The sequence below is a fragment of the Acidobacteriota bacterium genome (genome assembly GCA_018001935.1).
In the GTDB taxonomy this organism is placed as follows: domain Bacteria; phylum Acidobacteriota; class JAAYUB01; order JAAYUB01; family JAAYUB01; genus JAGNHB01.
Genome location: JAGNHB010000051.1, coordinates 1 through 43894 on the forward strand (window position 1 = coordinate 1; position 43894 = coordinate 43894).

General features: G+C 66.4%; 32 protein-coding genes, 1 tRNA gene, 1 pseudogene and 1 riboswitch. Of the genes and pseudogenes, 17 read left to right on the forward strand and 17 right to left on the reverse strand.

Features of this window, described 5'->3' with window-relative positions; all coding sequences use genetic code 11:
• Positions 1-76: transfer RNA gene (locus KA419_16230), tRNA-Asn, on the reverse strand.
• 300 nt (positions 77-376) lie between these two features.
• Between KA419_16230 and KA419_16235 the strand changes: the two genes are divergently transcribed.
• Positions 377-1798: a DUF1565 domain-containing protein gene (locus tag KA419_16235; protein MBP7867482.1), complete on the forward strand. Its 1422-nt coding sequence runs from the start codon at positions 377-379 to the stop codon at positions 1796-1798.
• A gap of 182 nt (positions 1799-1980) precedes the next feature.
• Here the strand turns inward: KA419_16235 and KA419_16240 are convergent, their stop codons facing one another.
• From KA419_16240 to KA419_16270, 7 genes are all read right to left on the reverse strand, one after another.
• Positions 1981-3258 carry a class I SAM-dependent RNA methyltransferase gene (locus KA419_16240; GenBank protein ID MBP7867483.1) on the reverse strand — a complete coding sequence of 426 codons (1278 nt, stop codon included), beginning with the start codon at positions 3256-3258 and terminating at the stop codon, positions 1981-1983.
• A 17-nt stretch (positions 3259-3275) separates the two neighbouring features.
• Positions 3276-4031 (reverse strand): hypothetical protein, encoded by a 756-nt coding sequence (locus KA419_16245; protein ID MBP7867484.1) that lies wholly within the window; start codon positions 4029-4031, stop codon positions 3276-3278.
• Positions 4012-4800 carry a type III pantothenate kinase gene (locus KA419_16250; protein MBP7867485.1) on the reverse strand — a complete coding sequence of 263 codons (789 nt, stop codon included), beginning with the start codon at positions 4798-4800 and terminating at the stop codon, positions 4012-4014. The genes KA419_16245 and KA419_16250 overlap by 20 nt, the downstream gene beginning before the upstream one ends.
• 2 nt (positions 4801-4802) lie before the next feature.
• Entirely contained in the window at positions 4803-5162 is a 360-nt protein-coding gene (locus KA419_16255; protein ID MBP7867486.1) for a hypothetical protein, read from the reverse strand.
• A 1-nt stretch (position 5163) separates the two neighbouring features.
• Entirely contained in the window at positions 5164-6945 is a 1782-nt protein-coding gene (locus KA419_16260) for an HD domain-containing protein (protein ID MBP7867487.1), read from the reverse strand.
• 40 nt (positions 6946-6985) lie between these two features.
• Positions 6986-7696: a PilZ domain-containing protein gene (locus KA419_16265; protein MBP7867488.1), complete on the reverse strand. Its 711-nt coding sequence runs from the start codon at positions 7694-7696 to the stop codon at positions 6986-6988.
• Positions 7697-7783: 87 nt separating this feature from the next.
• Positions 7784-9652, reverse strand: a complete 1869-nt coding sequence (locus tag KA419_16270; GenBank protein MBP7867489.1) for a S1 RNA-binding domain-containing protein — start codon at positions 9650-9652, stop codon at positions 7784-7786.
• Positions 9653-9797: 145 nt separating this feature from the next.
• Here KA419_16270 and KA419_16275 point away from each other — a divergent pair, with 145 nt between their 5' ends.
• From KA419_16275 to KA419_16325, 11 genes are all read left to right on the forward strand, one after another.
• Positions 9798-10955 carry a mechanosensitive ion channel family protein gene (locus KA419_16275; GenBank protein ID MBP7867490.1) on the forward strand — a complete coding sequence of 386 codons (1158 nt, stop codon included), beginning with the start codon at positions 9798-9800 and terminating at the stop codon, positions 10953-10955.
• Between the two features lie 27 nt (positions 10956-10982).
• Entirely contained in the window at positions 10983-11915 is a 933-nt protein-coding gene (locus KA419_16280; GenBank protein MBP7867491.1) for a lysophospholipid acyltransferase family protein, read from the forward strand.
• 273 nt (positions 11916-12188) lie between these two features.
• On the forward strand, positions 12189-12911 hold the full coding sequence (gene lptB / locus KA419_16285; protein MBP7867492.1) for an LPS export ABC transporter ATP-binding protein: 723 nt from the start codon (positions 12189-12191) through the stop codon (positions 12909-12911).
• A 136-nt stretch (positions 12912-13047) separates the two neighbouring features.
• A complete protein-coding gene (gene rpoN / locus KA419_16290; protein ID MBP7867493.1) occupies positions 13048-14586 on the forward strand; it encodes an RNA polymerase factor sigma-54 in 1539 nt (512 codons plus the stop codon).
• On the forward strand, positions 14583-15125 hold the full coding sequence (gene raiA, locus KA419_16295; protein ID MBP7867494.1) for a ribosome-associated translation inhibitor RaiA: 543 nt from the start codon (positions 14583-14585) through the stop codon (positions 15123-15125). The genes rpoN and raiA overlap by 4 nt, the downstream gene beginning before the upstream one ends.
• A gap of 1 nt (position 15126) precedes the next feature.
• Positions 15127-16116, forward strand: a complete 990-nt coding sequence (gene hprK / locus KA419_16300) for an HPr(Ser) kinase/phosphatase (GenBank protein MBP7867495.1) — start codon at positions 15127-15129, stop codon at positions 16114-16116.
• Positions 16113-16520 (forward strand): PTS sugar transporter subunit IIA, encoded by a 408-nt coding sequence (locus tag KA419_16305; protein ID MBP7867496.1) that lies wholly within the window; start codon positions 16113-16115, stop codon positions 16518-16520. The genes hprK and KA419_16305 overlap by 4 nt, the downstream gene beginning before the upstream one ends.
• Positions 16517-16798 carry an HPr family phosphocarrier protein gene (locus KA419_16310; protein ID MBP7867497.1) on the forward strand — a complete coding sequence of 94 codons (282 nt, stop codon included), beginning with the start codon at positions 16517-16519 and terminating at the stop codon, positions 16796-16798. The genes KA419_16305 and KA419_16310 overlap by 4 nt, the downstream gene beginning before the upstream one ends.
• Entirely contained in the window at positions 16795-18561 is a 1767-nt protein-coding gene (ptsP, locus tag KA419_16315; protein ID MBP7867498.1) for a phosphoenolpyruvate--protein phosphotransferase, read from the forward strand. The genes KA419_16310 and ptsP overlap by 4 nt, the downstream gene beginning before the upstream one ends.
• 36 nt (positions 18562-18597) lie before the next feature.
• Positions 18598-20097: a hypothetical protein gene (locus tag KA419_16320; protein MBP7867499.1), complete on the forward strand. Its 1500-nt coding sequence runs from the start codon at positions 18598-18600 to the stop codon at positions 20095-20097.
• 202 nt (positions 20098-20299) lie between these two features.
• Positions 20300-22354: a cache domain-containing protein gene (locus KA419_16325; protein MBP7867500.1), complete on the forward strand. Its 2055-nt coding sequence runs from the start codon at positions 20300-20302 to the stop codon at positions 22352-22354.
• Positions 22355-22366: 12 nt separating this feature from the next.
• On the opposite strand, the gene KA419_16330 is transcribed toward KA419_16325, so the two are convergent.
• The 3 genes from KA419_16330 to pruA form a co-directional block, all read right to left on the reverse strand.
• Positions 22367-25831, reverse strand: a complete 3465-nt coding sequence (locus tag KA419_16330) for a CHAT domain-containing protein (GenBank protein MBP7867501.1) — start codon at positions 25829-25831, stop codon at positions 22367-22369.
• A gap of 736 nt (positions 25832-26567) precedes the next feature.
• Positions 26568-27581, reverse strand: coding sequence for a hypothetical protein (locus KA419_16335; GenBank protein MBP7867502.1), 1014 nt, complete (start codon positions 27579-27581; stop codon positions 26568-26570).
• A gap of 181 nt (positions 27582-27762) precedes the next feature.
• A complete protein-coding gene (gene pruA / locus KA419_16340; protein MBP7867503.1) occupies positions 27763-29394 on the reverse strand; it encodes an L-glutamate gamma-semialdehyde dehydrogenase in 1632 nt (543 codons plus the stop codon).
• Positions 29382-29505: riboswitch (molybdenum cofactor riboswitch) on the reverse strand. (Overlaps the previous gene by 13 nt.)
• 722 nt (positions 29506-30227) lie before the next feature.
• Between pruA and KA419_16345 the strand changes: the two genes are divergently transcribed.
• The 3 genes from KA419_16345 to KA419_16355 all read left to right on the forward strand — a co-directional run bounded on the left by KA419_16345 (position 30228) and on the right by KA419_16355 (position 32999).
• Positions 30228-30893, forward strand: a complete 666-nt coding sequence (locus KA419_16345) for a hypothetical protein (GenBank protein ID MBP7867504.1) — start codon at positions 30228-30230, stop codon at positions 30891-30893.
• A 133-nt stretch (positions 30894-31026) separates the two neighbouring features.
• On the forward strand, positions 31027-32088 hold the full coding sequence (locus KA419_16350; GenBank protein MBP7867505.1) for a hypothetical protein: 1062 nt from the start codon (positions 31027-31029) through the stop codon (positions 32086-32088).
• A 164-nt stretch (positions 32089-32252) separates the two neighbouring features.
• Positions 32253-32999 carry a hypothetical protein gene (locus KA419_16355; protein MBP7867506.1) on the forward strand — a complete coding sequence of 249 codons (747 nt, stop codon included), beginning with the start codon at positions 32253-32255 and terminating at the stop codon, positions 32997-32999.
• 152 nt (positions 33000-33151) lie between these two features.
• On the opposite strand, the gene KA419_16360 is transcribed toward KA419_16355, so the two are convergent.
• From KA419_16360 to KA419_16370, 3 genes and pseudogenes are all read right to left on the reverse strand, one after another.
• Positions 33152-33709, reverse strand: coding sequence for a hypothetical protein (locus tag KA419_16360; protein ID MBP7867507.1), 558 nt, complete (start codon positions 33707-33709; stop codon positions 33152-33154).
• Positions 33710-33952: 243 nt separating this feature from the next.
• A complete protein-coding gene (locus tag KA419_16365; GenBank protein MBP7867508.1) occupies positions 33953-35170 on the reverse strand; it encodes a threonine ammonia-lyase in 1218 nt (405 codons plus the stop codon).
• 245 nt (positions 35171-35415) lie between these two features.
• Positions 35416-35565: pseudogene (locus KA419_16370) on the reverse strand (hypothetical protein).
• A 154-nt stretch (positions 35566-35719) separates the two neighbouring features.
• Here KA419_16370 and KA419_16375 point away from each other — a divergent pair.
• Both KA419_16375 and KA419_16380 read left to right on the forward strand, forming a co-directional pair.
• Positions 35720-38311, forward strand: coding sequence for a PAS domain S-box protein (locus KA419_16375; GenBank protein ID MBP7867509.1), 2592 nt, complete (start codon positions 35720-35722; stop codon positions 38309-38311).
• Between the two features lie 45 nt (positions 38312-38356).
• On the forward strand, positions 38357-40606 hold the full coding sequence (locus KA419_16380; GenBank protein ID MBP7867510.1) for a protein kinase: 2250 nt from the start codon (positions 38357-38359) through the stop codon (positions 40604-40606).
• A gap of 223 nt (positions 40607-40829) precedes the next feature.
• Here the strand turns inward: KA419_16380 and KA419_16385 are convergent, their stop codons facing one another.
• The 3 genes from KA419_16385 to KA419_16395 all read right to left on the reverse strand — a co-directional run.
• Positions 40830-41060, reverse strand: coding sequence for a hypothetical protein (locus KA419_16385; protein ID MBP7867511.1), 231 nt, complete (start codon positions 41058-41060; stop codon positions 40830-40832).
• Between the two features lie 670 nt (positions 41061-41730).
• Positions 41731-43422: a formate--tetrahydrofolate ligase gene (locus KA419_16390; protein MBP7867512.1), complete on the reverse strand. Its 1692-nt coding sequence runs from the start codon at positions 43420-43422 to the stop codon at positions 41731-41733.
• A gap of 292 nt (positions 43423-43714) precedes the next feature.
• The coding region (locus tag KA419_16395) for a hypothetical protein (GenBank protein ID MBP7867513.1) at positions 43715-43894 on the reverse strand (180 nt) is incomplete at its 5' end.

Here is a 43894-nt window from a genome sequence, read left to right on the forward strand (position 1 = left end):
TGGCTCCCCAGGTAGGACTCGAACCTACAACCCATCGGTTAACAGCCGATTGCTCTGCCGATTGAGCTACTGAGGAGTACGGGAAAGAACCGGTGCGCCGCGGCGCGAAGGCGGACATTACCAAACCACCCGACCCAAGTCAAGGCTTTTTTCGCGACCGGCCGCCCCCCCCGGCCTCCGCCGCGAGCCGGGGCCGCCGGGAACCCTTCGCGGCCGGAGGACCCGTTCCCCCGCCGCGGCTGGCCCGGGGCCCCGGCGAAAACCGCTCTGTACAAGCCTATGATTTGGCATTACAATGAAGACGACGTCACGGGACCGCGCCCCCCTGTTTTGACCGGGCGCCCGTGACGGGCGGCAATACGCACGGAGGATCACCATGAAACGCATCCTGGTCTGCACTCTGCTTGCCGTCGCGACGGCAGGCCTCGCCGGGGCGGCCGGCCCGATCTACCTCCCGCACCTGGTGGCCGGCGGCGGGATGACCTCCACGGTCAATCTCACCAACCTGTTCACGAACCAGACCCAGCGTGTCTCGCTGCGCTTCTACCAGGAAAACGGCCTGCCCTGGACCGTGACAACCAACCTGGGGACCGCCGCCACCTTCGACCTGGACCTGGCCTTCGGCGCGTCCCAGTCGCTGCGGATCACGTCCGCTTCCCCGGCCATCGCCAGCGGGTGGGCGGCCGTCCACAGCCGCGACAACGCCCTGGTCTCGGCGTATTACGACTACACGGGGAGCGGCGCCGCCGTCGTCGGTTCGGCCGGTGTCATCCCCTGCACCGCCGACGTCCTGTCGCTGCTCCCCGTCGAGATCGAACTGTCCCAGAACCGGAACACCGGCCTGGCCCTGGTCAACCCCGCGGCCGAAACCGTCCAGGTCCTGCTCGAACTCCTCGACACCGGCGGCGCCTCCCTGGGCACGAAGACCCTCAACCTGGCCGCGGGGGCCAAGTTCGTCGGGTACCTGAACGCCGCCACGCTCTTCCCGCTCCTCGACAACGTCCACGGCTACCTGCGGGTGACGGGGACGGTCCCCCTGGCCGCCATGGGGATGCGAACCGTGGGGCCCGTCTTCTCCTCCCTCCCGGCGGTGCACGACGTCCTCCCCTGGAAAAACGCGCGGACCTCCTTCGTCAGCCCCACCCTCGGCTCGGACGACACGGGGGACGGCTCCCTCCTCTCCCCGTACCGGACCATCTACAAGGCGACGATGCGCTCTGACCGCGCCTGGACCCTCTTCCTGCTCCCCGGCCTCTACGACGCGAACAGCGGCGAGCATTTCCCGGTGGTGCTGGCGTACTGCATGTCCATCCGGGGCTCCGGCATCGGCCTCACCTACATCCGCGGCGGCGGCCCCTACGCCAAGCTGGGAAGCACCGCGGTGGTCTGCGGGTTCCGCGGGATGCTCAGCGACGCCACCGTGCTGAACCCGACCGGGGACGGCATCACGGTGGAAGACGACGCCACCTTTGTCGCCTGCCGGGTCACCGGTTGCGGGGGACGCGGGTTCCGGCTCCTCGGCGGGGCCACCCTGATGATGAACAACGTGATCACGGGAAACAGCATCGGGGTCCAGGTGGACGCCTCGGCCCTCCCCGACATGGGCGGCGGGACGATGCTCAGCAGCGGCGGGAACTTCCTGATCGGGAACATCCAGTGCGACCTCTTCGTGAACCGGAACGGGATGCCCTACCTCCGCTTCAACAGCTGGGACAACCCCGTCCCGACCCTGGGCTCGACCTGCACGGGCGGCGTGGACATCGCCACGCCGTACCCGCCGTATGCGGTGAATTATTAGAGAAGAATTCAGAATCCAGAATTCAGAATTGACGCCCCCGCAAAAAGTCTTTTATGCCCGCGAATCACGCGAATGAACGCGAATCAGAAATCAACAATCAACAGATATTATTCGTGTTATAAATTCGCGCATATTCGTGTTATTCGCGGGAAATCTCCCTTTCGCGACTTTTTGGGGGGTCATCAGAATTCAGTGAGGAGCGCCAGGCACTCCAGGTGGGCCGTGTTGGGGAAGAAGTCGTAGAAAAGGAGCCGCGGGGCGGCGCCGGGGGCCATTGCGACGAGGTCCCGGTGCTGCGTGACCGGGTCGCAGGAGAGGTAGGCCAGGGTCCCGGGGCGGGGGCCGCGGAGCAGTTCCCGGGCTTCCGGGGAAAGTCCCGTCCGGGGAGGGTCCAGGAAGAGCCACCCGAAGGCGGGCGTCTCGCCCCGGTGCTCACGGAGCCACGCCTCCACCGGTGACGTCGCAAGGGTGACGCCCCCGAGCCCGTTGAGGCGCAGGGTCCGCTCGAACGGCGCCCGCAGGAGCCGGTCTCCCTCCACCGCCACGACCCGGGGCGAGCGGCTCCCCCAGACCACCGTGAAGAGCCCCATCCCGCAGAAGAGTTCCAGGGCCGGGACGCTCGGGGGGAACTGTTCGCCGAGCCGCTCCAGCACCCTCCCCGCCTGGGGGAGGTTGGCCTGGAAGAACCCCCCCGGGTCCGCCTCGTAGCGGTAGGGGCCGAGTCGGAAGGCGAGGGCCGCCCCCCCGGCCCCCGGCCCCTCGGCCCGCCCCGCCCCGGGGCCCGGCCCGGCCACCACCCACTCCCCCGACGCGGGGCGGGCCGACCGCCCGAGGGCCTCCCGCAACCGCCGAACCGGGACGGGGCGTGCGAAGGCGGGCAGGACGTACACCGGCGGCCCGTCGCCCATGGCCAGCCGGATTTCCCTCAGCGGCCACCGGCCCGGCGACAGCCGCGGCAGGAAATCCTCCCGAAGCCAGCGGATGCACCGCCGGATTTCCGGACGGCACAGGAGGCAGTCCGTGACGGGGACCACCGCGTTCGAGCGGTGGCGCATGAACCCGACGCCCCGGTTCCCGGGCGTGACGTGCAGCCGCACCCGGTGGCGGTAACCGAAGGCGTCCCCCGGGGGGCAGCCCTGCTCCACGGGGACGCGGCCCCGCCAGATCTCGGCGAGGACCGACGTCTTGAGCTGGACCTGGAGACCGGGGTCCGCGTGCTGCAGCCGGCAGCCGCCGCACTCCCCGAAGTGCGGGCAGGGGGCGTCGCGGCGGCCGGGCGAGGCCTCCAGCACGTCCTCCAGCGACCCGAACGCCACGGACCGGCGCTCGGCGACAACCCGCACCCGCACTCGTTCCCCCGGAAGGGTGAACGGGACGAACACCACCCGGCCGTCCGGGAGCCGCCCCAACCCGTCCCCCCCGGGCACGACCTTCTCGATCCCGACGGTGTGGACGCTCACAGGCCCCGCCCCGCCGCTCAGGTGGACAGCAGGGAGAGGTCCGACAGCCCGAACCGCTCCCGGAGTTTCTTGCGGGTGAAATTGGCGAGGATCTTGTCGTAGGTCTCCTTCGGCAGGTTTTTCCGGTAGTGCTTCAACTCCGCCCGGCAGGCGGCTTCGAGGGCCCGCCGTTCGTCCGGCGGGACCCGGCCCTCCAGCTCGGCGACCAGGATGTCGTCCAGGCGGCGGAGGTCGCGCTCCACGGTCTCCGGGTCCGCGGACCGCGCCTCGACGATCTCCGCCTTGAGGGCATCGAGCCGGGAAAGGACCCTCCCGACGGTTTCCCCGATCCCCGGCTCGGGGTGTTCCGCCCGCAGGCGGTCCAGCTCCTCCGCGTAGGCCGCCATGAGGCGGAAGGCGGTGATGACCGGGTCCGCCGCTTCCGGCGCCGCCCCCGGCGAAGCCGGCCCGGCGAGGTCGTCCGCCGGGGCGGTCTCCTCCCCCTCCGGGCTCCCGCTCCGGCTCGCCAGGTAGGTTTCGTACTCCTCCATGACCGCCTGGTGGCAGTAGAACAGGGAATTCACCAGGGTGTGGCGCCCCTTGCGGGCCTCGAAGGTCGACATGGCCCGGTCGATGCCGCGGAGCGCCACGTGGAGCGGGACCCCGGTTTCCCGCCAGGTCTGGATGAGCGTCCAGTCCAGGGCGGAGATGAGGAGGTGCTTCCCCCGGCGGGTGACGAAAAAGTCCTCGATGTCGCTGAAGTAGCTGAAGTGCTCAGGGAGTGGTCCGCTCATGGCTCCGCCGCTCGCAAAGGAATCGGACGCCGTCGAGGGTCAGGTCGGGCTCGACGGCGTCGACGCGGGGCAACACCCCGGCGAGGCCCTCCGCGCCCCCGCCGGTGAGGACGGTCCGCAGGCCGTCGGGGAAGCGTTCCCGGTACGCCGCCATCAGCCCGGCGACCGCGAAGCGGAACCCGTGGCCGACCCCCGAGCGGATGCACGCCGCGGTGCTGGTCCCCACGGGGTCTTCCGCCCAGGTGGGGCTCACGCGGGGAAGACGGGCCCCGTGCCGGCAGAGGGCGTCGGTGAGTGCGTCCAGGCCGGGGAAGATGGCGCCCCCGAGGAAAACCCCGTCGGCCGCCACGAGGTCGAAGGTGACGGCGGTGCCGACGTCCACCACCAGGACCGGGCCGCCGAACCGGCTGAAGGCGAAGGCGGCGTTCACGACCCGGTCGGGGCCGAGGTCGGCGGGCCGGTTGTACGCCACCGCCAGGACGTCCTGGCTCTCGGCGGTGATGAAGGCGGGGGTCAAGCCCAGCCAGGTCTCGAGGGCCTTGCGCAGGACCGGCTCGAGCCCCGGGACCACCGAGACGGCGCCGGCCCCGCGGAGGGCCGTGGGGTCGATCCCCCGCTCCCGCAGGGCCTGCACGCACGGCAGCCCGTACTCGTCAGGGGTCCGGCGGGCGTCGGAGGACAGGCGCCAGGACAGGCGGGAGCGGGGCTCCCCGGGCGCGTACACCCCGAAGGCGGTCTTCGAGTTGCCGATGTCGACGGCGAGAAACATGGTCAGTCGATTTCCTCGTTGATCTCCCGGCCGGCGATCCCGATCTGCTGCATCCCCTGCCCGATGTTGGCCGCGGGGTCCAGGACCAGCACCAGGAAGTAGCCGGAGCGGAGGGACTGGGTGATGAAGCGGGCCTTCTCGTACTCGGTGATGAGCATTTCCGGGATCCCCGTGTTCCGCAGTTTGCACAGGTGCCGGACCTGCCCGAGGATGACCCCCTGGTAAGCCCCCATCAGCTTCTGGACATAGGGGTCCACTTTCCCCGCGAACTGGACGTACTCGCAGTCGACGTCCATGAGGACCGCACAGCGGCCGCCGTGGACGGAATTGATCAGACGGGTGAGGGTCCGTGTGAATGGCATGTCAGTGCAACGTCATCTCGTTCTGGGACACGGTCCGGTTGATGGTCTCGAAAACCCCGGGGCGCTTCTCGTAAGCGGAGGTGAACGCCTGGACCACGTTGAAATCGAACTTCTTCCCGGCCATGTTCCGGATGCGGGCCAGGGCTTCGCTCATGGAGAAACTCTTCTGGTAAGGCCGGTCCGTGGTCATGGCGTCGAAGGTGTCCGCCACGCCGATGATCTTGGCGGGCAGGGGGATCTGGTCCCCGCGCAGCCCCATGGGGTAGCCCGACCCGTCCAGCGACTCGTGGTGGAACCGCATGCCCGGGATGACCTCGGCCAGCTTCGGGATCTGCTTCATGATGTCGGCGCCCAGCTGGGGGTGGCGCTTCATGACCTGGTACTCGTCGTCCGTCAGGATCCCGGGTTTCTGGAGGATGGAATCGGTGATGCCGATCTTCCCGACATCGTGGAGGAGGGCGGCGATCTTCAGTTTCTCGACGTCCTCCTCGGACAGCCGCATCTCCTTGGCGATGAGTTCGGAGAAGCGCATGACCCGCTCCGAGTGGCCCTTGGTGTAGGGGTCCTTGGCGTCGATGGCGGCGGCCAGGGTGGAGATCGCCCCGAAGAACAGCTCCCGGTTCTCGTCCGCCGCCTTCTTGAGCTGCTTGATGTACAGCTCGAGGTTCTCCGCCATGGTGTTGAAGTTGTCGGCCAGGATCCCGATCTCGTTGCGGGAGCGGATGTCCACGCGCTCGCTGAAGCGCCCCTCCTTGATGGACAGGGTGCGCAGGGTCAGCATCTGGATCGGGATGCTGATGCGGAGGGAGAAGAAGAAGCTGAGCAGGAGGGCCAGGACCACGGACAGCAGCGTCCAGATGATCGTGGTGACGATCATGTTCTTGATCTCGGCATGGGCCAGTGACTCGGGGATCTGGACCACCACCCCCCAGCTCACGTTGGAATCCTGGACGAGGAAGACGGAGGCCAGCATGCTCTCCGGCTTCTCCCCGCTCTCGTCGGAGTAGGTGATGGTGGAGATGGCGCGGGACCGGAGGTTTTTCATCTCCTCGAAAACCGGCGACTTCGACAGGTTGACCCCCCGCCGCATGAAATCGCGGTTGGGGTGCAGGATGACGGTCCCGTCGCCGTCCAGGAGGAAGACCGTGTTCCCCGCGGGTTTCCCCGTGAACATGCCGAAGATGTCCGCCAGGCTGTAGACCACCGTGATGGCGCCGCAGGTCTTGCCCAGGTGGGAGACCTTCCGCCCGACGACGAAGACCGTCTCGACCTCGTTCCCGAAGTCCGAAGACATGAAGGGCCGGGATACGTAGGTGAAGCGGTTCGGGTTGTCGATGCACTCGCGGAAGGCCTTGCGCAGCTCCCGGTCCAGTTCCGAGTTGGGGGGGATGGTGTACCCCGCCTCCCGCCCCAGGCTGTCCTTGCTGATGACCCGGATGTTGATGATGCGCGAGTTGGGGAAGTTGAAGATGTCGGTGATCAGGGAGTGTGTCTTCTGGTCGAGGAAGACCAGGGACGCCTGTTCCGGGTCGTGCTCCAGCTCCAGGTACTTGCAGATGGGCTCGATGATGTTGAAGCAGGAATTCAGGTACTGGGCGATGCCGTTGGCGACGGACTGGCAGATCTGGGCGTGGATCTGGCGCTGGTTGGTGGCGAGGATCTCCGAGTTGTAGTCGATGAGGATCTTGCCGCAGATGATCAGGGGGATGACCCCGATGAGCAGCATCAGGACGAGCAGCAGGTTGACGATCTTCCCTTTTTTCCGGATCTTTTGCTCGGTCATGTCGCCTTTTGCCGTCCTCCGTCGGTCTGGCGGAAGTATATCACACAATCCCGAAATGGTCTTTCATGTACTTGGCGTACATGTAGTGGATCAGGGTGAGGGGGAGGGGGATCTGGAACCGGACCCCGTACCCGAAGCGGGGCGGGTCCTCCTCGATCCGCTTCCGCCGGATGATGCGGGAGGGGATCTCGATGCGGTGGAGCTTGGACCGGAGGAGAAGGCGGAACTCGTTGAAGACGATCTCCTCGCGGGTTTCGAAGAAGGTCCCTCCCCAGCTGATGTTCTTGCAGACCGCCGGGATGGTCTCCGAGGCGGTCTCCGTGACCGCGAAGGCCACGAATTCCACGGCGATCCGGTGGAACGTCCGCACGTTGTAAAGCTTGACCTCCGTCACGTCCCGGATGAACTCGGAGCTCACGCGGCTGACGGGGTAGGGGCGTTTCCCGAAGAGGAAGGACTTGTGCTCGGCGATCTTGTTGGAGGCGTGGGTGATCAGGATGGTGGGGACCCGGGATGTCTGGGGGGAGAAGAACAGGCCCGACACCGTGAGGTAGTGGGTCATCAGGTTCCGCGACACGCCCACCAGGATGCACGGCTGCACGTCCCCGGCCGCGGCCAGGTTCTGGTGGATCTCCTCGATGCTCCGCACGCTCTCCACGCGGAGGTCCCGGGAATCGATCTCGATGGGCTTGGAATCCAGGTTGAGGAAAAGGCAGAGGATGGGACTGTTCGTGTCCGGTTCCGGCGACATGGGGACCCGCCTTTCCCACGATGAAGAATGTGCCCGGCCGAGGGCTCGAGGCGGGACGGGGCCCTCGAGGGGCCCCGCCCGTATCGGTCATTCGCTGCGTTTCGATTTCATCTTGTCCAGCAGGTGCTGGGGGAACAGGTCACCGAGCTTGGTCGAGGCGGAAGGCGCCGTGTCGAGGATGTACCGGTCCTCCTCGGACCCCTCCTCGCGGTCTCTCCGCCCGGGCCGGCGGCCGCCGCGACGGTCGTCCCGGGGGGGCTTCAGGTCGCGGATCTCGCCGAGGGTCTCGGCCGTGGAGTTTTCCGGGGCGTCCCCGATCTTGCCGGTGAGGGAGATCTTCTCGTCCGCCATGTTGATGGAGAGGATCTTGACCGTGATCCGGTCGCCCTTCTTGGCGAACTCGTCGATGTTGCGCACCGGGAGCCAGGAGATTTCCGAGATGTGCATCAGGCCTTCCACGCCGTCGTCCAGCTTCACGAAGGCGCCGTAGCCCACCACGTTGGTGACCTCGCCCTCCAGGATCTCCCCGGGTTGGTACTTCTGCGCGAAGCTGATGAAGGGGGAGGGCTGGTTCTGCTTCAGGGAGAGGGAGATCTTCCGCTCCTGGGTGTCGAGGCGAAGGATCAGGGTCTCCACCGAGTCCCCCACCTTGAGCAACTCGGAGGGGTGGTCGATCCGCTTGACCCAGCTCATCTCGGAGATGGGGATCAGGGCCGTGACGCCGGGCTCCAGCTTCACGAAGGCGCCGAAGGTCTCCAGCTTCTCCACGGTGCCGTTCACGCGCTGACCGACGAAGTAGCGCTGGTCGACGGTGAGCCAGGGGTCGTCCACCATCTGCTTCAGGCCGAGGCCGATCCGTTCCTTCTCGCGGTCGAGTTCCACAACCTTCGCCTGGATCTCCTGCCCGACCTTCACGATCTCGGACGGCTTCTTGACCTTGTCCCAGGACAGGTTGGAAATGTGAGCCAGGGCCTCGATGCCGCCGATGTCCACGAACACGCCATAACCGGTGATCCGGGTGACCTTGCCCGTGACGATCTGGTCGAGGGTCAGGGTTTCCCAGATGGTCTTCTTGGCCTTCTCCCGCTCGATCTCGAGGAGGGAACGGCGGGAGATCACCATGCGGCCGCCCTTGGGGTTGATCTTCAGGATCAGAAAACGTTCCTTGCGGCCGATGTAGCGCGCCGTGTTGTCGACGTAGCCCAGTTCGATCTGGGACGCGGGCAGGAAGGCCTCGATCCCCTGCAGGTCGACCTTGAGGCCGCCCTTGACCACCTCGTTGATCACCCCTTCCACCGGGGTCTGGTCGGCGTGGGCCTTGCGCAGGTTGCGAAGGACGTCCTTCTGGCGGGCGTTCTTATAGGACAGGAGCGGGGAGAAATCGGTTTCGGTGGAGGACAGCACCTGGACCAGGATCCGGTCGCCCTCGGCGAACAGCAGGTTCCCGTCGGGGTCCCGGATCTCCTCCACGGGGAAGTGGCCCTCGCAACGGGTCCCGATGTCCACCTGGACGTCGTTCTCCTTGATCTTGACGATGGTGCCTTCCACGATGCTCCCGCGATGGATGTCACGGTTCTCCCGGTTCTGCTCGTACTCCATCAGCATGGCGCCGAAGTCGTCCTCCGCGATTGCGGCGGGCGCCGGCGCAGGCTCGGTCGACTCCGCGGCCGCCGGGGGTTCGGGCGCGGGCAGCTCCGCGGCCGCCGGGGGTTCGGGCGCGGGCGGCTCCGCCGCCTCGGCGGCGGGGGGTTCGGTCGGTTCCGCGGCCACCGGGGCCACGGGTTCGGAAGGTTCCGCAACCGCCGGCATTTCCGGCGCGGCGGGCTCGGGGACTCCGGCCGGAAGAGGGGCCGTTTCGGCCTCAGGCTGGGGTTCTCCGCACTCGCAGGTCGTCTCGGGGGTCACGGGGACGGCCGGTTCCGTCTGGTTGGTTTCGATCGGTTGATTGTCACTCATCCACACACCTCGACATTTTGAATCCAAAAACGGCAATTTACCCGAAACGAACCGTTTTTACAAGCCTTTTTTCTCGTTGCAAAAATATTTTTTCTCGGTCAGAATACGGCCCCCCGGAAATCCCGGCAACAGGCGGGAGTGGATCATGAACGTGGTGGCGGCCTTCTGGATCGACAACAACCATATCGTGCGCGACGGCGTCATTGCCATGGCGGTCATCGCCCTGGCGTGGGCCGTCGGGCGGGTGGCGGCGTGGGCGCTCTGCGCCTACGGCAAGCGGTCGGACGCATCCGCGGGAGGGGGCAGGGCCTCCTGGTTCTGCGGCATCCTCGCCCCGCCGACGTTCCGGCTCGTCGCCCTCCTCGGGCTCACCACGGCGAACCACATCCTCAAGCCCCACTTCCCCCGGGACATGCGCATCTACCCGCCCGCGGTGGTCACCACGATCATCTTCCTGGCCGCGATCCTCACCGTCGTCCTCTTCCTGCGACGGTTCTTCAAGGAGATGGTCCGCCAGTACGTGGAGCACTCCGAGGGCGCCGAGCGCAACCGCGTGACCCGAGACTTCGCGCCGCTGCTCCAGCGGATCCTGATGACCGTCATCTACCTGGCCTCGGCGGCGGTGATCCTCCACTACTTCCGCTACGACATCACCTCCATCGTCGTCTCCCTGGGCATCGGGACCATCGCCATCGGCCTGGCGGCGCAGGACACCCTCTCCAACATGATCGCCGGCTTCATGATCATGTTCGACCGCCCGTTCCGGATCGGCGACCGGATCGAACTGGAGAACAAGACCCTCGGGGACGTGACGGACATCGGCATCCGTTCGACCCGCATCCGGACCCTGCAGAACACCGTCGCCATCCTGCCCAACGCCTACCTCACGCGAAGCCAGGTGGTCAACCTCTCGTACCCCGATCACCGGAGCCGCGTGGACCTGCCCTTCGTGCTCACCTTCGACGCGGACGCCACCCGGGTGGCGGCCCTCTTCCTCGAGATCGCGAAGACCGTCCCCGACCTGATGGACGACCCGGCCCCCGACTGCAGCGTCACCGGGATCTCGGGCAGCGGCATCGCCTTCCTGGGCACGGCCTGGGTGGCGGACTACGCCGACCGCCCCCGTGCGGCGAACCAACTGAGCGCGGGCCTGGTGAAGGGCCTCCGGGAGAGCGGGTACGCTTTCGCGCGCCCCGACGGCCTCCCGGCCACGCCCCCGTTCCCCGCCGGGACGGCGGCCCCCGCCCCCGCCCCGCCCGACGCGGGCCTCCCCCCGAAGCCCCGGCAGCCGGGCCGTCGGTAGCCCCGGGCGGCAAGGACGGGTCCCGCCATGGTCGCCTACCTGTTCATCCGGGTCTTCTTCGCGGCGCTCCGCCTGATCCCCGCCGCCTGGGCCGCCGCCCTGGGACGCGGGCTTGCCGGCGCCTGGGGACGGCTCGACCGCCGGCACCTGGAGATCGCCCTGATCAACCTGGACATCGCCTTCCCCGACCTCCCCGAGGCGGCCAAGCGCCGCATCGCCCTGGACTCCTACCGGAACATCGGGGAGTGTTACGGCCTGATGAGCCAGTTCCCCAAGTTCCTCCGGATGAAGCCGGACCGCCTCCGGCGGTGGATCCGTTACGAGGGACTGGACACCTATTATGAAGCCAAGCGACAGGGGAAACCCGTGCTCGTCCTGACGGGGCACCTGGGGTTGTGGGAGTTCATGGCCTTCGGCCACGCCCTCCTCGACCGGACCCTCAACTTCATCGTCCGGCCGGTGCGGAACCGTCGGATCGACCGGTTCCTCAACGGGTACCGTACCCTGTCGGGCAACACCGCCATCCCCAAGCGGGAAGCCCTCAAAACCGTCCTGCGGGTCTTCGCCGCGAAGGGCGACGTCGGCATCCTGGCGGACCAGGACGCGCACGCCCGGGACGGCGTGTTCGTGGACTTCTTCGGCAAGGCCGCGTGCACCATCAAGGGACCCGCCCTCATGGCCGCCCGCGGGAACGCGGCCGTGTTCCCGGTTTTCATGGTGGAGGACCCGACACGCCGGGCGCGGTACTGCATCCACATCCTCCCGGAGGTGGACCTCCAGCGGAGCGGCGACCTGGAGGCCGACACCCTGGAGAACACCCGTCGGATGATGGCGGCCTTCGAGGGGGCCGTCCGACGGTGGCCCGGCCGGTGGCTCTGGTTCCACCGCCGGTGGAAAACCCGCCCCCTGGGCGACCCGGAAACCGTCTACGCCCGCCGCGCCCCCCGGCAAAGCCCTTGACATCCCTCCCGGGCGCGGGATAGGATTTCTTTCCGCTTGCCCGGTCCGCACCGGGCAGGACCACGAAGGAAACCACGGAGGAAACCACGGATGAACACGGATGGGATGAGTCGGAAATCTCGTCCTTGGTCTTTAAACCATCCGTATCCGTCCGTTCCGATCCATGTCTATCACCCTCCGAATTCATCCGTGTTTGTCCGGGTTCATCCGTGGTTTGAATCGGTTATCCGTGGCGCCCGCTGATTTCGGGCGGGGCGGGGAAGGCAGGCAGGATTGGAACTGTTGACCAGGGGCATCACCAAGAGCTACCGCGGGCGGCAGGTGCTCCGCGGCGTGGACCTCACCATCCGCAAGGGGGAGGTCATCGGGCTGCTGGGCCCCAACGGCGCCGGGAAAACCACCACCTTCTACATCATGATCGGCCTGGTCCCCGCGGACTCGGGGACGGTCCACCTCGGCGAGGAGGCCATCGACGGCCTCCCCATGTACGTCCGCGCCCGGAAGGGGATCGGCTACCTCCCCCAGGAGCCGTCGGTCTTCCGGAAACTCACCGTCGAGGAAAACCTGATGGCCATCGCGGAGAACCTGGACATGAGCCACGCCGCCCGGCGGGAGACCGTCGAGTCCCTCCTCGACGAGTTCGGCATCGCGGGCCTGCGGCGGAGCAAGGCCTACACCCTCTCCGGCGGGGAACGCCGCCGCCTCGAGATCGCCCGGTCCCTCGTCCCCTCCCCCTCCTTCATGCTGCTGGACGAGCCCTTCGCGGGGATCGACCCCCTGGCGGTCATGGACATCCAGAACCTCATCCTTCACCTGAAGACCCGCGGGATCGGGGTGGTCATCACCGACCACAACGTCCGGGAGACGCTGCGCATCACCGACCGCGCCTACATCATCTTCGACGGCACCATCCTCAAGAAGGGGACCCCCGCCGAGCTGGCCGAAGACGAGGACGTCCGCAAAGTCTACCTGGGAGAGAACTTCCAGCTGGCCTGACCCCCCCCGGAAAAAGTCGTCGTCTTTTTGCATGCTTTTTGCTATAATCGATCCTGACACGAACGCCCGGCGGGGCAATTCCTGACGAGAGACGGTACCCAGGCTCGAAGAGATCGAAAGAAAGCAGACCAACAGCATGCCCAATCGTATCCCGTTCCTTCGGCAGAACCTGAGAATCGCCCCCATCCAGAAACTCACGCTGACGCCCGCCCTCCTGCAGAAAATCGAACTCCTCGCCCTTTCCCGCCTCGAACTCAACGATCTCGTGGCCACCGAACTCCTCCAGAACCCCGTCCTCGAGGACGTCACGGAACACCCCGAGACCGTCTCCCTCTCCGAGTTCTCCGCCCCCCCGGCACCGCTTCCCGAGGGCGACGGCCACGCCGACGACAGTTTCGACCAGATCGACTACGACTCCTTCTTCACTGACTACCTGGACCCGGGATACCGCACCAACGAACGGGAGGAGTGCGAGCGCCCCCAGTTCGACACCTTCACCGTCAAGCCCGTTTCCCTCTACGAGCACCTGACGTGGCAGCTCAACCTCGAGGACGTCCCCCCGCCCGTCCACCGGGCCGCGGTGGAGATCATCGGGAACCTGGACGAGGGAGGCTGGCTCACCGCGGACACCGAGGAGATCGCCCGCCTGGCGGGTTGCACGACCGCCGAGGCCGGGGAGGCCCTGGCGATCGTGCAGAACTTCGACCCGCCCGGCATCGGGGCCCGCGACCTGCGGGAGTGCCTCCTGATCCAGCTCCGCCAGGCGGACGAGGAGGGCTCCCTCGCCTGGGCGATCCTCGAGCGGCACGCCGGTCTCCTCGAGGAGGGGGCCATCGACGAGATCGCCCGCCGGGAGGACGTCCCGCGGGGGGAGGTCGAGAGGGCCATCGAGTCGATCCGGCGGCTCAACCCCCACCCCGGCCTGCAGTACCAGGCCGACTCGACCCTCTACATCCAGCCGGACGTCACCATCCAGAAGGTGGGCAACCGGTACGTCATCCTGCTCAACGAGGACGGCATGCCGCGCCTGCGGATCAGCTCCTACTACCGGAAGATCCTGGAGGAGGGCCGGACGCGGGGGAACGACCGGAAGTTCCTCAAGGAGAAGTTCAAGAGCGCCCTGGACCTGATCCGCAACCTCGACCACCGGAAACGGACCGTCTACCGCGTCTGCGAGATCATCGTGGAGCGCCAGAAGGAATTCCTCGACAACGGCTTCGCCTACCTGCGCCCCATGCAGCTCCGGGACGTGGCGGAGGAGCTGAACCTGCACACGTCCACCATCAGCCGGGCCGTCACGAAGAAGTGGGTGAACTGCCCCCAGGGAATCCTCGAGCTGCGCCAGTTCTTCTCCCTGGGCTTCAAGACCGACAGCGGCGAGGACCTCTCGGTGCACAACCTCAAGCGGAAGATCCAGGACCTCATCGAGGGCGAGGACCCCTCGTCCCCGCTCTCCGACGACGAGATCACGCTCCGCCTCAACCGGCAGGGCGTGGAGATCAAGCGGCGAACCGTCGCGAAATACCGCGAGGAGATGAACATCCCCAACTCGCGGGCCCGCCGGCGGAACGGCTCACCGGCCCCCGGGGAACCGGGCGGGCCGCTGCCGCCGCACCCAGGCATGCAGAGGAACGGGGGCGGTTCCCCCGAATCATTTCCTATGGAGGACCAATGAATATCCAAATCACCGGACGCCACATCGAAGTGACCGAGCCGATTCGGGACTTCATCCACAAGCGCGTGGAGAAATTCCCGAAGCTGGTCGGCCCCGTGTGTGACTTCAGCTTCATCCTCACCGTCGAGCGCCACCGGCAGATCGCGGACGTCGTCCTGACCACCAAGCAGCGGACCTTCACGGCTGCCGAGGACTCGAAGGACCTGTACGCCTCCATCAGCTCCGCGGTCGAAAAACTGGAGAAGCAGGTCCGGAAGACCAAGGAGCGGCGGCAGGACAAGTCCCGCTCCACCGACAAGGTGACCCTTCACGAGAAAACCCTGGCCAGCATCACCGACATGGGCGCGGTCAGCGACCTCGCCGCCAACCCCACCGTCGTGAACCTGCAGATGGACACCCGCCCCATGGCCGTCGAGGAGGCCATCCACGAACTCCAGGTCTCGGCGGGGAGCTTCGTCGTCTTCGTCAACTCCGGCACGGAGAAGATCAACGTCCTGTACCGCCGCAAGGACGGCAACTACGGCCTGATATTCCCCTGAGATGCCCTTCAGCGACAACATCATCCGGAGGGTTCCCCAACCGTCCATGACGGTCGAGGAATTCCTCCGGAAAAACCCCAAGAACCTGTCCCGGGGAATCGGGAACGGCCCCCGTTTCATGGACAGGACCCTCGACAAGAAACGCCTGCAGAAACTGGGGATGGCCCTCGCGGGTTTCACCGATTACCTGCAGCCCGGCCGGGTCTACGTCTTCGGCAACACCGAGGCCCGCTTCTTCGAGAGCCAGACCGAGGAGAAACGGAAGGAGATCCTGGGCCGCATCGACCGGGAGAACATGACCTGCATCCTGATGACCCAGGGCCTGGAGATCCCCCGGGAACTCGCCAACTACGCCCTCCAGGAGGGCATCCCGGTCCTGCGCACCCCCCTCGACAGCTCCACCGCCATGTACGTCTTCACCGAGTTCCTCGAGATGTGGCTGTCGCCCCTGCAGTCCATCCACGGCGTGCTGATGGACGTCTTCGGGGTGGGGGTCCTCATCCTCGGCGAGAGCGGGATCGGCAAGAGCGAGTGCGCGCTGGAGCTGATCCTGCGGGGGCACCGCATCGTCTCGGACGACGTCGTCGACATCCGCATCCTCGGCGACAACAAGCTGCAGGGGAGCGCCCCGCCCCAGATCCAGGACGTCCTCGAACTGCGCGGCATCGGGATCGTCAACGTCCGGGAGCTCATCGGGATCTCCGCCATCCGCCGCGTCAAGCACATCAATTTCATGATCGAGCTGCTGCGCTGGGAGCCCGGCGCCCGCTACGAGCGCCTCGGCCTCTCCATCCGCAAGAAGAAGGTGTTCGGCGTCGAACTCCCCTTCATGTCCATCCCCGTGGCCCCGGGGCGGAACATCGCGGCCCTGATCGAGGTCGCCTCCCGGGTGTACCTGATGCGCGAGCACGGGCTTCACCCCATGGGCAACTTCCTCAAGTTTCTCGAGAACAACGGGGACTTGTCCCCGGTCGAAGGAGAAGAGCTATGATCCCTTGCCTTGTCATCACCCACGGGCAGCTGGCGAGCGAACTGGTCGCTTCCGCGGAGATGATCGTGGGAGAAATCGGCCACATCCACCCTTTGTGCATCGGCTGGCAGGACGAAGTCAACGAGTCGCGGGAAGAGGTCGAGAAGTACCTCAAGTCCTTCGACATGTCCAACGGCGCCATCATCCTCACCGACATGTTCGGCGGGACGCCCTCGAACCTGGCCATGTCGTTCCTCCAGGAGGCGAAGGTCGAGGTCATCACCGGCGTGAACCTGCCGATGATCATCAAGGCCGCCGTCCAGGGCGAGGGCGAGACCCTCCCCTCCCTGGCGGAGAAGATCTGCGAGAAAGGGAAGTCCAACATCAGCGTGGCGACCCGGATTCTCAACGAAGCCGGATCATGACGCAGCGGGAACTCGTCATCGAAAACGCCCGCGGGCTCCACGCCCGGGCGGCGGCACGCCTGGTGGCCGTCACCAGCCGCTTCCAGTCGCGCATCACCCTCCGGAGAGCCGGTCACCTGGAACGTATCGACGGCAAGAGCATCCTCGGCATCCTCATGATGGCCGCCTCCCTCGGCACCCGGATCGAGGTTTCGGCCGAGGGGGTGGACGAGCGGGAAGCCGTCGACGCCGTGACGGCCCTCTTCAACGCCCACTTCACGGAACCGGTGGAACCATGAGAACCATCCGAGGAGACGGAGTATCGCCGGGCATTTCCATGGGGCACGTCCTGAAGCTGGACGAGGGGCTTCCCGCCGTCTACCGGATCCGCCTCTCGGGCCCCGCCCTGGAGCGGGAGATGGCCCGCTTCGAGGAGGCCCTGCGGGAGACGACGGAGCAACTGCAGCGCATCCGCGACCTGATGGAGGAGCGCCTCGGGAAGGAGCATTCCCTGATGGTGGAGGCGCACATCATGATCCTCCACGACGCCCATTTCTCGGGCGCCATCCGGGAACTGATCCGGAAGGACCGGATCAACGCCGACTGGGCGGTCAAGGTGATCACCGAGCAGATTCAGAGCGTCTACGCCGACCTCGAGGACCCCTACTTCCAGGAAAAGGTCCTCGAGATCCGGGACATCTCGCTGCGCCTTCTCCACAACATCTCGGGCCGGGCCGTGGGGTTCGACCCCGGGGAATACGAGAACATCGTCCTGGTGAGCCAGGAGATCAACCTCTCCATGCTCAACGAGAAACTCTTCTCCCACCTGAAAGGCATCGCCGTGGACAAGGGCGGCTGGACCTCCCACACCAGCATCATCGCCCGCTCCATGGGGATCCCGTCGGTTATCCACCTCCGCCACCTCACCGAACTGGTCAGCACGGGGCAGTTCGTCATCATCGACGGGCTCGAGGGCCTGCTGATCATCGACCCCGACGCGGAGACCATCCAGCAGTACCGGGACATCCTGCTCCAGGAGCCCCATGTCACCGGGCCGCTGTTCCCCCCCTGCGAGTCGCTCCGGCGGCCGGGGCTCTCGGGGGTCCGGGTCTACCTCAACGCCGAGTACCCCTGCACCCTGGAGAACTGCCCCGAGAGCGGTGTCATGGGCATCGGCCTTTTCCGGTCGGAGTTCCTCTGCATCGGGCGGCACGTCCGCGAGATCACCGTCGAGGAGCACGCCGCCATTTACGCCGACCTGGCCCGGCGGGTCCACCCCCACCCCGTCAACATCCGGACCTTCGATCTCGAGGAGGGGCGGGCCGGCCTCGAGAGCGAGCGGCGGCGGGACACCCACCCGGCCATGGGCATCCGGGGGATCCGGCTGTCGCTGCGCCACCCCGGGATCTTCGACACCCAGCTGAAGGGCATCCTCCTGGCTTCCCGGGAGGGAAACGTCCGGATCACCTTCCCCTTCGTCACGTCCGTCGAGGAGATGGTCGAGGGCCGGCAGGCCTTGCGCGAGGCCGCCAAAGGCCTCGGAATGCCCGAGGACCGGCTTCCCCCGGTCGGCGCCATGCTGGAAATCCCCAGCAACTTTTTCATCCTCGACGACCTGGCGGACCACGCCGACTTCTTCACCCTCGGGACGAACGACCTCGTCCAGTTCACCCTGGCCCTCGACCGGTCCAACTCCGATTCGGCCCCCGCCTTCAGCCCCGCCCACCCGGCGGTCCGGCGCGGGCTCGAGCTCATCCTGGACGGGGCGTCCAAGCGGGGCAAGGAAGTGATCTGCTGCGGCGAGATGGCCGCCCACCCCTTCTACCTCCTTCTCCTCCTGGCCGTCGGGTTCCGGAGCCTGAGCGTGAACCACCCCTTCCTCCCCATGGTCCGTTTCTACGAGGAAAACCTCGAGGAGGGGCAACTGAAGAACTTCCTCGACGCCATCCGCTCGCAGAAGACCCTCCGGGAGATCGAAAAGCTTTTCCTGACCCGCCTCGGGTCTTTCTTCAACGAACGCCTCACCCGGATGGTCGTCCAGGCGTTCCGGACCGGCCTCTGACCCCGGGCAGGCCGGATCCGACCATCGGGAGAACCCATGCGACACGGACTTTCGGAAGCCTTCGGTCCCTCCCTGCGACGCACGCTTCGGCGGGCGCCCCTCCCCGTCCTCCTCTGGCTGGCCGTCTGGCTGTCCGTCGGGGGCAGCACCCCGGCGGCCGAACCGGCGCCGGCAGCCCCTCCCCGGGCGCAGACCGCCGGGACCGGGGGTGAGCCGTCCGGGGAGACGCCCCCCGAAGGGGAGCGCGGAAAGAAGGAAAAAGACAAGGAAGCCGAAAAAGCACCCGTCCCAAAACCCGTCGACAAGCCCGGCATCGACGTCGGGTTCCAGGTCCGGCTCCGTTACGAGGGGTACGACAACCTCGACATGTGGTCGGACCTCGGCGACCCCCGGTCGCAGGTCCGGCTGAGGGTGAGGGCCTGGGCGTCCGCCCCGCTGCCCGGGAAACTCCGCTTCACCTTCGGGATGGTGGACGAGTGCCGCAAGGTCTTCTCCACTTACCCCCGCACCGGCGCCGACGAGGCGGTCGTGGAGACCTGCACGCTGGAGCGGAAGGACCTTTTCCCGGGGTTCTCCGTGAAGATCGGGCGCCAGGACATCCAGCGCGGGGAAGGCCTGATCTTCATGGACGGCACGCCCCTCGACGGGTCCCGCAGTTTCTTCTACAACGCCGCCATCGGCACGTTCTCGTGGGGGAAGTCCACCCTCGACCTGATGGCCGTCCGCAACCCGGCGGACGAGCACTACTTCTTCACCGTCAACAACAAACACCGCCCCTACGTCGACACCAACCAGGACGCCCTGGCCCTCTATTTCACCACCAAGGCCCTCCCCCGGGCCCAGGTCGAGGCGTACTACGTCTTCAAGCGGGCCTACCACAGCATCTTCCGGCCCACGAACCTGCACTACTTCCCCGACCGCTCGATCCACAACCTGGGCGCTCGCCTGGTCGCCAACCTGGGGAAGGGCTTCGGCCTGACCACGGAGTGGGCCGGCCAACTGGGCGGGCAGGCCCCCGACACCCCCATCCGCGCCTGGGGAGGTTACCTCTACGGGACGAAAACCTTCGCGTGCACCGGCAAACCCTTCCTGAAAGCCGGCTGGTGGGGCCTCTCGGGGGACGACCCCGCGACCCCGGGATACGAGGGGTGGGACCCCCCGTTCTCCCGGTGGCCGAAGTGGGGGGAATACCTCGGCTATGCCATGGTCGCGGAACGGGGCGTCGCCTATTACACCAACCTCCACATGTTCCAGGCGGAGGCCGGCTTCACCCCCTGGAAGCCGCTGACCGTCAAGGCCACCTTGTACCGCCTCTTCTCCTTCCACCCCTTCCCCGGAAACCCGGTCCTCGTCGCCGGGGGACGGGTGCGGGGCACCTACGTCGTCGTCAAGGGCGAATTTTCCATCGGGAAGAACTGGAAGGGCCACGTGCTGCACGAGATCTTCCTGCCGGGCAGCTTCTACCGGCACGGCGACAACGGGTACTTCTTCCGGGCGGAGATCCTCTACACCTTCGGCACGAAAGTCCGCCTCTGAGCTTTCGCGTCCAACCCCGCACCCAGGGCCGGTCCGACCCCGGCCCCCGGGGGGCGCGGTGCACCTTCCGGTTCCCCGGCAACCCGGCTGCTGCTGAGAAACTCTGCAATATCAAGGGTATGATCATTCCAGATTTTTCTTGATTTCCTGCAAATTCCGGTGATAATCGGAACGATTTCCTTTTCACGAAGGGATCCGAGCCATGCTGACGTCCCGGCTTTTCCTGAAGATCTTCGCCACCATCGTGATCCTGGTGGTCATCCACGCCGCCCTGCTGAATTACCTTTCCATCCCCCTCATCAACCGGTCCATCTCCGACAACGAGGAGAACGCCGCGCGGACCATCCTCCAGAACGTTCACGACCTGGCCAGCCGCAGCCACAGCGACATCGAGGCCTTCCAGGAGTACGCCCTGGACGCCCACCGGCGGGAGCTCCGGAGCGTCATCCTCTCGGTGGAGTCTCACCTCCGGAGCATCTACAACCAGTACCGGGCCGGCAAGTGCTCCGAGGCCGAGGCCCGCAAGCGCTGCCTGGAGGACATCACCGCCTTCCGTTACGCAGGCAACAACTACATCTTCATCGTCGACTACCAGTCCCGGACCCTGGCTCACCCCCTGCCGGGCGAAGTGGGGAGGGACATGTCCACGGTGAAGGACGCCCGGGGTCTCCTCTTCATCCCCGCCACCGTGCGGGCCGCCCTGTCGAACCCGGAAGGGGGGTTCAGCCGGTACTGGTGGTGCAAGCTGGAAAACGGCACCCCGCTGGAGAAACTCACCTTCGCGAAAACCTTCGCGCCCTGGGGTTGGGTCATCGGGACCGGCGTCTACATCGACGACGTGGAAAAGGAGGTGGCCCGGCGCAAGGAGCGGGCGGTGAACGAGCTCCGGGAGAAGATCCGGGGCATCCGGATCGCGAACACCGGCTACCTCTTCATCTTCGACTCGAAGAAACGGATGATTATCCACCCCAACCACGAGCTGGAGGGGACCGACATCTCCGGCTTCTCCGACCACGTCAGCGGCCGACCGCTGGCGGAAGGGTTGATGGAAGCCGCCTGGTGGCCGGACTACAGCTTCGTGTACAAGTGGGACAAGCCGACCGACAAGGGGAACTACGTCCACGAAAAGGTTGCCTGGGTCAAGTATTTCAAGGGCTTCGACTGGTACATCGCCTCGTCGGTCTACCTGGACGAACTGGGACGGAGCGCGGGGATCCTCCGGGGGGACATTCTCCGGCTGGGGCTGCTCGTGCTGCTGCTCTCCATCGGCATCGGCTACTTCTTCGTCCGGCGACTGGTGCGGCCGATCGAGACCCTCTCCCGCCTCGCCCGTAAGGTCCAGACCGGCGACCTCACGGTCCGCTGCGGCATCTCCCGCAACGACGAGATCGGCGACCTGGCCCGCTCCTTCGACGCCATGATCGACCAGCTCCGGAAGGACATCGAGACGCTGGACGGGAAGGTCCGGGAGCGCACCCTCGACCTCGAGAAGGCCTGCACCGAGTTACGCCAGCTGGACGAGATGAAGTCCTCCTTCCTGTCCACCGTCTCCCACGAGCTTCGGACACCGATGACCTCGGTGCTGGGTTTCGCCTGCATCATCCGGAAAATGCTGGACGATATCGTCTTCCCCCAGCTCGACCGGGACGACCCCCGGAACGCCCGGACGATCCAGCGCATCACGGAGAACCTGGGCATCGTCGTCTCGGAAGGCCAGCGGCTCACGGACCTGGTCAACGACTTCCTCGACCTCTCCAAGATGGAGGCGGGGAAGATCGACTGGAAGTCGGAGCCCCTCGACCTCGGCGAGGTGGTCCGGCGCGCCGCGTCGGCTTCGAACGCCCTGTTCTCCGCCAAGGCGCTCCCCCTGGTCCTCGAGATCGAGGAGGGCCTGCCGCGGGTCACGGGGGACCCGGACCGACTGATCCAGGTGCTGATCAACCTGTTCTCGAACGCGGTGAAATTCACCGAGCGGGGGGCCGTGACCTGCCGGGTGAGCCGGAACGGGACCGCACTGATCACGAGTGTCGTCGACACGGGGGCGGGGATCGACCCGAAAGATCACCACCTGGTCTTCGAGAAGTTCAAGCAGGTGGGCGACACCCTCACCGGCAAACCGCGCGGCACCGGCCTCGGGCTTCCCATCTGCCGGCAGATCGTCGAGCACCACGGCGGGAGCATCTGGGTGGAGAGCGAGCCCGGCCGGGGAAGCACCTTCGCCTTCAGCCTCCCCATCCCGGCCGAGTCGACCGGCTGAACTCCCGCCGGCCTATCGCCAGTCCCCGACCAACTGGAACGCAGCCCAGAAAAACGGGTGGGACGCATCGACCGGCTCGGGGTCCCCTTTTCCCCCCTCGACCCGGGCCGTGCCGCGAAGCAACTCCATCTGCGCCGTCCGAAGGGCCTGGTCCCGGCTGACGCCCGTGGCGAGGCACTGGTAGAACCGGCGCATCAGGACGGCCGTGGTCTCGTCGGCCACGCTCCACAGGGAGGCCAGGACACTCCGGGCCCCTGCGTACTGGAAGGCCCGGGTCAACCCGACCAGCCCTTCCCCCCCGGCCTCCGAACCCAAGGCGGTATTGCAGGCGGAAAGCGCCACCAGTTCGGCCTCGAGACGCATCCGTTCCATGACCTCCCACGCCTGGAGAAACCCGTTGTCACCCCCGCCGGGTGTCGCCGGTACGGTGAGGGCCAGGGCCGACTCGAGGGGGTTCTGTTCGTCCAGGATCCCGTGGCAGGCGAAGTGGAGAATGCGCACGTCCCGTCCCGCAGCCTTCGCCCTTTCCTCCGTGGCCTGCTCCCCCAGGAAAACATGGGCGTCTTCTGGATAAACGGCCCGGATGGACTCGGCCTCCGCCCGCGTGAACGGCAGGGAAACCAGGGGCCCCTGTCCCGCGGGCAAAGCATGCAGCGGCGGGTCCCCGTTCGGCTCCCCGGCCTCCCCGCCGGACCCTCCGCGGGGTGGGTAGACCGGGTCTCCAAACACCAGGACGGGGCCGGCGTCGGCGGTTCCCCGCTTATCCCGGCAGCGTTTCAACTCGTCGAAGACCGTGACGGACATGGCCGTGTGCAGGGGGCGCCACGCCACCAGGCAGTCCCCCTCCGGGTCGCCGTCCGGAGCCTTCCGAACGAGGGCGGCAAAGGGGAGGGCGTGGAGGGGCCCGTCGGGGACGACAAGGATTCTCTGGCAAGTCTCGATCCGGGACTCCGCCGGCCGGACCAACAGGTCGTAGAGCCGGCACCCCGCGGCGGTGACGGCGTTCCGCGTGGCCGGCGAGGTGGCCCCGGCCGTAATCAGGCGGCGGAAGGCGGTGACCTCCCGGGTCAGCCGCTCCCGTCCCGCCGCCAGGGGGAACACGGACAGGCCCTCTTCCCGGGAGAGCGCGAACAGCGTGATTGCGTCCGTCCCGACGCTGTAGGAGAGCAGCAGGGTGCCGGGGTCGAGGGCGGCACGCGCTCCCTCCGTGTCCAGGGGCTGGGGCCGACGCAGGGAGGCCAGCCGGGGGGAAGCCTCCCGGATTCGGACCATCAACTGTTCGCGCAAGGCTTGCAGTTCACGGAGCCTCGAATGAAGGGCGTCGATCTCCCGGGAATCCGCCTTCATGTCGTGCTTTGCCAGGGCCCTCCGGGCCGCGTCCGTTTCGAGGGCCAGCCTTTTCCACTCGGCATCGAGGGCCTCCGGGACCTCCCCCGGAAACACGAGTTCCCGCATGGACAGCATTTCCAGGAACGTCCGCGCCCGGTAGCGCTCCAGGGTATGGAAGGCTTCCCCGGGTTCACCCGCTTCGAGAAGGAGTTCGAGGTACTCCCGGTAAAGGGCCGCGTACCTCGACCGGAAATCCACCCGGTCTTCATCGGAGCCCCCCAGCGTGCTCATTTGTTGCTCCAGGGCGGAGATCGCGTCCCGGTAACAGCTCAGCGCCTCGGTCCGTCTTCCCTGACGACGGCAGATCCGCCCCATTACCCCAAGGGCATGGGACTCCTTCAGGGTCCCCGGCATCAGCCGCGTGGCGATCGCAAGGGCCTCCCGGCCGACCGCCTCCGCCCCCGCGAGGTCGCCCCGCTGCAGGCGGATGTCCTCGATCCCGAAAAGCGCCAGCAGTTTGAACCGCGCCGAGAGGCCGACCCGATTCGCGAAAGCCAGGGCCTCGTCGAACCGCCGGAGGGCGGCGTCCAGGTCGCCCGCCCGTTGGTCGATCCTCCCCAGATATTCGAGGATGAAGAAGATGTCCGGCAGGTCGGGTGAGACCGCCCGCATGAGGTCCAGGACCTCCCGGTAGGACTCCCGGGCCTTGTCGAGCTCTCCCAGGCAAAGCAGGGCCTCCGCCACGTGGGCCAGGCGGTTGGCATACTCCAGGGATGGTTCTCCGCCGGCTCCCCTGGCCAGTTCCAGGGACTTCGTGTGCCAGTGGAGCGCCCCCCGGCAGTCGAGACGGCCGGAGCACACCAGTCCCAGGATTCCGTAGACCATGCTTTGCAGCATGGGGTTGGGGGGGTTCCGCTGCAGGATGGCCAGCGCCTCCCGGGCCGATTTTTCGGCCCGATCGAAATTGTTTTCGATCCAGTACAGGTTGCCCTGGGTGCACAGCATGCGGGCCGTGAACATCCCGTCGGGCTGCCGGAGTCGGCTGATGTGCAACGCTCTTTCGCAGAAAGATTTCGCCTGCGGGATATCCCCCCGGCACTGGGCCGCGTCGAGCAGGTAATACAGGACCCGCATGGTCAGGTCGCCGTTCGGGGCCTGTTCTTCCGCGATGGCCAATGCACGCTCCCAGAGCGTCACGGCGCGGGGATGGTTCACCTCCCAGAAGGCCACCAGGCCAAGGCTGAACAGGGCATCGGCCATGGCCAGGCTGTCCGGGGCGAATCGTTCGGAGAGCGCTACGGCCCGTTGGGCATGGCGTTCCGCTTCGCTGAACGAGGAGGGCTCACTCTGCCGGACGGCGTTCGAGAGCCTGCGGAGGATCAGGGCGAGCCGCAGGCTTTCTCCCCACAGCGCTTCCGTTTCCGCCCGCAGGGCCCGGAAACCCGCCGCGGCGCCGACGAAATCCCGCCCGAGCAACCGGGCATCCCCCTCGGCCAGGGACACCGCCCACCGGGGCCGAGGATCCCGAATCCCCCGAGCCGTCGCCATCGCGGAGGCATGGGCCCGGTGGGCCTGTTCCGGAAGGCGTGCCGCCGCGAGGGCTTCCCCCGATCGAAGCCCCGCCCAGCAGGCCGTCTCCCGGTCACCCGCGTCGGCGGCCCGCCGGGCCACCTCCTCCCACCGGGCCACCCCCTCCTCCGCCCGCCCTGCCTTGACGAGGGCTTCACCCTCCCGGAACAGCGCCTCGGCCTCCGGGGACAAGCGGGGACGAACGGTGATGTCCCACGCCCCCCGGGGAACTTCCCAACGGGCCCCGCGACCGTCCCGCAAGCCGGCGAGCACCACGGCGCCCCGCGGGGACTGTTCCCAGACCAGGTCGAGCCACCGGAAAAAGTCCCGGACCTTGCCCCGGGCTCTTTTCGGATTGGCGGGGGGTGCGGGGAGGCGCTCCCAGGAGAGCACGACGTCTCCCGACCGGAGCCCCGCCCGCTCGGTGGCGGAGCCCGGGAAGACCGACTCCACCACCACGCCCGTCCCCGCCCGGCCGGGCTTGACCGGCGAAACGGGGAACAGCATGGCCGGGAAAACCAGCCAGAGGGCCACCATCGGCCACAGGCGGCGAATCATTCTCGGGCCCGGGTTCGTCATCCACGGCCTCCAGCGAAGGTCTGCCTTCATTGTACAGGCTTCGTGGGCGCGCTTTCAAGCCTGGATGGGGGGCCGAAAAAGGCCAGAGGGTTAATTCGGGTCTTCACCGCGCCAGGGCCATGTACGCTGCGTCCCCACCCTGTCAAAATCATTCCCTCTGCGTCTTCGCCCCACCGGGATCATGCCCGCAGCGTCTTCACCCCGTCAGGGGTGAAATGTTTGTAGAAATGGCAGTTATAAAAATTCTCCTCCCCCGCGCGCCGCCGGCCGGGAGGGTGCTCCGGAGCACGGTTCACCCCCGGCGGCGCGCGGGGGGGAAATAAAAAACAACCGCTTTTACTACAAACATTTCACCCCTATGGGTGAGGACGCGTTGGCGATCGACTCCTGGAGGCGGGAAAACCCGCCCGGCGGCCCCGTCTTCTCGAACGTCCCCCCCCGGCCTGCCAGGAAGCCGGATGCACGGAGAATCCCGGAAAGCTCTTACGCTTTTCCCCGGGACTTCGCCCGGTAACCGTGGCCTCGGAAGGCAACCGGGATCGACAACACCTTGGTAAAACGCAACCGCTAAAGCGCCTGAAGGCCCTGAAGGGCGGAGGTCCGGTTTTTCAACCGTTACTGCCCTTCCGCTCCTACAGGTCCCTTAGGTCCTTTTGGTCCTTTTGGTCCTTTTGGTCCTTTCGTCCTTTCAGGCCCCGGGTCGCTTGATGCCGCGCGGCCGGGCGGCCCCGGCCGGCTACTCCACCGCCTGGTAACGGATCTCCCTCACCGCCTTCACCGCGCGGTCGGAGAAGTAGTCGCAGGCGGGGAAGAGGCTGAAACGGCCGCCGTCGGCGTCCTTCCCGCGGTCGATGATCAGGAACTCGCGGCAGTCGTTCCGGTTGAAGAGTTCCGCGGCGGTCACGACGATGCGGTAGCCGTCGGGGGCCGCCACCAGGAACCACCCCCGGGTTAGGGCCTTCGGGTCCGAGGGGAAGTGCGGCTTGAGCACGTCCTTGAGCAGGACGCCGTCGAAGTCCTCGGTGCCGTGGAAGCCCTTCCCCCGGCCGTAGAAGACGGTGGGGTAGACGCGCCGCTCGGCGCCCGCGGGCAACCCGGCGATGACGGCATCCTTCCCGGTGCCGCCGGCCAGGCGGATCTCCGGGCTGGTGAGCTTGGCCGGCCGGGGCCCGTCGGGCGCGTCGAAGGCCGCCGACACCACGGTGATCTTCGAGGGGTTGGTCACCCCGCGCACCGTCAACAGGTCGTCGGCGCAAACCAGGCGGGTCTCCTTCGGGAGGGGCCACTGCTCGCCGGTCTTGGTGGGGATGATCGGCGCCGCCTTCGTGGCGATCAGCACCCGGTGGTGCGCCACGGGGTAGTAGATCTCCCCCCAGCTCAGGACGGCCTTCTCGCCCTTCGCGTTCTCCACCACCACGTACAGGTCGATGACGGAACTCAGGCCGGCGCTCTTCTTCTTCACCTCGTACTCCTTGAGGATGTCAAAGAGGGAGTGGCCGTCGTAGCGGTAGGCCCCCACGAAGCGGCTCCCCTTCCCTTCCGGCGCCGCCTCGCGGACGATGACGGAACGCAGGGGAAGCGACGCCAGGTCGATCTTGCCCGGGGCGGCCACCTCGCCGCCGACCTCGAGGGTGAGCGGGCCCGTCAGCGCCGTCGTCGGGGTGTTGTCGTAGAAGTCGTTGTTCTCGGCCTTGGCAATGAAGCCGACCAGAACCAGGAGCAGAGTCGTCAAAACCAGCTTCGCTTTCATCATTCCTCCCAGAATCGTAATCTTGCCTTCAGGGGGCCGGGCCCGTCCGGCGCCCGGCGATCCCGTCCTATCCCATGATTCCCATGATTCCCATGATTCCCAGAACTCCCATAACTCCCATGGGGCATCGATAGCGATTGCGATTGCGATACCGATACCGATACCGATGAGGTTGGCCGCATCACGGTTCGGGGCTCAGGAAAGGGTATCCGAAGTCGCGGGGGGTGCGGAAGCACTCCTTCACCGTCCGCACCGACACCCAGCGGAGCAGGTTGTAGATGGAGCCGGCCTTGTCGTTGGTCCCCGAGGCCCGCGCCCCGCCGAAGGGCTGGTGGCCCACCACCGCCCCCGTGGTCTTGTCGTTGACGTAGAAGTTGCCGGCGGCGTGGCGCAGCCGGTCGTCGGCGGTGACGACGGCCCCCCGGTCCCGGGCGAAGACGGCCCCCGTGAGGGCGTAGGGGGAGGTCCCGTCGCACAGGTCGAGGACCTCGCGATAGTCCGCGTCCTCGTAAACGTAAACGGTCAGCACGGGGCCGAAGATCTCCTCCTCCATCAGCCGGCAGCGGGGGTCCGTGGTCAGCACCACCGTGGGCTCCACGAAGTAGCCTTCCCGGTCGTCGCAGCCGCCCCCGTGGAGGATCGTGCAGTCCGGGCTGCCCTTCGCGTATGCGAGGTACCCGGCGATGGTGTCGAAGGACTTCCGGTCGATGACGGCGCCCATGAAGTTCGAGAAGTCCTCCACCGGCCCCACCTTCACCCGGGCCAGCTGGGCCTGGAGCGACGCCCGAACCGCGGGCCAGACGGACCGGGCGACGTAGGCCCGGGAGGTGGCGGAGCACTTCTGCCCCTGGTACTCGAAGGCCCCCCGGAGGAGGCAGGCGGCCACGCCCTCCGGTTCCGCGGACCCGTGCACCACCGCGAAGTCCTTGCCGCCCGTCTCGCCCACGACGCGGGGGTAGGAGCGGTACCGCCCGATGTTGCCGGCGACGGCCTTCCAGATCTTGTCGAAGGCGGCGTTGGACCCGGTGAAGTGGACCCCCGCCAGGTCGGGATGGGGCAGGAGCGCCTCGGTGACGGCGGCGGAGTCGCAGGGCACGAAGTTGATGACGCCGTCGGGCAGGCCGGCCTCCTGGAAGATCCGCATCATGGCCCAGGACGAGTAGACGGCGGTGGAGGCGGGCTTCCAGACCACCACGTTCCCCATGACCGCCGGCGCCATGGCCAGGTTCCCGGAGATGGCGGTGAAGTTGAAGGGGGCCACGGCGAGGACGAAGCCCTCCAGCGGCCGGTACTCGAGCCGGTTCCAGGTGGCCTGGAAGTTCTCCGGCTGGATCTGGTAGATCTGCTGCATGAAGAAGGTGTTCATGCGCAGGAAGTCGACGAGCTCGCACGCCGCGTCGATCTCGGCCTGGTGGCAGGTCTTGCTCTGCCCCAGCATGGTGGCGGCGTTGAGGCGCATGCGGGAGGGCCCGGCCACGGTCTCGGCGGCCTTCAGCGAGATGGCGACGCGCTCCTGCCAGGTGGTGCGGGACCAGCAGGGCCAGACGGCCTTCGCCGCCTCGACGGCCTGGAGAAGCTCCTTCGGGCCGGCCTTGTGGAAACGGGCCAGCACGTGGCCGTGGTCGTGGGGGACGATGCAGGCGCCGAAATTGCCGGTGCGGACCTCCCGCCCGTTGATGAGGAGCGGGATCTCGATCTCCGCCGCGCGCAGCACTTGCAGTTCTTCCTTCAACGCCGCGCGCTCGGGCGAGCCGGGGGCGTACGTCTTCACGGACTCGTTGAAGGGTTGGGGGATGTGGTGGATGGCGTTCATACACTCTCCTTTCCAAAGATGGGAGGCACGGACGGTTTCCCGACCGGCCCTGTCGGCCGCACCGCGTGGCCGGGGGCTTTAGCGGGGGGCGGCTCGGAGACGTCGGACGATCAAAGACCGAACGGACAAGTGCTTATCATACTTTCGATGCGGGGAAAGGGCAAGCCGGATTTCAACCACGGATGGACACGGATAAACACGGATGATGACGAAAAATGACGAATTCAAAGCGCGTCTGGCCCGGTTTTCCCGTTCGAAAGGAGGAATTCATGCAAGGAGAATACGGGTTCTCCTTTCGTAGTCGCATGTCAGGCAATCCGGCCGTAACGCTGGTCATCCGCTGGTTGACATTTGTTTATTCTTTTTATACACTGTCATCATCACTGAATCGAGCGATAGACAATCTGAAATATCGGCAGAACAGGAGGTGTCGCATGAGAGACAAGGGATTCCGTGCAAGACTTGTGTTTGTTTTGGTGTCTCTTGGATTGGCGGTTCTTTCATTGAATGCACAGGTTACGGGGCACAAATCCGCGGACCTGACTGTCGAAAGCCTGACCATGAAGCCGACAGCCCCGACCACGGACACCCTAATCACCTTTACCATCGTCATCAAGAACATCGGCCAAGGGCCAGCCGCTCCAGGCAAGGTATCTTTCAAAGTCACGGCCGGCGGTCTTAGCAGTCCAATTAGCATCGACTTTCCAACCTTAAGTCCGGGCGCTGGCCACACCATAGAAAGAAAAATGAAAATTACAAGTAGCGGGAGTGCCTTTGCTGTGGCCTTTGTCCCCTCCACATCAAACGAAAGAAAGGATAACAACAGTAAAACATTGAACTTTACCGTTGCCGCAGGCAACCCCGACCTGATTGTCGACTCGTTCACCATCAACCCCGCCTCCCCCACCCCCACCACGGAGATCACCTTCACCGGCGTGGTGAAGAACGCCGGCAACGCCCCCGCCCCGCCGTCGAAAGCCCAGTTCAGCGTCTCGACGCAGCTCTTCGACGTGCCCCAACTGGCCCCCGGGGCGAAGCACCCCGTCGTCCTCAAGATGAAACTGGACAAAGCCCAGAACTACGGGCCCACCTTCACCGTGGACAAGGCAAGCAACGTGAGCGAATCCAGCGAGACCAACAACTCGAAGCAGATCCATTTCACTGTCACGGCGGCCAACCCCGACCTGGTGGTGGAATCCTTCACCATCAGCCCCAGCAGCCCGACCACGGCCACCGAGATCACCTTCACCGGCGTGGTGAAGAACGCCGGCAACGCCCCCGCCCCGGCGTCGAAGGCCCATTTCAGCGTCGCGACGAAGTACTTCGACGTGCCGCAGTTGGCCCCCGGGGCGAGGTACACCGTGATCCACAAGATGAAGCTGGACCGGGCCCAGAAATACGGGCCCACCTTCTCCGTCGACCGGATGCGGGACGTGGCGGAGTCCAGCGAGTCCAACAACGAGAAGCAGATTTTCTTCGTCGTGACCCAGGCGAAGTAGGCGTGGTCCGTGTCACCGGCCGGCAGGCAGTGATTGACGGTTGACCTCGTTTTTCGGTTCCTGTAGACTGTCAGCATCAGTGAACCGTTTCAGCAACAGCCGGAAAAACTCGCAGAGCATGAGGAGGCATCGCATGAGAAACCAGGGATCCCCTGCCCGTCTTGCGTTCGCGGTGGTTTGCCTGTGCGCCGGGCTCTCGGTGAGCATCCTGTGCGCGGAGGTCAAGAAGCCCGACCTGATCGTCGAGGCCTTCACCTTCAGCCCCGCCAACCCCACGGTCCTTGCAGAACTCACCTTCACCGGCGTGGTGAAGAACGCCGGCACCGCCCCCGCCCCGGCGTCGAAGGCCCAGTTCAGCCTCTCGACCCAGCTCTTCGACGTGCCCCAGCTGGCCCCCGGCGCCAAGCACAACGTCACCCTCAAGATCAAGCTGGACAAGGCCAACAACTACGGCCCCACCTTCATCGTGGACAAGTCCGGTGTCGTGAACGAGTCCAGCGAGACCAACAACTCGAAACAGATCTACCTCACCGTCAAGGATGTCGGCACCGACCTGGTCGTCGATTCCTTCACCATCAGCCCATCGAGCCCGACGACCACTTCCGAGATCACCTTCACCGGCGTGATAAAGAACGCCGGCACGTCCGCCGCCCCGCCGTCCAAGGCCCAGTTCAGCGTCTCGACCCAGCTCTTCGACGTTCCGAGATTGGAAGCCGGGGCGCAATACAAGGTCACGCACAGGATTAAACTGGACAAGGCACAGAACTACGGGCCCACCTTCACCATCGACGCGACGAACAAGGTGAACGAATCCAACGAGACCAACAACTCGAAACAGATCCGCTTCACGGTAATCGAAGCCAAGCCCAATCTGAGGGTAGTCAATTTTGTGGTCTCCCCAATGACAGGCACCCCCGCCACGGAAATCACCATGACCGGTATGGTCGAGAATCTCAGCGACGTGCCCGCTCCGGCGTCGAAAGCCCAGTTCGGGACTGCATCCGAGGTCTATAAGGTCATGGACGTCCCCCCCCTTGGCCCCCGGGGGAAGTACACCGTCGTCCACAAACAAAAACTGATCCTCGGACAACATAAGATCATATTCCAGGTGGACTGCAAGAATGCCATTCCCGAATTAGTTGAGAATGATAACGCACCCTATCAACGGTTAGTCACCATCACTCAAGCGAAGTAGGTGCAAACGCGTTCAGCGGCCGGCGCCTGACGGCGCCGGCCGCAGGTCCGTCGCAATGGCGCACGCACACCCGGGGCTTCCGGGAGTGTAGCGCCGTGGTTCATTACGGGGTCAGGTTGATTTAAACCGCTAATTTCAAATATCTTCACGAGTGGAGGCATCGCATGAGAAACAAGAGAGCCCTCGCACGGTTGGTGCTTGTACTGGTGTGCCTCGGGGTCGCGGGGCTGTGGCTGTGCGGCCAGAAAAAGCCGGACCTGGTCGTCTCGAGCCTGACCCTGAAACCGACGGCCCCCACCACGTCCACCGAGGTCACCTTCACTGTCGTCGTCAAGAACATCGGCCAGGAACCCGCCCAGGCCACCACGGGGTCTCACCGCCTCCAGACCGGGGGGTACGGGTCGTCCACCTTCGCGACCGACTTCAACGTCCCGGCCCTGGGCCCGGCCGCCAGTTTTTCAATCGATTTCAAGATGAAAGTCACCGCCGCGGGGAAGGCGACCTTCGTCGTCCAGATCAAACCGAAGTCAGTGGAAGTGAACAACGACAACAACAAGAAAGAACTGTCGTTCTACGTCACGGCCGCCAACCCCGACCTGGTGGTCGATGCCTTCACCATGAGCCCGACGAGTCCCACTACCGCCACCGAGATCACCTTCACCGGCGTGGTGAAGAACGCCGGCAACGCCCCCGCCCCGCCTTCGAAGGCCCAGATCAGTTTCACGCCGACCCTCTACAGCGTCCCGCAGCTGGCCCCCGGGGCGAAGCACACCATCGTCTACAAGATCAAGCTGAACAAGGCCCAGAACTACGGCCCCACCTTCACCGTCGACAAGGAGCGGACCGTCAACGAAGGAAACGAGACCAACAACGAGAAGCGGCTCAACTTCACCGTTGTCCAGGCGAAGTGAGCGCGGCCGCGGGGATCGCCGCCCGGCGGGCCACGACCCCGTGATCGTCGGCAGGGGTGGGTTCGCCGAAAGCCGGGGAACGGCCCAAACAGGACCGCAGACCCTGTGTTCGCGCCATCGGCCGGAAACCGGTGGCACGGTCATCGAGGACGTCAGAAGTCCTTTCTCTTGTCCTGGCTCTTCGGGATCCTGACCTCGGTGTAGAGGCCCCCGATCTCGTAGAGTTTGTACTCCCCCCTGCTGTTCTGCTCCACCGTCGCCGGCCGGGGGCTCACCGCGCCGCCCGAGACCAGCCTGAGCTTGACGAATTCTCCCTCGGCCTTGTCCGCGAAGGGTTTTCGGCTGACCACCGTGACGTCGAGCTGGTAGTTCTCCGGGTCCATGGCGTAGTCGTTCTCCGGCGTGGCGCCCACCGCGTAGCTGCGGAAGATGTGCTGGGCGCCGTTGAGCCGCTCGACGAAGTACTTGTAACGCATGGCGGTGCGCCAGTTCTTGTCCTTCATCATCTCCGTGATCAGGCTCGCCCCGAGTTCCTTGTCCCTGGTCATGTAGACGAAGACCGCGTCGAACCACAGCTTGACCGCCTTCTCCGGGTCCTTGGCCTCGACGGCGACCCGGGCCTTGAACTCCTCCAGGCTGGTCGGCAGCTGGGCCACGGCCAGGCCGGCGAAGAATGTCAGCGCCAGCGCAAAGCAGATCGGGTGTTTCATGCGGTTTCCCTCCCCGGAAAAATCTTGTTCGGAACGCGTTGCCTGCTTCCCTTTTAAAGCCCCGGTCCCGGTTTGTCAATCCCCAACCGGATCTGGACCACTAATCTCACTCATCATCAGGAATGGAGGATGATTGCTCCGGGAACCGCCCGGGCCTGAACTCGTCTTTGTGTTTCTTCGGAAAGGTCTCCGAAAGGATGATCAGTGAAGATTAGTGAGATTAGTGGTTTATCGTTCCTTGCGTCACTCCCGGTGGAACTCGGGGCGGAGTTCGTAACCGGCCTTGCGCAGCTCCTCCTGGATCCGGTGGGCGTGCTCGGGCGTCTGGGCCTCCAGTTCGAAGTTCACCGAGACGTAGTCGAGGCCCCGCTCCACCCAGTTGCGGTCCTGCCGGGTCTTGACGATGTTGCCGCCCAGGGAGACGATGTGGTTGATGAGGGCCCCCAGGCGGCCCACCCGGTCCGGGATCTCCACGGTGAAGGAGATCCGGCGCCCCACGACGATGAGTTCGCGCTCGATGATCTTGGCCACCATGGCGATGTCGATGTTGCCCCCGGAGATCAGCACGGCCAGGGGCCGGCGGGAGAGCACCTTCCCCGCCAGGATGGCCGCCGCGCCCACGGCCCCGGCGCCTTCCGCCACGATCTTGTTGCGCTCCATCAGGGTGAAGATCCCCAGGGCGATCTCCTCCTCCGTGACGGTGACGATGTCGTCCACCAGGCTTTCCATGACGGGGAAGGTGCGCTTTCCCGGGGTGGCGACGGAAATGCCGTCCGCCAGGGACTTCACCCCCGGGAGCGTCACGATCTCGCGCTTCTCCAGCGACACCCGCGACGAGGCCACGACCGCCGCCTGCACGCCGATGATGCGGATGTCGGGGCGCAGCGCCCGGGCGGCGACGGCGACCCCGGAGATGAGCCCCCCGCCCCCCACCGGGACCAGAAGGGTCCCCGTCTCGGGCAGGTCTTCCAGGATCTCCAGGGCGAGGGTCCCCTGGCCGGCCATCACGGCCTCGTCGTCGAAGGGGTGGACGAAACTGGCCCCCGTCTCGGCGGCGATCTCCAGGGCCTTGGCCACGCAGTCGTCGTAGACCTCGCCGTGCTGGATCACCTCGGCCCCGTAGCCGCGGGTGGCCTGGACCTTGGCCTGGGGGGCCGTCTCCGGCATGACCACCACGGATCGGGTGCCCCGGGCGGTGGCGCCGTAGGCCACCCCCTGGGCGTGGTTGCCCGCCGAGGCGGTGCACACCCCCCGGGCGCGCTCCGCGTCGGTCAGGGAACAGATCTTGTTGAAGGCGCCCCGCAGCTTGAAGGAGCCGGTCTTCTGGCGGTTCTCCAGCTTGAGCCAGACGTCGGCGCCGCAGCGGGCGGCGAGTGTGCCCGACGGCATGACGGGGGTGTGCCGCGCCACGCCGGAAAGGTGCTCGCGGGCTTTTTGGATGTCATCGAGGGAGAGCGGCATGGGACCTCCTTGGGAGATGCGGGAGAGGGGGAGGGGAGTGAGGGGAATCATGGGAGGAAGGGGACTCACAGGAAATGTGTGAAATGTGTGAAATGTGTGAATTGTGGGAATTGTGGGAATCAGGGGATTTGTGCGAAGCAGGGGAATTGTGGGGGCGGGGGGCGGCAGGGAGGTGGAGGGGGCCCGGGTACCCGGCAGTTTCGGCACTGCCTCCACAACACCCCGCCCTCCCGACGCCTCCCCCGTCATTCACTTTTCCCATCCTTCCCACGACTCCCACGACTCCCACGACTCCCACGTCTCCCACGACTCCCACGTCTCCCACGACTCCCACGACTCCCACGACTCCCACGACTCCCACGACTCCCATGACTCCCATGACTCCCATGACTCCCATCGCTTCAATCCCGCGGCCCCGCTTCCCCTCTTTACCACACCCTTTCCGCTTCCGCATCTCTTTTCTCCGCCATGCCGCCCCTGCATTTTTCTTGAATTGCAAAGCCTCCGGCCCTAGAATGCTCCCATCATCGGGGCGAATTCGAAGAAGGCATGGAAAAAGACCTTCCCAAGATATTGTGTGTCGACGATGAGACCCGGAACCTCATGCTGCTCCAGGCCATGCTCCTGCCGTGGGGTTACGAGGTGCTCACCGCCGAGAACGGGGCCGAAGCCCTCCGGATCGTCGACCGGGAGCGCGTGGACCTCATCCTCCTGGACATCATGATGCCCGTCCTGAGCGGTTACCACGTCTGCCGCAAGATCAAGGACGACGTGGCGACCCGCAACATCCCCGTCATCATGCTCACTTCGCTGAGCTCGAGGGAAGACCGCATCAAGGGGATCGAGGCGGGGGCCGACGACTTTCTCACCAAGCCCTTCGACCGGGAGGAGATCAGCGCCCGCATCCGGATGCTCCTCAAGATGCGGGGCCTCAACGACCGGCTGAACCACGCCTACCTCCTGGCCAACCAGATCTCCGACTACGGGGAGTCGCTCTTCACCGCCTTCAATCCCCTGGAGTTCGATTTCCTCACCAACCTCGACCGGATGGTGGACCTCATCCTCGGCCGGAACAAGCCGCAACGGGCCCGGCCCCGCACGGTCATCGTGGGCATGCGGGAAACCGAGGGCGGCTGGCGGTGGCACCAGTACACCGGGAGCGCCCCGTACCCGGGGCGGTCGGCCCTCGACCTGCAGATCCAGTACACCCTCCCCCTGCCGGGCGAGGGGCAGACCGAAATGGTCCGCCTCAACCCCGGCGAGACAGTGAACGGGTTGTCGCCCGCCCTCGAGAGCATCCGGTCCCTGGGGGTCCCCGCGGTGAGCGCCGTCGCCTGCCTCCGCCGCGACCTCTGCCTGCTCGCCCTCGACTACAGCAGCGAGACGAGCCCCTACGAGGCCTCCATCCTCCGGCAGCTCGTCACCATGGTGCTCTTCCTCCGCTCCCTCTCGGACCGCCTGCGGGAGATCCAGATCGCCGAGGGCCGGTATCGGAAACTCACGGACCAGCTCCCCGTCGGCGTTTACCGCACGAGCCCCGACGGGCGGATCCTCGATGCCAACCCGGCGGCCGCCACGATTTTCGGCTACCGGAGCGTCGAGGAGTTCATGCGCGAGTGCCAGGCGCAGTCCGTGTTCGAGTCCCCCGAGGAGCGGGTCCGCCTCATCGAGGAGTGGAAGCGCAGCCCGGGGACCCAGAGCAAGGTCTTCCGCTTCCGCAAGTCCGACGGCTCGCAGATCTGGGTCCGGGACACCGGTCAGGCCTTCCTCGACGAGAACGGGGAGGTGGAGTACCTCGAGGGCATCCTCGAGGACGTCTCGGAGCGTTACCGGCTCGACATGGAGCTGCGCGAGAGCGAGGAGCGCTTCCGCACCCTTTTCGAGTGCGTCGAGGAGGGGATCGGCGTCGTCGATCTCGACGAGCGCTTCCAGTTCGCCAACCCGGCGGCCCACGAGATCTTCGACGTCCCGCCCGGCACCCTCGTCGGCCGCAACCTCACGGAGTTCATCGACGAAGCGGACCGCGGCACCCTCGAGGCGGAGACCCGGGCCCGGGCCTCCGGGTCCAAGTCCACGTACGAACTGGGCATCCGGCGCCACTCCGGGGAGAAACGGACCCTCCTGGTGACCGCGTCGCCCCGGCGGGACCCCGAGGGGAGGGTCTGCGCCACCTTCGGCGTCTTCCGGGACATCACGCGCCGCAAGCAGATGGAAACGGCCCTCCAGAGCGCCAAGGAGGAACTGGAAGCCAAGGTCCAGGAGCGGACCGAGGAACTCCGGCGCCTGGTGGAGCAACTGAAAGCCGAGGTGACCGTCCGCCGCCGGGTGGAGGAGGAGCTGATCCACTCCAACGAGAAGCTGAAAGAGCTGGACCGGGCCAAGACCGATTTTCTCTCCTTCGTCGCCCACGAACTCCGGACCCCGCTGACTTCCATCATGGGCTTCGCCAAGATCCTCCGGAAGAAGTGCGAATCCCTCGTGCCCCAGATCAACGCGATGATGGACGACCGGAACCGCTCGACCCTGGAGCAGATGAAATCGAACCTCCGGATCATCCTGGGCGAGGGGGAACGCCTGACCTCCCTCATCAACAACGTTCTGGACATCTCGCGCCTGGAGGCCGGGAAGATGGAGTGGCGGATGGCCCCCATCCAGGTCTCGAACATCGTCACCCGGGCGGTGGAAGCCACGGCCTCCCTCATCGAGGAGAAGGGGTTGGCGATGCACGTGGAGATCGAGTCCGGGGACCTGGAGATCTTCGTGGCCGGGGAGCGGCTGATCCAGGTGATGATCAACCTGATCTCCAACGCCGTCAAGTTCACCCCGGTCGGCTTCGTGCGTTGCGCCGTGCGGGTCGTGGGGACGGACGTCCTGTTCATCGTCCAGGACACGGGCATCGGCATCCCCGCCCGCGACCGGGAGCGTGTCTTCGACAAGTTCCACCAGGTGGGCGACACCCTCTCGGGCAAAATGCAGGGGACCGGGCTCGGGCTCTCCATCTCCCGGCAGATCGTGGAGCATCACGGGGGAAGAATCTGGGTCGAGAGCCGGGAGGACGAGGGGAGCACCTTCTTCTTCACCGTCCCGATCCGCCGGGACGACGGGGCGACCGACCCGGTAACGGGCGACGATGAACCCTGACCCCCGTCCGGGGCTCTATCTGACGGGGGGGGTCCAGGAAGGGACATGGAACTGAAATCCGGGGACACCTTCGGCGGGTACCGCATCGTCCGCAGCCTGGGGGCGGGCGCCTTCGCCGACGTCTACCTCGCCGCGGACCCGTCCTCCGGCGGGCGGGAGATCGCCCTGAAGATCATCCGGGAGGACTGCGGCGAGGCCATGGAGGAGCGCGGCGCCTCCCTCCTCCAGACGGTGGACCACCCGAACATCGTAAAAGTGCACTTCGTCGGCCGGATCGAGGGCTGCCTGGCCGTGGTCATGGAGTACGTCCCGGGGAAAACCCTCCGGCAGGTGCTCCACCGGAGCCGGGTCCTGCCGGAGGAGCGGGCGCTGGCCATCGCCGCCCAGATCGCGGAGGCCGTCGACTACCTCCACAGCCTCCGGATCGGCGGGAAGCAGGGCGTGGCGCACCTCGACCTGAAGCCGTCGAACATCCTCCTCGACCCGGACGACCACACCCGGATCACCGACTTCAGCACGGCCCGCCTCGGCGTCTCCGGGGCGACCACCACGGGCTGCGGCTCGCCGGCCTACATGGCCCCCGAGCAGTTCCAGGGCCACCCGGTCCTGGCGTCCGACCTCTGGGCCATCGGCGTCATTCTCTTTGAAATGGTCCAGGGACGGTCCTTCTTCCGGGGCAAATCGGTGGAGGAGTACCGCGCCCTGGCCACCGGGGACCCCGCGCGCTGGTCCGACCGCGTCGCGACGCTGCCGTCCCGGAGCCGCGCCGCGGTGCAGCGCTGCATCGTCAAGGAGCCTTCGGAGCGCTGTTCCGCCCGGGAACTCACCGCCATGCTCCGGGACTTCCTCGCCGACGGCGAAACGGGCGTCTGCCCCGAGTGCGGCGCCGTGCTTCCCGAGGACGGATTCTGCCCGGAGTGCACCGGCAAGGCCTCGGCCAGCCTCCGCGCCCGGCCGCTGGAGCGCCTCGACGACCTCTCCGCGCCCGGGGCCCCGGGCCCCTTCCCCGCGTGTCCCGCCGCCCTGGCCCACGAGATCCTCGACGGGCAGGGAGCGACGGGCGACATCCCCGACTGGGCGTCCCGTTCCATCGCCACGCACCCCGTGGGCCCGCCCACACCCGGCAGGTCGGCCGCCCTGACCGCCACCCCGGGGCCTGCCGCGACACCCCCCCGCCACCGGGGACGGGTCTCCCGGCTGGCGGGTTTCCTGGTGCTGTTCCTGGTGATGGGCGGCGTGGCCTTCAGCCTGTGGTTTTTACTCAACTCGCCCTCGGGCCTGGTGGGTAAACCGACACCCGCGGCATCCCCCGAAGCGCCGGGCCCCGGGGAGACGGCGCCGGGGGCCGTCGGCGAGGCCGGCCGGGGTCTCTCGGCCCCCGCGACGGTCACCCCGGCGCCCCTGCCCGCGCCTGAAACCCGGGGGGGGAGGCGTCCGGATGAAGCCGCCGCACCGGCCCCGGAGCTTCCCCCGGCCTCCCCTCCGGGGCCGCCCCCCCGACCCGCCCCCGGGAAGGTCGAATCGCCCCCGCCGGCCGCCGCGGAACGGGACAGGCCGCCGGCCATCTCCCCCCTCCCCAAGCCGCCGACACTCCCGCTCCCGAGGCCCCCGTCGCCCTCCACCGAGGAGTGCCGGTCCCGACTGAACCGGATCAAGGCCCTGGAATCAACCACCACCGGGACCTACGACGACCGGATCCGCCAGCTCGAGGCGTACCTCGCCGACTGCGGCCGTCTCGCCGGCCGCGCCGACGCCGAGATGATGCTGCGGGTGTGGAAGTGGGAGAAGAACGCCTTCCAGAAGGCCGAGGACATCGACACGGGAAGCGGCACCCGGATCTGCGAAGCGGTGGACGCCTGGCGCACTTTCATCCAGACGGCGCGGACCCCGTTCCGGAAACCCTACGCCGAGGAGCGGCTCCGGCACTGGTCGAACCGGCTGGCGCGCTTCACCGGAACGGTGGAAATCCGGGTCGTCTCGGCCTCCAACCTTCCGCTCCGCGACACCGTGGCCGGCAACCCCGCCTCCCCGGACCCTTATTTCGTGGTCCTGCGCGACGATATCGCCGTCTACCGCTCGCGAACCCTCCTCAAGAACAACGCCCCCGTCTGGGACGAGGGGGCGCGCATCCAGATCACGCCCCAGAGCCGGATCACCCTGGAGGTCTGGGACCAGGACCCCCTCGACGACGACCGCCTTCTCCGCTTCAAGATCTTCCCCCTGCCCGAGGACGGCCCCTACTCCGCCCGCACCGCCGGCGCCACGGTGAACCTGATCATCGAGCGGGAACGATAGGGAGGCTGAGGCTGCTCAGGCGCTCTAAAGGAAAATCGTTGCCAAGCGGTGTTTCCCATCACCGTGAACCGACCCGGCGCCGTCTCCGGTTCACGGTCTCCCGACCAGGGCCTCCAGAGGGCTGTCTCCTCCTCCAGCATCCTGAATTCTGAATTTCGTGGCCTCCGGTCACCCGGTGGTCCGCGTCGGGACGACGCGTACGAACTACGGGGCAGGAGGCCTTTCAACCCCGGCCCCACTCCTCCCGGACACGGCAGAGCCCCAAAACGTTGAACGCGACGGAACACCCCGTCATCGCGGCCCCGAGCCCCACACAGAAGCCGTCCCAGAAGGGCGGCAGACCTTCCCGCAAGGGCCAGGGGGAGCAGAGCGCCAACCCGGCCACCACGAGCGGGACCCCCACGCTGAAAAACTGCCGGGACGTCCACTCCCGGTACCGCTCCCAACACAACATGGGTGACCTCCTTGCGGGCGACATCATCCGAAGCGTGCCGGCTCGGGGTGTGTCACCCGCCCGACCGACGCAGGGTTTTACGTTTCGCGTTCCCGAAGGGTTTCGACATCCCGGGGCAGGCAGATGGCCGCCCGGGCATCCGTGGAGGGGACGAGCGGCCGGGAGGTTTCCGCCCACGGAGTATGAGGAGTACCAAAGTTGGGAAAAACGGTTCTCATTTCACTTACCCCTCCTCCCCGACGACCGTTGTTTCCTGGCCACACAACGTCCCTTCTCCTCGTGAACGTTCTGCGCGGGAACGGCCGCGAAAGGGTTGGTATCGACGAACACCCGCTTCATTTCCGGAAAGAAACCACGGATGAACACGGATGGATGGGAGAGTGAACTACGAACCACGCGAGCGAAGAATTCAGAACACGCGGCGACCGAGTGAAGACGAGCTTTCACGCCCACTGGCCGCATCCCCGGCGACCCGATTTTCTTTGCGAGCTTTGCGCCTTTGCGAGATAATGATCTGGATCGGCTCTCGCCAAGGCGCCAAGCTCGCAAAGGAAGACCGCAGCCACGAAAGCGTCTAAAAAACTTTTGATTGCGAGACCAACTGCGATACCGATAGCGATACCGATACCGATTCCGATACCGATGCGATCGGCCTCGGCGTGAGAGGGGATCAGAAGAGCCCCGTGATGTTGCCGTCAGGGTCCACGTCGATCTTCTCGAAGGACGACGTTTTGGGCAGGCCGGGCATCCGCATGATCTCGCCGGTGATGGGCACCAGGAAGCCGGCGCCCGAGGAGAGGACCACCTCCCGCACCGTGACGAGGAAGTCCTTGGGCCGCCCCAGAAGCTCGGGGTTGTCCGACAGCGAATTCTGGGTCTTGGCGATGCAGACGGGGAGCTTGTCGTGGCCCAGCCGCTTGATGGTCTTGAGGTTCGCCTTCGCCTTGGGGAGGTAGTCCACCGCGGCGGCGCCGTAGATCTCCCGGGCGATGGTCAGGACCTTCTCCTCCACCGGCAGGGCCCAGTCGTAGAGGGGCTGGTACGGCCGCATGCAGCCGGGCCGGCACGGGAAGGAGGTCAGCTTCTCGGCCAGCTCGACACCCCCCTTGCCGCCCTGACCCCAGAAGTCCACCACCGAGCACTCCACGGCGGCCTCCCGGCAGATCGCGCGGATGGCCTCCAGTTCCTCCGGGGTGTCGGAGTGGAAGCGGTTGACGGCCACCACGGGGTTGACCTTGAACTTGTGCATGTTCTCCACGTGCTTCTCCAGGTTGCCCCGGCCCCGCAGGACGGCGTCGGGGTCCGCCTTGCCCAGTTCGCTCTTCGGGACGCCGCCGTGCATCTTGAGGGCGCGCACCGTGGCCACGAGCACCACCGAGCAGGGGTGGAAACCGCCGTAGGGGCAGACGATGTCGAAGAACTTCTCGGCGCCCAGGTCGAAGCCGAAGCCCGCTTCCGTCACCACGAAGTCGGCGGTCTTCAGGGCCAGCTTCGTGGCCAGGATGCTGTTGGCGCCCTGGGCGATGTTGGCGAAGGGCCCGCCGTGGACGAAGGCCGGCACGTGCTCGATCGTCTGGACGAGGTTTGGCAGGAGGGCGTCCTTGAGCAGGGCGGTCACCGCCCCCTGGACGTTCAGGTCGCGGGCCAGCACCGCCTCCCCCTCGGGGGTGTAGCCGAGGGTGATGCGCCCCACTTTCTCCTTCAGCTCGGCGTAGCTGGTGGAGAGGCACAGGATGGCCATGATCTCCGACGAGGCCGTGATGTCGAAGCCCGTCTCCCGGGGCACGCTGTTGAGCTTGCCGCCCAGGCCGATGACGATGTCTCGAAGGGCCCGGTCGTTCATGTCCAGGCAGCGCCGCCAGGAGAGGGTGCGGGCGTCGATGCGGCGGGCGTTGTCGAAGTGGAGCTGGTTGTCCAGGGCCGCGGCGATGAGGTTGTGGGCCGTGGTCACCGCGTGGAAGTCGCCGGTGAAGTGAAGGTTGATGTCCTCCATGGGGAGGACCTGGGAGTAGCCGCCCCCGGCGGCGCCGCCCTTGACGCCGAATACCGGACCGAGGGAAGGCTCCCGGACGGCCACCGCGGTCTTTTTCCCGATGTGCTGCAGGGCCTGGGAGAGCCCGATGCTCACCGTGGTCTTCCCCTCCCCCGCCGGGGTGGGGGTGATGGCGCTCACCAGGATCAGGCGGCCCCTGCAGCCGTCGGAATCCAGCAGGCGCCGGATGGCGCTCATCTTCACCTTGGCCTTGTGGTCGCCGTAAGGGACCAGGTCCCCGGGCGCGAGCCCCAGCTTGGCGCCGATGTCGGCGATGGGGTCCAGGCGGGCCGAACGGGCGATGTCGATGTCGGTCAGGCTCGTGCTCATGTCGTTCTCCTTTTCCTTCGATTCATGGGGTCGCGGCGGGGAGGTTGTCAGGCTGAAGGTGGATAGGCTGAAGGCTGTTAGGCTGAAGGCTGTTAGACTGAAGGCTGTTAGACTGAAGGTCGGAGCCCGAGGCCTTAGCGTTGCCGGTCCTTTGCCGGTCCGCCGCCGGTTCGCCGCCTGTGCGCCGCAGGTCTGCGACCGGTCCGCGGCCGGTTCGCCGCCGGTGCGCTGCCGGTTGCGATTGCGACTCCGATCCCGATTCTGATCCCGAAACTCACCCCAAGAAATCACCTCAAACCTTCAGCCTAACAGCCTTCAGCCTATCAACCTTCAGCCTATCAGCCTTGATGCCCTCGCAAAAAATCAGGCGGCGCTGAGGATGGGCGGGGGCGAATTTCGGGCCGGGTGAAAACGGAAATCGGTTCGGCCCCGGATTTTCCCGGACGGCCTTCCAAAAAACGAGAAGAGCATT

Coding starts and splice junctions, on each gene's coding strand:
- KA419_16235 (MBP7867482.1), top strand. CDS start 377: ATGAAACGCATCCTGGTCTGCACTCTGCTTGCCGTCGCGACGGCAGGC.
- KA419_16245 (MBP7867484.1), bottom strand. CDS start 4,031: ATGAGCGGACCACTCCCTGAGCACTTCAGCTACTTCAGCGACATCGAG.
- KA419_16250 (MBP7867485.1), bottom strand. CDS start 4,800: ATGTTTCTCGCCGTCGACATCGGCAACTCGAAGACCGCCTTCGGGGTG.
- KA419_16255 (MBP7867486.1), bottom strand. CDS start 5,162: ATGCCATTCACACGGACCCTCACCCGTCTGATCAATTCCGTCCACGGC.
- KA419_16260 (MBP7867487.1), bottom strand. CDS start 6,945: ATGACCGAGCAAAAGATCCGGAAAAAAGGGAAGATCGTCAACCTGCTG.
- KA419_16265 (MBP7867488.1), bottom strand. CDS start 7,696: ATGTCGCCGGAACCGGACACGAACAGTCCCATCCTCTGCCTTTTCCTC.
- KA419_16270 (MBP7867489.1), bottom strand. CDS start 9,652: ATGAGTGACAATCAACCGATCGAAACCAACCAGACGGAACCGGCCGTC.
- KA419_16275 (MBP7867490.1), top strand. CDS start 9,798: ATGAACGTGGTGGCGGCCTTCTGGATCGACAACAACCATATCGTGCGC.
- KA419_16280 (MBP7867491.1), top strand. CDS start 10,983: ATGGTCGCCTACCTGTTCATCCGGGTCTTCTTCGCGGCGCTCCGCCTG.
- rpoN (MBP7867493.1), top strand. CDS start 13,048: ATGCCCAATCGTATCCCGTTCCTTCGGCAGAACCTGAGAATCGCCCCC.
- raiA (MBP7867494.1), top strand. CDS start 14,583: ATGAATATCCAAATCACCGGACGCCACATCGAAGTGACCGAGCCGATT.
- hprK (MBP7867495.1), top strand. CDS start 15,127: ATGCCCTTCAGCGACAACATCATCCGGAGGGTTCCCCAACCGTCCATG.
- KA419_16305 (MBP7867496.1), top strand. CDS start 16,113: ATGATCCCTTGCCTTGTCATCACCCACGGGCAGCTGGCGAGCGAACTG.
- KA419_16310 (MBP7867497.1), top strand. CDS start 16,517: ATGACGCAGCGGGAACTCGTCATCGAAAACGCCCGCGGGCTCCACGCC.
- ptsP (MBP7867498.1), top strand. CDS start 16,795: ATGAGAACCATCCGAGGAGACGGAGTATCGCCGGGCATTTCCATGGGG.
- KA419_16320 (MBP7867499.1), top strand. CDS start 18,598: ATGCGACACGGACTTTCGGAAGCCTTCGGTCCCTCCCTGCGACGCACG.
- KA419_16325 (MBP7867500.1), top strand. CDS start 20,300: ATGCTGACGTCCCGGCTTTTCCTGAAGATCTTCGCCACCATCGTGATC.
- KA419_16330 (MBP7867501.1), bottom strand. CDS start 25,831: ATGACGAACCCGGGCCCGAGAATGATTCGCCGCCTGTGGCCGATGGTG.
- KA419_16335 (MBP7867502.1), bottom strand. CDS start 27,581: ATGAAAGCGAAGCTGGTTTTGACGACTCTGCTCCTGGTTCTGGTCGGC.
- pruA (MBP7867503.1), bottom strand. CDS start 29,394: ATGAACGCCATCCACCACATCCCCCAACCCTTCAACGAGTCCGTGAAG.
- KA419_16350 (MBP7867505.1), top strand. CDS start 31,027: ATGAGAAACCAGGGATCCCCTGCCCGTCTTGCGTTCGCGGTGGTTTGC.
- KA419_16355 (MBP7867506.1), top strand. CDS start 32,253: ATGAGAAACAAGAGAGCCCTCGCACGGTTGGTGCTTGTACTGGTGTGC.
- KA419_16360 (MBP7867507.1), bottom strand. CDS start 33,709: ATGAAACACCCGATCTGCTTTGCGCTGGCGCTGACATTCTTCGCCGGC.
- KA419_16365 (MBP7867508.1), bottom strand. CDS start 35,170: ATGCCGCTCTCCCTCGATGACATCCAAAAAGCCCGCGAGCACCTTTCC.
- KA419_16375 (MBP7867509.1), top strand. CDS start 35,720: ATGGAAAAAGACCTTCCCAAGATATTGTGTGTCGACGATGAGACCCGG.
- KA419_16380 (MBP7867510.1), top strand. CDS start 38,357: ATGGAACTGAAATCCGGGGACACCTTCGGCGGGTACCGCATCGTCCGC.
- KA419_16385 (MBP7867511.1), bottom strand. CDS start 41,060: ATGTTGTGTTGGGAGCGGTACCGGGAGTGGACGTCCCGGCAGTTTTTC.
- KA419_16390 (MBP7867512.1), bottom strand. CDS start 43,422: ATGAGCACGAGCCTGACCGACATCGACATCGCCCGTTCGGCCCGCCTG.